Raw genomic sequence first — 57,671 nt, 5'->3', positions numbered from 1 at the left:
TAAGTCGGTACCCCATTCTTCAATGATGTATTTAAATTTTTTCTTTTTATTAGGCTTAGAATTTCTTAAGATATCAATCGCCTCTGTATAAGAAACACGTTTAAAGTTATTCTTACCTATAAATGCGAGCTTCTCTCTTAATGGCATCGGACTGCGCTCAACCATGGGCTTGCTTTTATCCTCTTCGGTTAACCTATTTTCTAGAAACTCAATATCGTCAGAACAATTATCGAGCGCATATTCTACCACATATTTGATAAAATCTTCGGCCAGGTCCATGTTGGCATCCAGATCATTAAATGCTACCTCAGGCTCTATCATCCAGAACTCGGCTAGGTGACGAGAGGTATTGGAGTTTTCTGCTCTAAAGGTTGGTCCGAAGGTATACACTTGACCCAATCCCATTGCATAAGTTTCGGCTTCCAACTGACCAGAGACCGTTAAATTAGATTCCTTTTCAAAAAAATCTTGCTTGTAATCGATGTTTCCCCCCTCATCCAACGGCGGACTCTTAGGATCTAAAGTGGATATTCTAAACATTTCTCCAGCACCTTCTGCATCACTTCCTGTGATGATAGGTGTGTGTGCTTGATAAAAGCCTTGTTCTTGAAAATACTTGTGAACTGCAAAGGATAACGCTGCTCTTACGCGCATTACTGCACCAAAAGTATTGGTACGCACTCTTAAATGCGCTTGTTCTCTTAAGGTTTCCAGTTTGTGTTTTTTAGGAGAAAGTATGGTTTTCTTCACCTCTTCAGGGTCTGCAGTAGCGAGAATTTCTATTTTAGTTACCTGTAGCTCTACACGTTGTCCAGAACCTTCACTTTCTACCAGTGTTCCAGTTACAGCAACTGCTGCTGCCACTGTAATTTTATCTAAAAGGTCGCGTTCGTGATTTTCTGGCTCTATAACGGCTTGTAAATTATGAATGGTAGAACCATCGTTGACCGCTATAAATCTATCGTTTCTAAAACTACGTACCCAGCCTTTTACGGTAATCTCTGCCATACTAGGCTCAGACTTGAGTATTGCTGCTATTCTTTTCATTGGTTTTCTGGATCAATTCAGTCTGGCAAATATAATTTTTATGAAGCGTTGGTACAATTAATTATGATTCTAAATGTGATGCTGTTTGTGGGGGTCTCGCTTTCGCGAAAGTGAGAAAAGAGAAGACCTTTCTTTCAAACTACCAATGATACTGCTTAGAGCACAACTCCATTTAATTTTACCCTAGTAAAATATAAACAACTAGATTTCTATTTATTAAAATTATTTGGAAACAAAAAAGCTTGTTTTGAAATTCAAAACAAGCTTTTTTAGTCACCATACTAGTGTTTATTTATTGAACCACTATCTGATGATTTTCTTGTTGACCGCTATGTTCCATTTTTAGTATATACGTGCCAGGCATAAGATTAGAAATGTCAAAAGAAGCACCTAAATTATGTCGTTTTATAAAAACCTGACGTAGATTTCCTAGATCGTACATCTCTACCATGATATGATACTCGCAAAACGGATCTGCATTTTGATTAAGTAAACCGTTTAAACCCTGTGTAGGAGTACAAGTCCATGTAGGATTTACGTTAAAAGATATCGTAATATCAGTAATTGCTCGGACTGGTGATATAATAAAGTTATCGCTCCTGCTATTTGAATTGCCAGAGTTGCCATTGGCAGTACTACAATCATCATCACAAACGTTCAAATCTACACTATACTCTTTCCATTCTGACCAGCCGCATATATTATGTGATCTAGCTTCAAAAATGAGTAATTCATTACTAGTAGGAAATAGTACAACTTCTGGATTGATACGTTTCTCAAATCTCCATCCCAGTAAGATTGTGATGGGGTTACTCTTCACATTTCTATTTTATCATATTCAAAAATAGATGGTGAGCCTATATTAAAACGTACAGATACCTGCTCGCAATATTCATCTTCATAAAGTGATAATGAAGGAATATCCAAATTCAAAATTTGAGTGTTATTTCCTATTACAGGAATCCCTAAGTAGACTTCTTTTGTAAATACTTGATTTGAAACACCACATTTTACAGACTGGACAGTTAATGGAATGACAGCATAGTTGTTATAATCATTCTGTCTAGTAACCACTACTTGATTATTGGTTGAATTGCTTATTATTAAGTTAGTACTATTAGAAGTCCACGAGTAGGAGCTCGCACCACTAAGTACAAAAAAACACCTGTATCACAGACGTTATCTGAACCTTGAATTCCTAAGTTTACTAAATCGCAAATAAATGTACCGTTAAATATGTCCTCATCACCTGAAACCGTATTCAGTTCTAAAGCTAGCCAATCCCCATTACGTGTATTAAAAGATATATGCCTTTCATTCAAACCTGTTGAATTATAAGAGGTACTATAATTATCAAAAGGAATAGTAAGTGAACCACTAGGCGGGCTAGAAGAATTATATTTAAATAAATAATCCCGCTCATTCAAAGAAGAAAAACCTTCACCCACATCTAGAGCACTTGTTGTAGGAATAAAATTAAAGCCATCAGCATATCTTCCAGAAATTCCTAAAGAAAAGAAAAGACCGTTTCCCGTCTAACTAGCATCATTTAAATCAAAAGAATTATTAAGACCAACAGGATATGTTTCTATAGGTAATAAAACGCTTGATGGATTATCAAGGTTTAAATCTGTAATAGTAAAGTTAAGATTGATGCTGAATCACAACTATCCGAAAGTTTAATTTTAAAAGAAGCTTGAGAATCCCGTATGTTGGTTTTGCAAACTAAAAATACAAACACTCCTCTAATACGCTAAATTTTAGATTTAGTTCCTTCTTGGATGCTTGCTCGCTGCGCCGAAACACATAAAAGCGACAAAGGGTGCAGTAAGTATAAGACCTTGGATCAATTTGTAGCTTTAACTTTCGGACAGCTTAATAAGTGCTTTACTTGGAGCGATATTTCTACTGGTATAGGCGTGTCAGAGACATTTATATCTAGTTGAGGACTCCATCAAAGTCCTGCAGGTTCTACGATGGGTGAAGGCAATAAGAATAGAGATTATAAAGTCTTTGAGACCCTTTACCACAGGCTTGTATCACATTATAGCCGTATGCTTTCTAATCGATATCAGTCCCACATAATCAAAGAAATCCAAGACCGAAACAAAAAGCTCATAGACAATACTATTATTAGCCTATGCTTGTCTATGTTTGATTGGGCAAAATTTTGGACAGCAAAAGGAGGTATCAAAATACATACTTGTTGGGACGATACTATGATGATACCAGATGTGGTAAGCAGTCTATGGCTGTGCAGTCTGGGACGTCGTCGCTATCGCAGGACGTTAAAAGTATCGAGAATAGTATGATAAGCGAAACCGCAATACTTCGACAAGCTCAGCAGGGCGTAAATGCGATTTGACAAATAAGGCGTTATGTTTTTTATGGTATAAATATTAAGATTATTTATCCAATAGATGTAAATTTTAAGTAATGGTTGCGTTACTTATTATTCTACATTCATGCTCTTACAAGATGATCTTGTAAGGATCATTTTACTAGAAGCATTTTGAGAACAGCTCATCCGGAGATGAAATTATTACTGATGAGTAACTTTGTTAACTTCTTTACCTCCCTAATTTTGTACTAAGGAACTAAGGATTATTAAAAATAGCAAGTAAATGAGAGGTATTGGTATTCTTATATCTTTCGCGAAAGCTAAACTTAAATCCTAATCCTCTTCCTCACCCTGCACTGGCTCGATAAGCGGAATCGCTGGTTTTTTAAACGTGCGCTCGTTGGCAATACTTCTTTCCAGAGAAAGCAACATACTAGGCAGTAGCAATAAGTTTGCTGCCATGGCAAAAAGCAAGGTAGCACTCACTAAGGCTCCCAAAGCAACCGTACCTCCAAAACTAGAAAATGTAAATGTTAAGAATCCAAAAAACAAAACTATGGACGTATAAAACATACTCACACCGGTTTCTTTTAAGGCTGCGTAAACAGACCTCTTGATTTTCCAGTTGTTTGCAATAAGCTCTTGACGGTATTTAGCTAAAAAATGAATCGTGTCATCTACAGAAATACCAAAAGCAATGGAAAATACTAGAATTGTGGAAGGCTTAATAGGTACTCCTAAATACCCCATCAGTCCAGCTGTGATTAATAATGGCAAAAGGTTTGGCACCAGCGATACAAATATCATGCGCAGCGACTTGAACATCCACGCCATAAAAAGAGCGATGAGCACAATGGCCAGTGATAAAGAAAGTATCAAATTATTAACGAGATAATCGGTTCCTTTTTGAAAGACCAACGCCTTTCCAGTAATAGTGACTTCATAGCGGTCTTCTGGAAAAATGGTTTTTATTTTTTCTCTTAGGTTTTCTTCTACGCGTTCCATGCGGTCTGTCCCCATGTCCTTCATAAACGTAGTCACACGTGCATATTGTCCGGTACTGTCCACAAAGCTTTTCATTAAGGAAATATCCTTAGCGCTTTTCTTTACCAGTTGAGCCATGGTAAGTGCATCATAAGTGGATGGTAAATCAAAATATTCTGGATCGCCACCATAAAAAGCCTGCTTACTAAATTTAACGGCAGACACCAGTGACATAGGTCGGGAAAGCTCTGGTGTTTCAATGATATGCTCTTCTAGTTTGTTTAGTTTTTTCAGTGTTTTAAGAGCAGTAACTTTTTCGTTTTTACTGTAAACTACTATTTCCAGTGGCATAATTCCATCAAAGCTCTCTTCAAAAAACTTGATATCCTTATAAAATTGCATTCCTTTAGGCATGTCTTCTATCAAGCTCCCAGAAACTTTGATTTGATAGATCCCTATAAAACTCAAAATTAGAACAACAACACTAGTGATATAAATGGGAATGCGCTTTTTCTTAACCATACGTTCATTCCAAGATACAAAACCATTGATCCAGGTTTTGCCAAGGTGTTGTAAATGACGTTCCTTAGGGATAGGCAAGTAACTATAGACAATTGGAATAATCATCAAACTCAGCAAGAATATAGCGATAATACATATACTGGCTAACACACCAAATTCTACCAACAACTTGCTTTCTGTAAAGATAAAAGTCGCAAATCCGCTGGCAGTTGTAAGGTTAGTCATCAAAGTGGCATTACCTACTTTAGTAATGACCCGTTGCAATGACAAGGCTTGATTACCGTGTTTTTTTATTTCTTGCTGGTATTTATTGATCAAGAAAATACAATTGGGAATCCCGATCACAATAATCAATGGCGGAATTAATGCCGTGAGAACCGTAATTTCATAACCTATCCATCCTAAAATACCGAAAGCCCACATCACTCCTATTATAACGGTTAGGATGGAGATAAAAGTCGCTCGCCAGGATCTAAAGAAAAAGAAGAAAATTCCTGAAGTAATTGCCAATGCAGCGATCAAAAACATGCCTATCTCATCAACAATATTCTGAGAATTGAGCGTCCTGATATAAGGCATTCCAGAGGTCCTGATATCCAACTCATTTTTAGTGGAATATTCTTGAACAAGCGGTTGGAATTTATCGATGACAAAGTCTGCGCGCTCCTTTGTGTTTACAATCTCCTTCTTTAAATAAATAGCGGTACGTATCACGCTATCATTTTCTGAATAGATCAGGTTTTTATAAAAAGGCAAATCATTAAAGAGCTTCTTTTTAAAAGCTATTAATTCGTCATTATCTTTAAGAACTTCTTTAAGAACAGGCTCTATAATAAATTGAGTATTATCTTCTGTCTTTGACAGATTAGGTAGGTTAGAAGTGGAAAGCACTAATTCTACTTCCTCAAAAGTGGCTATGGAATCTGCCAACTCATTCCAAGCATTAAAGCTTTTAAAGTTATCTAAATTTTTATTTTCTACCCCTAGAATAATAAGGTTTCCTTCTTCACCAAATTTATCTAAAAACTTATTGTACTCTTCATTTATGGGATGGTCGTCTGGAAGAAGATTTGCTTCCGTATGAGTAAACTGCATGTACTTCCATTGTGTGGCAAAAGCGATAGTTATGATCACAATAAGCCCGAGAATGATCTCCCTATTGCGCAGTATCAGTCTAGCAATACTGTTCCAAAATCTAAAACTAAATAACTTTTGCATGGATCATTTTAAGGCGTGCAAATGTACTTTTAAAACGTGTGATTATTTAACGATTAGTTATTTAATGTGCTGTGCACAGTATAAATTAAGAAACCTTAACAGAATCGATAATTTTACCTTTGCTTCAAACAAAGTAAAGGTGTAATTTAATAGGAATTGTCATCAGTTTTTTTCGAGTATTAAAGCTCTAAATAGAAGGTGAATTTTACGGCCACATTATCTGCAAAATCAGGAAGATGATAAGCACCATAACGGTAACTCGCGCTCAACCCAAAACCAAATAGCAATTTATTCAACTCAAAACCACTTTCAAAATAGCCTTTTTCTAAGGTATTGATCGTTACATTTTGATGACGTTGTGCGTTGTCTAAATCGCCCCAAGCAACTTTAGAAATTAAAACCATTTCTGGCTTTAAAAAAGAAAAAATATTAAAAGGAGCAAAGTGATGCTTTATCTGACCTACCGTAAGCTTATCAGAAAAGAACTCATTGAAATACATGGTTTCAAAACTACGCCTTCCTGCAACAGAGAATCGTTGTAAAATCTCATCTCTATTAGGCGCATTAGGATACGCGTGGTAAAGATGTGTTAACGGCACTTCCCCTGCACTGTAATGACCTTCTAATAAGAATTCTGTACTGGATTTATCCGGTCTTTTAAAAGCGTACTCCACCTTAGCTGATACTTTAAGATAATTGAAATTACTTTCTGTAAATCCTTTAATACCTTGTGTAATTTGACCACTTAAAATAGGGTAACCTCTAGATATCTCTTGATATCCTTTTGGCGTGCGCATATATTCACTAGCTGGACTCCATCTTGCTCCAAGAGAAACCTCAGCTAATACATAATCTGTAAAAACCTCATTATCTGGAATGAATTGGTAATTTGTTGTTTGAGAAATCCGCTTTCGCGAAAGCGAGAGCTCACTAATCACAGAGGGAAACAAACGCTGTTGTAACGACATCCCATATTCTTTATACAAGTAGAACGTAGGAATATTGATCAATCTAGGCTCAAAAAGCGAGTATACCCGGGCGTCTGTCAAAAAGCTCTCTGCGGCAAACTCTGTAATGTCATCTTGTTTGTAAATATTAAGCCAGGTATTTTTTTCCTTATTGATGCGGTAACCTATTCCTATTTTATGTTTGAAAACAGCGTCTTTAGTTCCATAGGCAAGGTAACCATTGATTCTAAAACTTTCACTCAACTTCTCATTCGTCTGACCACCTATTCCTAATCTAAAAGCTTCATAATCGTTGTATTTCACCAGATATTTCAAATCAATATCCACAAAACTCACCGGGAAATACCCTACTTTAAATTTATCCAAAGTCTCTAGTTTCCGAGTGATTTTTGACGCATCTACGATACTGTCCAAATTCATAAACTGAGCCAGCTCTGTAGTAGAAAAGGCGTCCTCTCCTCTGTATTTTTCCCAGTAGGTATCTAGTTGGTCGATAGCCGAGTCCTGAACTTCTATTTTAAGACCACGCCTTCCATAATTCAGGCTTTTATTGGTTTTAAAATTAGAATTGACCGCTTCCATAATCAAGTAAAGCTCTTCTGCTGCTTTTTGGTCATCATTAGTACTTTTCTCGATTCCCACTTCTAGTCGAGCACCAAACAGTTCCACCTCTTTCCTGGTTTTTTCTTGTCGCACATAAAGTTTTCTAGAACTGTTGAACCATAGCGAAAACATTTCATCATAAACAAATTCATGATAAGCGTTGATATAAAGAGCTCCTGTCTTTTCAAAAACTGCTTTTGCCACTCCATAAGTTTGCTGGTCGATGTAGAGAAAACCAGAAAACAAACGAAGTCCTTTTTCTACTCTAGGCGAAAAACTTAATTTAGTAACGACTCTTCCCCCAATAAGAGAGTCCTTTACAATTTGAAAATTGTACAAGGAAATAGACTTCTCATTCAGCGGGCTGATGTATTCTTGATCAAAAATGATATACTTCTCATCGTATATATTCTCTGACTGGAAGTCGATATTATAAATAGGATAAACAGGCTCATCAAAACCGGGCATATTTGCCCCAGTAATCACCTCTTTATATCCTTCTATGTGATCGTAAATATGTTGGGAGGTTTTTTCTGCAAAAAAGACACCTGTTTTCTTAAGCGTTTTACGCAGTTCCGTTTTTTTATAACCTGGTCCTGTTAATGCCTCTGGATCTCCAGACACTTTTAAATTCTCATAAGCATCGTACTTATAAGAATTAAGCTTGTGAGTGGGGTCATTTTTCTTTTTAGAAATAAGGACTTTAGTCATTAACAATTCTGCTTCTTGCACACCTTTCCTTTGCGCAGCTGCGGTGGTGCATAAAAGCAAAAACAGAATCCCAAAAAATAACCTCATAAAATTAAGACTGGCTTAGAAATATTAAAAGTAGAACAAGCTTAAGCATTAAGTTATTGTGTTTAAGTGCATATGAAGAGCATAAAAAAAGCGTTCTAAAAAGTATATTATTTAAATAGCAAAAGGAACTTGTTAATGATGGTATTATAATAGATGTACCACGAATTTTTGACCGACTCCAAATGACACTCAAGTATTTTTGTTGCTTTTTAGAAAGCCTTTTTTTATAGAAGAATAAGATATGACCTATTAAACCGTCATGATTTCTTTTTCTTTCACTACCAGATGCTCTTCTATTTTTGTAATGTACTTGTTGGTTAGATCTTGCACATCAGCTTCTGCATTTTTAAGTAAATCTTCAGAGATATCGAGTTTCTTAAGTTCGTTCATCGCCCCCTTACGGTCGTTACGCACCCCTATCTTTGCTTCTTCACCTTCTGCTTTTGCTTGTTTGGTAAGATCTTTACGTCGTTCTTCTGTAAGAGCGGGAACATTTATAATGATGCTTTCTCCATTATTCATGGGGTTCAAACCTAGGTTTGCGTACATAATACCTTTTTCTATTTCGGTAATCATTCCTTTTTCCCAAGGTTGTATGCTTAAGGTACGCGCGTCTGGAGTAGAAATGTTAGCTACTTGAGTTAGCGGTGTCTGGCTGCCGTAATAATCTACCATAACGGTACTTAACATAGCAGGCATGGCTTTACCAGCGCGTATACTCAATAATTGTTTTTCTAAATGTGTGATAGCGTTATCCATGTTTTCTTTGGTGCTATCGAGTATGAAATCGATTTCTTCTGTCATCACTACTTTATTTATAAGGTGCAAGGCAAATATATTGCCGTTTTTATAATTGTACTTTAGTTCCTATGTTTTCACCGTTCAACAGCTTGAGTAAATTTCCGTGGGTATTCATGTCAAAAACGATGATAGGTAATTCATTTTCCTGACTTAAGGTAAAAGCAGTCGTATCCATTACTTTAAGACCTTTACGCAAGACATCATCAAAGGTTATAAAGTCAAATTTAGTTGCTGTGGCGTCCTTTTCAGGATCTGCAGTATAAATTCCATCTACTCTGGTTCCTTTAAGAATGACATCTGCTTCAATTTCTATGGCTCTAAGCACTGCGGCACTATCTGTGGTAAAATAAGGGTTACCAGTTCCACCTCCGAAGATGACTACGCGTCCTTTTTCCAGATGTCGCATCGCTTTACGACGTATAAATGGCTCTGCCACTTCATCAATTCTAATGGCGCTTTGCAGCCTAGTAGGCACACCAGCATCTTCTAAAGCACTTTGTAATGCCAGGCCATTAATGACCGTTGCCAGCATTCCCATGTGATCCCCTTGTACGCGATCCATTCCATTACTTGCCCCAGCAACTCCTCTAAAGATATTTCCACCACCTATTACTACGGCAACTTCAATTCCTAGATCAGTCACTTCTTTAATCTCCTCGGCATACTCTGCCAGGCGTTTTGGATCGATACCATACTGTCTCTCGCCCATTAAGGCTTCTCCAGAAAGTTTTAATAAGACGCGGTTGTATTTCATAAGGCTGTGGTGTGTCCTGCAAATATAAATGAATTAGAAAACCTATTAAATTTTTATTAAGGGATTGTTGTGTCGTAGAAGAGTATAAATTTCAAATCGTGGTTTACAATTAGAGTTTGCGACTTATACGTAATAAAGACCATTTATTAAAAAATGATTGTCAAGTCACTACTTTTCTTCCCATAAAATTTGTCGAGATTAAGTTTTACTTGAAGCAAGTGCTTTTCCCAAATTGGTCTGGGATCTGTTTGTCTTTTCTCAGGGATTGTTAGGTTCCTTTTATTCTCACGCTCCAGCTTTGTGACCTCTCCTATCTCTCACTCTGACAGGCTACGTGTGACAACTTAGTCCTCGTTTTTGATTTCAAGTTCTAATTCAAGTTCGAGTTCAATTTCAAGTTCAATTTCAGGTTCAAGTTCAAAAGGTCAAAAGGTCAACCCATAAAATTTGGCTGCAAATTCTATAATTAAACAAAATTGCTTGTTCCAAATTTATCAGGGATCGCTGGAAACTTTCTCTGACATTGTTAACTACTATTGCATCGTATTAAAAATAACTCATTGAAAATTAGGATTTTTCTTAGTTTCTTAGTTTCTTAGTTTCTTTAGATCATATTAATCTTTTAAAATAGTTTATTAGGAGAAAATTAGTTTTTGCAGTACTGGCTGGAGTATTTATGTTGAGTAGTGGGTTTTCTACTTTTGATCAAAATGAAAAATTGGAATACACCGTTGATTGTAATTATTCAATTACTAGAACTTGGATAGGTGCTAATATGGAACCACAACAGGAAACACATTATTTTTTTGGTACGGCTGATAATGAATTACAATGTTCGGGAAGACAAAGACATCATATCGCTGGATTAAATATGGGTGTTCGTAAATGGTAAAATCAGTATCACAAAGGGTCATTTTTTTAAATTTAATCTTCATGATTTTTTCTTTCCTTGTAGCTAACGCACAAGGAAATGAGAAAAATTTAAAGGTGGAATACATTTATGCAAATGATTTTTTTTCAAATATAGAGGTGTTACTAGCCAATGATAAAAAGTCTATTTATATAAGGCCGGCTCTTAATGTTAAAAGAGATGAAAGTAAAGAGCCTACAGAAGACGACGGTAATTGGAAATTACCACTTCAAGAAATCAAAACAAGTTCTATCTCAATTTTTAAATCAAAAGAAGATAGCAATATTTACGACTATACCGTAAATTTAAATAATGAAAGATATATTGTTAAAGATTCCACTTTTTCAATAAAATGGATTATTGACAAGTCTGTTTCTAAGAAAATCAATGAGTTCTTGTGCTTTAAAGCTTCAACAATATTTAGAGGTAGGAGTTATATAGCCTATTTTACGCCAGAAATACCTATATCATTTGGACCTTTTAAATTTGATAATTTGCCTGGACTAGTACTACAAGTAGAAAATACTGATACTGATATTAAACACAGTTGGACTGCAAAGAAAATTGATTGGGTAAATAAAAATAAAGAGTTACCATCTATAGAAGATTTAGATGCTCCCGCAATAAATCTTTATCAAATTTATATTATGAATAATCGAATTAGAGAAGCTAAAAGCAAAAGATTTTCTTCAAGAGTTCCTGCTGGTGTGAAACACTCAAAAACAGAAGTAAAAAACCTAGCTATTGAAAAAACTTTTGAGTGGAATTAATTAATGAAAAGTGTGAATACTTTAATTAGAAAAAAACTTCATAAAAAGACCCCAATAGTTCTTTTTCTATTTTTTACCTGCTTTATAGGTAACGCTCAAATAACTGGTACAGCGGTAAATGTATTAAAAGAACCAGTTGCATTTCGTTATTAAAGATAGTTAATTAGCACTTGTCACCCTAGAAAATTTTGTTCTCAAATCTTTATTTTTTTTCATATGGCTAGTTCCAAATTTATCAGGGGTCGCTGGAAACTTTCTCTGACATTGTTAACTACTATTGCATCGTATTAAAAATAACCTACAAAAAACTTGCATATTTATTAGTTTATTGGTTTATTGGTTTATTATTACTCATATTAATCAATTAAAACATTTTATTATGAGAAAAATAGTTTTTGCAGCTCTTGCTGGAGTATTTATGTTGAGTAGTGGGTTTGCTAAGATTGAAATTGAAAATTTACAGGAATCTGATAAAGAAGTATTTTTCGACTGTTACTACGACATTATAGGAACTACAACTAATTCTTTTGGTCAACCAGTTACCGTAGTTCAAAGTTTTTCGGTGGAAACTATCGGTAGAGCAGATTGCGAGGGAGTTATTAATTACCATTTGACAGCACTAAGATTAGGTATTTTGAAATGGTAAAAAAAATTATTTATTTAATTTTTCTCTGTTTTAGCTGTTTTAGCTTTGGTCAGAAAAATGTTTTAATCGCAAAATATAATTATACAGATATTAGCGGGAGTAGAATTGAAACATTAACAGCTGATGAGAAAATAGCTTTTTATCAGGTAATCAGTAAACCAGATTTAAATAAAGAAAAATCAAATCCTAAAATTAGGATAGAAGGGGATAATATTTTTGTAGAAGATTTTAGCAACCATATTTTTTCTAATTTTATTTTTCTATCCAATTCTAAAGATGAAAACTTCACTTATTTAAAAAATCTCGACAATGAACTAATTGTTCATGATAGTATGCCTGAATTAAATTGGAAATTACTCAATGAAGAAAAGTTAATAGATAAATATAATTGTAAAAAGGCTGAAGTCCAATTCAGAGGTAGAAAATTTACTGCGTGGTATGCCCCAAAAATAGCTGTTCCTTTTGGACCATTTAAATTTAAAGGTTTACCAGGTCTTATTATTAATATGGAGTCTACTTATAATGGTAGCACTTTATATTGGAATCTTACATCTTTAAGATATGATAACTCTATAGTGGTTCCTAGTATAAGTAGTTTTGATGGTAAAGAAATTACTTTAAGAGAAGTCTTAACCAATGAAACAAACGAGAGAAATGATCGCAGTAAAAGGACTGTTGCAAAAATGGGAAGAGGTATTCGTCAAACTAAAGTAACCTTAGAGAGACTTGGTGCAGAAAGAATCTATGAATGGGAAACCGAAGATGAAGAAAAAAAGTAAATTCCAAAATTTATTAAACCTAAAGAAAAAGACCCTTACCGGTCTTTTTCTATTTTTTACCTGCTTTATAGGTAACGCTCAAATATCGGGTAATGCGGTAAATGAGTTAAAAGAACCAGTTGCATTTGCTACTGTAATTCTTAAAACAGTACAAGACAGCAGTATTGTGGCGTTTACTCAAACAGATAAACTAGGGTTTTATAAATTAAAACCAGAGCAAACTGGCGAGTACCTACTTACTTTTTCTTCTCTTTCCTACGCGGCGCAAACTATTCCTGTAACTATTATTAATCTAGAAACCCCTCAAATCGTTAATATCTCCATGGTAGAGCAACAACTAGAGCTTAATGAAATTATTATAAATGCAGATCTTCCTATACGCATTAAGAAAGACACGATTATTATAGATGCCAAAGCCTTTATGCAAGGCAATGAAGAAGTGGTAGAAGACTTGCTTAAAAAAATACCTGGACTTACCGTAGAAAGTGATGGAACTATTAAAATAGGAAACCAAGAAGTAGAAAAAGTGATGATAGAAGGCGATGACTTTTTTGAAAAAGGCTATAAAATCCTTACTAAAAATATGCCAGCAAAACCATTGAATAAAATTGAAATTCTACAACATTATTCTAATAATAAACTGCTCAAAGGAGTAGAAGAAAGCGATAAAGTGGCGCTTAACCTTACCCTAGATGAAGATGCCAAACGGCAATGGTTCGGTAATGTGGAGTTGGGTCACGATCTAGAAGGTGGTACTTTTTATGAAGGCCGTTTTAATCTCATGAGTTTTAGTAAAAAGAATAAATACTACTTTCTAGGCAATGCAAACTCTACCGGTCAGGACGCTACTGGCGACATAGGTAATCTTATAAGTCCCATGCGTTATGGAGAACCTGGTCGCGTGGGCGATGGCGAGCAAGTAAGTAATCTTCAAAGTCTAGAGGCTGGACTTTATAATTTTAAAGCCAGCCGTTCTAATTTTAATAATGCAGAGTTGCTTTCTCTTAACGCTATTTTTAATCCTACCCAGAAACTGAAAATTAAAACTTTAGGCTTTTTCAATTGGGATGAAAAGGACTTTTTTAGAAACAGCACGAGCAGCTTTTTTGCACAAGGCACTAATTTTACTAATACAGAAGATTACCTGCTGCGCAACAGGTATTTTACAGGTTTTGGAAAATTTCAACTCAATTATGACTTGTCTAAAACTTCTAGTTTAGAATCGGTCACTTCTTATAGTGATCGCTCTAACGACGCTGGTTCTAACCTGCAATTTAACGATATTTCTACTGTAGAATCACTTACCACAGCTACGCAACGACTCGATCACATCACGACCTACACAAACCGTTTTGATGAGCAGCGCGTTTTATTACTTACCGGTAGATTTATAGATGAGAAGTCGCCGCAAAATTATGATGTGAACCAGTACTTTTTTCAAGATTTGTTCAATACGAGTCCGCAACCAGAATCGGTTTTTCAAAATATAGAAAATAGCATGACCTATGCGGGATTTAACGCTCATTATCTGGACCGCAAAGAAAATGGTCACTTGTTAGAGTTGCAACTAGGTAATGAATACCGGGAGGATAGATTAGGAAATGAGTTACGCTTTCGCGAAAGCGGAAACATCACACCACCACCACAAGGTTATGAGAACGATACCAAATATGGAGTCAACGATCTCTATGCAAAAGCATCTTATCTTTATAAATGGGAAGACTTAAAGTTAACTGGCGCGGTAGATGCGCATCAATTGTTCAATTCTCTAGAACAGTCTGGAAGCTCTGAGTCGCAACAACCATTTTTTATGAATCCTAGTGTAAATGCCAGCTATAAAATAAATAAAAAGAATAGAATAGGAATAGGCGCATCGCACAACACCACTAATGCTGGTATTCTAGATGTATATGATCAATATGTGCTCACGAGTTTCCGTTCTTTAAATAGAGGTGCTGGAGATTTCAATCAATTAGAAGCGAGTTCTATTGACTTTAATTACCAATTAGGAAACTGGAGCGATCAATTTTTTGCCAGTTTAAATGCCAGTTATAGAACAGATCATGATTTTTTCTCGACCAATTCTTTATTGCAACCTAACTTCTCGCAAACAGATAAAATAGTCATTGAAGATCGAGAAAATTTCAGTGTGAATGCTAATATGGATTATTATTTTGGCGTTTTGAGTTCCAACTTAAAGTTGAAAGCGGGTTATTCAGAAAGTAATTTTAAGAACATCATTAATAATTCTAATCTGCGAGAAGTAGAAAGTGCCAATTACAATCTAGGTCTTGAAATGCGATCTGCATTTGATGGGGTTTTTAATTACCACATAGGAACAGAATGGCGTTGGAATGAAGTGGCCTCTTCTGGAATCGAGAATAGTTTTGTGGATAACACCTCGTTTCTAGATCTTTCTTTTGTTTTTAGTGAGCAATTTGATATGCAAATTAAGTCTGAGCGTTACTTCTTCGGTAATATCAATGACGGAGATAACACCTATTATTTTCTAGATCTGGACATACGATATAATGTAAAGGACAGTCCGTTTTCGTTTTCACTAATGGCAAGAAATTTAACCAATACAGAGCAATTTAGAACCAGTTCTATCAACGATGTTTCTTCCTCAACAGTTTCTTATAGATTGTTGCCTAGATATTTATTAATGAAAGTGAAGTATAGATTTTAAAAAGTCATCCCAGCAAATTTGACTCCAAATTTTTAACTTGAGAAGAGTGTTTATTTCAAATTTATTCGGGATTGAACGGAAGTTTTCTCGGTGATTTTTAAATCTATCATTAATTTTCAACTCTGTCGCCTCTCTCCTGTCTCTCTAAAAGAGAGATGGTTTCTTTTAAGTTTTGTTTTTGATTTGTTTTTACTTTCCTTTTATTTTCAAGTTCAAGTTCAAGTTCAAACTCAAAAGGTATCTTTGCAACTTAATACCTTTTATATGTTCCAGTTAGGAAAAACCATCATTTCTGATGATCTTCTTGAAAAAGACTTTGTGTGTAATCTTACAGCTTGCAAAGGAGTTTGCTGTGTTGCTGGAGAAGCTGGCGCACCACTGGAGCAAAAAGAACTCGATATTCTCGATCGCGAGTTTGAAAACATAAAACCTTTTTTACGCCCGGAGGGTATCGCTGCAATTGAAAAACAAGGTACCTGGGTAGAGCGCGAAAATGGTGAGCTGGAAACACCTCTAGTAAACGACGCAGAATGTGCTTACGCAACTTTTAAGGAAGATGGAACAGCACTTTGCGGTATAGAATCGGCTTATCGCGATGGTAAAACAACTTTCTACAAACCTATTTCTTGTCATTTATACCCAGCACGAATCCAAGAATACACGGACTTTAAAGCAGTGAACTACCACAAATGGCAAATTTGTGACGATGCCTGTGCATTAGGTGAGGAATTAGGAGTTCCCGTTTATAAATTTTTAAAAGAACCCTTAATTAGAAAATTTGGCCAAAGCTGGTACAGTGAACTCGAAGAAATCGCTAAGGATTTTTAATCGAGTTATTTAAAATCTGCGTTTATAAGAATCATTTTTATATGTTTCGCTTTCGCGAAAGCGTGGATAACTTCTTCCATTCTTTTTTAAATTGAATTTTAAGATACAGGTTCAAATCTGGGCTGAGCAGTGATTAAAACTAAGGTTTTAAAACTCTTGTTCTACGAATGGTTGTAAAAAGTCGTTAAAAGTTCAACACCCTGTTTAGTAGTTTATTAAGAGGCTTATTTTAGATTTTGTTAAGAAATATCTTATGTTGAAAACTTGTGAAAAAGCCAAATGTTAAATCGTCCATATCGCCTTAAACATTCTTCATCTTTGTTAACCCGAGTTTTAAAAAGTAACAGAGATAAATAAAAATACATGCAGACTACACAAGAACCTATATTACAAGACAACCCAAATAGATTTGTTATTTTCCCAATTCAACATGATGATTTATGGGAATGGTATAAGAAACAACAAGCATGTATTTGGACTGCTGAAGAAATCGATTTACAAGTTGATTTAACAGACTGGCAAAATTCTCTTAATTCTGACGAACGTTATTTTATCAAACACATTCTTGCATTTTTTGCAGCGAGTGATGGGATCGTTAATGAAAATCTTGCAGAGAATTTTGTAAATGAAGTTCAGTATTCTGAAGCTAAGTTTTTCTATGGTTTCCAGATCATGATGGAAAACATTCATTCAGAGACATATTCTCTATTGATCGATACCTATGTAAAGGATGATAAAGAGAAAGATCAGCTTTTTAAAGCCATCGAGAATTTTCCTGCCATTAAATTAAAAGCAGACTGGGCAATGAAGTGGATAGACAGCCCCTCTTTTGCGGAGCGTTTGATCGCTTTTGCAGCAGTAGAAGGAATTTTCTTTTCTGGCGCCTTCTGTTCTATTTACTGGTTAAAGAAGCGTGGTTTAATGCCAGGTCTTACTTTTTCTAATGAATTGATCTCTCGTGATGAAGGTATGCACTGTGACTTTGCCGTACACCTTCACAACCATCACTTGGTCAATAAGGTACCTAAAGAGCGTATAACAGAAATTATTGTTGATGCTTTGAATATTGAGCGTGAATTTATTACAGAGTCATTACCTGCGAGTTTGATAGGTATGAATGCAAAATTAATGACGCAATACCTGGAGTTTGTGACCGATCGTTTACTTGTTGAGCTTGAATGTGAGCCCGTATATAAGGTGACAAATCCATTTGACTTTATGGATCTTATAGGTATGGAAGGGAAAACCAACTTCTTTGAAAAAAGAGTAGGTGAATACCAGAAAGCCGGAGTCATGAACAGTACTAAAGAAGATAAGAGCACTATGGACTCTTTCTCTTTAGATGCAGACTTCTAAAAAGAAGCCCCTTTAAAAACACTACAGTCAACCGACTGTTTTATATATAGTTTAGAAAATATTTCAAGGTATTTTCACAAGTGTTAACCCAATTGTTCGAGACAGGGAGTAGCCTCCTTATCTCTCCACCCAAAAAACGAGTTCAATATGTTTGTAGTAAAAAGAGACGGCCACAAGGAGCCAGTAATGTTCGACAAGATCACAGCAAGAGTGCGTAAATTATGTTATGGATTAAGTGACCATGTAGATCCTGTAAAGGTGGCTATGCGTGTTATCGATGGATTATACGATGGTGTTACGACAAGTGAATTGGATAACCTTGCTGCAGAAACTGCTGCTACCATGACCACTGCACATCCAGATTATGCTAGACTAGCAGCACGTATCTCCGTGTCTAACTTACATAAGAATACCAAGAAAACTTTTACTGACGTAGTAACAGACTTGTATGAATATGTGAATCCGCGTACAGAGAAAAAAGCACCTATGATTTCTGATGAGGTGTATCAAGTAATTCAAGATAATGCCGACCGCTTGAACTCGGCTATTATCTATAATCGTGATTTTGGGTACGATTACTTTGGGTTTAAAACATTAGAGCGTAGTTATTTATTAAAGATAAACGGTCAGATTGCTGAGCGCCCGCAACATATGTTGATGCGGGTATCTGTAGGTATTCATATTGATGATCTGGATGCAGCCATAGAAACCTATGAGTTGATGTCTAAAAAGTTCTTTACTCATGCAACGCCTACCTTGTTTAACGCAGGTACCCCTAAACCTCAAATGTCTTCTTGTTTCTTATTAACCATGCAAGATGATAGTATCGAAGGTATTTACGATACTTTAAAACAAACCGCTAAGATTTCTCAAAGTGCTGGTGGAATAGGATTGTCTATCCACAACATACGTGCAAGGGGTTCTTATATAGGTGGTACCAATGGTACTTCTAATGGTATCGTTCCTATGTTGAAAGTATATAACGACACGGCTCGTTATGTAGATCAAGGTGGGGGAAAACGTAAAGGATCTTTTGCTATTTATATGGAACCATGGCATGCAGATATTTTTGACTTCTTAGACCTTAAGAAAAACCACGGTAAAGAAGAGATGCGTGCGCGTGACTTATTCTATGCCATGTGGATGTCAGATCTTTTCATGAAAAGAGTAGAAACTAATTCTACTTGGACTTTAATGTGTCCTCATGAATGTCCAAATTTGTATAACGTTTATGGAGATGAATTTGAAGCGTTGTATACTAAATATGAAGAAGAAGGAAAAGGTCGCAAGACCATCCAAGCTCGTGAACTTTGGGATAAAATACTAGAATCTCAAATTGAAACTGGAACGCCTTATATGTTGTATAAAGATGCCGCAAATAATAAGTCCAATCAAAAGAACTTAGGTACCATCAGGTCTTCTAATCTTTGTACTGAGATTATGGAGTACACTTCTCCAGATGAAGTTGCTGTATGTAACCTTGCCTCCATCGCGCTACCTATGTTTGTAAAAGATGGTGCTTTTGATCACAAAGCTTTATATAAAGTGACTAAAAGAGTTACCCGCAATTTGAACAAAGTAATAGACCGCAACTATTACCCTGTTAAAGAAGCAGAAAACTCTAACATGCGTCACAGACCAATAGGATTAGGAATCCAAGGTCTTGCAGATGCTTTTATTATGCTACGACTTCCATTTACCTGTGACGAAGCAAAAAAACTGAATTCAGATATTTTTGAGACTTTATATTTTGCAGCTTGTGAAGCTTCTATGGAAATGGCGCAAGAAGAAGGTCCTTATTCTACATTTGCAGGTTCTCCTATGTCTCAAGGACAATTCCAATTCAACATGTGGAATGTAAATGATGACCAATTAAGCGGTCGTTACAATTGGGCAGATTTAAGAAATAAAGTGATGGAACACGGAGTGAGAAACTCCCTTCTTGTAGCTCCTATGCCTACTGCAAGTACGTCTCAGATTCTTGGAAACAATGAAGCCTTTGAACCTTATACTTCCAACATTTATACGCGTAGAACTCTTTCTGGCGAATTTATTGTCGTGAACAAACACTTATTGAAAGACCTGGTTGATCTAGGACTTTGGGATGATAACCTGAAGAATGCGATCATGAGAAATAACGGTTCTATTCAGGCTATAGATGGTATCCCTGAAGATATAAAAGAATTGTACAAGACCGTTTGGGAATTGAGTATGAAAGATATCATTGATATGTCTCGTGAGAGAGGTTACTTTATTGATCAGTCTCAATCCTTGAATTTATTCATGGAAAATGTAACCACTTCTAAACTGACCTCTATGCACTTTTATGGATGGAAAAGCGGTCTAAAAACTGGAATGTATTATTTAAGAACTAAAGCTGCCGTTGACGCTATTAAGTTTACTGTTACTAAAGAGAAAAAAGCACTACCTGTTGTTGCGCCAGTAGAGCTTCCCGTAATGAATAGTAAAGCGCCAGAACAAGCTGCACATACCTTGAGAACACAAAAACAATCACAAGAATCAGCTCCTGAACAACCGCAAACTGTAGAACCAGCAACCCCTCCACAGACCTTGTTTTTAGATGATAGTGCTCCTGCAGCGGCAAAAGTGATGAATGAATCCAAGCCGCTTGTTCAAACTAATGTGATTACAGAGAACGAAGAAATGAGTACCGAAGAATACAAGTTAATTCTTCAACGTGCCAAGGACGCTGCCAGTAATGGCGACGACTGTGAAATGTGCGGTTCTTAGATGAACATCAATTCTATTTAATTATAAAGCCTGATCTTATGATTGGGCTTTTTTTATGAATATAATCTCGCTTTCGCGAAAGTGGAACTTCATAAAAGCGCAAGACAAAAACACAGTAGGAATATTAGAATTATCAATCCAAAAAGTGCCTAAAGAGCTATTCTTCAAGGGGATATTTATAATTAATTAGTTTCTACTAAATATTAATTTTATATTTATGAGTAGTTAACAAATATCTCTCACTTTGAATAATTCATTTTACCGATCAACTGCTCTTATATTATTTCTAGTTTTTGTCACTAACTTTTCTTTTGCTCAATCGAACATAAATTTAACATGGGATTCTAGTGTAGGATGCGTAGAGTATGATGATGACGTAGATGAATTTGGCGTATTAGTTCCTATTGAACAAATAAGTGAAGATGTTTGTATTAAGTTTTGTGAAAATACTGAGGTCACTTTTTCTTTAAGCGATCCGGATGGAAATATAGACAGTGTTATATGGGATCAAGCAGGCGGAATTACTTCTTCCGCAAATCAAAACCCAGATTTTACCGTGTTATGGAATAATTTTACCAATTCTGGAAATATTAGCGTTCAAGTCACTTTGTTAGATGGAACAATAATCAGAAAAGCTATTTGTGTAGAAGTCATCGCAGCACCAATTGCCGATTTTACATTTCTATCTGGACTTAATGATAGGTGTGAAGGAGATTTTCAAACGGTAAATAATTCATTTGACCCTTCAGGATCTATCTTGATTTCTCACGAATGGACTTTTACCAATACTAATGGAACTTTAATCTCTTCTAGCGATATAGAGCCTAATGTGTATTTGGGACAAGGAACGTGGACTATCGACCTAACCGTTACTAATGAGTATAATTGTGCGCAACTAAGCGATCCACTGGTGATCACTCAAAATGAGGACTGTGACAATTGTGAAATAGAGTTAGACATAGAGCAAATTGAATTGATAGATGAACCTTTTATATATTTTGAAATATTTGGTGTTTTAGTAAATAATTCTTCTTTTGATTTAAATGTACAGTTGAGTATTTCTGGCGGGAATGGATTTTTCACACCATCTTCTATATTTGTGCCAGCAAATGGAAGTGTAGCGCTCAATCCATTACGATTTACGCCACAAACTCCATTTGTAGGAGGAAGTACTGTTATAAATATGCAGGCATCTCACTTTGAGGGTGATTGTTTTACTATAGCAACTATAGAGTTTCCTGAAGTAAGAGTAGAAAATGGAGAAACTGAGAAATCAAGTATGGCAATTAGTCCTAATCCAGTAGATCAAAAAGCTACTATTACTTACAATTTGTTTTCTACTGATATGGAAAATGTACAATTAGAAATTTACGACTTAAACGGTTTAAAAATGTATGACACTAGATTGACAACAGCTAGTGGAACTAAACAAGCTGATGTATCCTTTTTAAAGCCTACTCAATACATTGTACTCATAAGAAACAATGGAGAAATTTTAGTACAGTCCTACACTACTTAATTAAAAGATAGTATTATGAAAAAAATGATGATTCTATTGGTATTGATTTCTATTCCCATCGCAAATTGCCTCGCCCAAGAATATACTTGGGCAGCTCGTGGTGGTGGAGATATAAATTTTGGTAGCAATCCAAATACTATTAATGAATATGAACATATCAGAGATATTGTGGTGGATAGCCAAAACAACTATTACTATCTAGCAACGGTTTCTAGTAACAATACTAATTTAAACGGTATTCCTTTTACGAATTACAACCGGCCCAATTTTGGAAATGACATTTTTTTGTTTTCTACAGATTGTAATGGAAGTGTGAGATGGCAAAAAACAATAGGTGGACACAATGATGATTTAACGCAACATTTATCTATTGACTCAAATGATAATATTTATGTGTCAGGTTATGTTTTGGGGCGAGGATCTTCAAATGATAACTTTATTCACTTTGATACAGATGTAATTATCAATTCAAACTTAACATTAACTACTCCTGGACCTCATAATAAAAATTTATTTTTAATAAAATATGACAGTGCTGGAGTATTTCAATGGCTGCAAAGACCACAGAAAGATGCCACTAGTATTCAAGATATTCAAAAATCTTACACTTTTGGACATTATACAGATGCTAATAATGTCACGCATTGGTTGATGACGATGGGTGCAGGAACTCATATCAATGGAGTTTATACGACTAATACAGATAATTATGCCATATTTAGATTTGATGATCAAGGAACTTATTTAGGACAGACTCCAGTTGATTTACAATTTACTAATGGTAGGGCAACATACGCTTCAGTAGTAACTATGGATGAAATATTAAATAGGTATTATATAAGTGTTCATAAAACTACCGTGGGTAGTCAGACTATAAGTTTTCTAGGTTCAAATGTTATCGGTTATACAGCTCTTGCAGCGGTAGATGCTAGTAATGGTAATCAAATCTGGCGTATAGAGAATACAGGTGGTGAACAAGGAACAAGTATTGTTGATATCGCTGTGGATGGTCAGTCTAATATTTATATTACAGGAGAAGGGAATACAGCTGTTGATAGTGGTTTTCCAGCTCCTGATACATTAGCAGGACACACTTTTACACAAACTAACGCAAGTGGAACAGCTGGTGGTTATGCTCCGTTTTTAATAAAAATAAATAGTCAAGGAAGCTTGTTATGGGGTAGCAATCCAGTCATAGGAACTGAAGCTTCGAGTCATTCCGTTACCATTAATGGAAATGAAGTAGCAATAGCCACAGGTATGCAAGTTCCCAGTAATTGGGGTTCTCAAACCTTTAACCGTCCATCAAGCTGGTTGGCAGATCCTGTAGTTGTAAGATTTGATACTACAACAGGCAATGTATTAGGAATTGAAGATGTATTAGGTCCAGCTGGTCAACAAGATGAAGCTACAGCTATTGCAACAGATAATTTTGGTAACTATGTTGTAGGAGGTTATATGAGAAGTACGCTATTTCAAAACAATACAGGGATCACTCCTTTACAAATCAATGGTAGTGGAGAAACTGATTTCTGGTATGCACGTCTAGCAACTACCGATTGTGCTGGAGTGCCACTTAGTATTGAAGAAGAAAGCGTTAATCAAGTTTCTATTTTTCCTAACCCAGCAACAGACTTTGTAGAGATAACTGGTGATTTATCATTTACTTCCTATTCTATTTATAATATTTCTGGTCAGCAAGTATTATCAGGTAGTATTGATGGTGATAACAGAATAGATGTACTGTTTTTGACTTCTGGAGTGTATTTTATAGAGCTGCAAGGAGACTCTGGTGTTTCTCAGGCTTTGAAATTGATTAAGTTATAGATTTTGTGTACGCTTTTGCGAAAGCGGTTAAGTAGTAGTAGTATACATAGACTGTTAATTCATTTAACAAAAAACATCATTTGTACGTAAATTCTTTAATTCTATACTAAACTTGGACTAAACCTTTCACAAATAGTCGTTTACAACTCCTTCTTATTCTTATATTAAATCAACAAGTAATTTAGAAACCATACAAACTAATATCATGAAGTATACAAAAGAAGTATCAGAAAGATTAAACGATTTACTAACTAAAAACTTTGATGCAGAGGCTGGATATAAATTAGCCAAAGACAAAGTAGATAGCAGTAGGATAAAAGATTTCTTTACGATGCAAGCCCAAGAACGATATAACTTCGGACACGAATTGAAAGAAGAAATTAGAAACTTTGGCGAGAGTCCTGATAAAGGAACAAGCTTAAAAGGAGATGCCCACCGCACATGGATGAATATTAAATCTACCTTCACTTCTAACAACGAGGAATCGATTTTAGAAGAAGCGATACGTGGAGAAAAAACAGCCTTAGAAGAGTACAATTCTATTATATCAGAAACAACATTACCACCATCAACAAAAAACATGTTGACCACTCACCGAAATAATATTTTAAACGCGCTGAGTAGAATAAGTGCCATGGAAGAAATAGCATAATAAAGGATTTATAATAATTCTTTTGAGCCCGATCAATTTTTGGTCGGGCTTTTTTATTTTAAAGTAACCAACCATTATTAGGGTCGATTGTTCATAACTAGATTTTAAGAAAACAGCTTAATATGCTATATTTAAAATCCTGAATTGAAATTTTCATTCTACATCAAATGTCTATTAAACAGACTTTTAAAAGAATTATAATTTTTGTTTTAGGCCTTCATCATTTTGCTATTAACACTTCATAAATTACGTACATGTATCTCATCTTTGACACTGAAACCACTGGATTGCCTAAACGCTGGGATGCACCTTATACTGATATAGACAACTGGCCTCGAGTGATTCAAATAGCCTGGCAACTACATGACGAGATGGGAACCCTAATCGAGGCACAAGATTACTTGATACAACCTAATGGATTTGATATTCCCTATGACGCAGAGCGCATTCACGGTATTTCTACAGCACTAGCTCAAAAAGATGGAATTCCTCTCATAGAGATGCTAGAGAAGTTCAACATAGCCTTGAGTAAAACAAAGTTTGTCGTAGGTCAGAATTTAAAATTTGACTTGAATGTTACCGGATCAGAGTTCGTACGTGCTCAAATAGGTAACGACTTACAAGAACTTCCAGTTCTTGATACTTGTACCGAACAAACAGCAAATTTGTGTCAAATTCCTGGTGGCCGGTATGGTAAATTTAAATTGCCTACACTTACCGAATTGCACCAATTTCTTTTTAATCAGCCATTTGGAGAAGCACATAACGCCACAGCAGATGTGGAAGCAACGACTCGCTGTTTCTTAGAACTCCTTAGAAAAGGGCATTACTCGCTAGAGAAATTAGGTTTTGAGGATGGATATATGGCACGCTTTCGCGAAAGCAACCCTACGACCATCACTGCAGTAGGAATAAAACATCTCAACCTTAAAAAAGCATCTGAAAAACTTAATACTGATGAAAGTCCTGAAATTTCTAAAGAAGAAATTAAAGAAAATTTAAATGAATTAAGTGATGCAAAATTTGCACATCTTCATAGTCACAGTCAGTTTTCTATATTACAATCTACCGCAAGTGTAGGAGATCTCGTAAAAGCCGCTGCAGCAAATAATATGCTGGCAGTTACTATGACTGACCATGCTAACATGATGGGAGCATTCCACTTTGTAAAAGCAGTAAAGGCTCATAATGCCAGTCTTGTAGATGCTGAAGATGGAGAACAAAAAAAACCTATAAAACCCATTATAGGTTGTGAGTTTCAAGTATGTGAAGACATGCTGGACCGCACACATAAGGACAACGGTTATCAAATAGTAATTCTTGCCAAAAACAAAAATGGTTATCACAATCTAGCAAAAATGGCAAGTAGAGCTTATACAGAAGGCTTTTATTATTTGCCTAGAGTAGATAAAAAACTGATTGAAGAATACAAGGAAGACCTTATTGTTCTTACCGGAAACATGTATGGTGAAGTTCCTTCTAAGATATTGAATCTAGGAGAAAATCAAGCTGAAGAAGCTTTATTGTGGTGGAAAAAACACTTCGGCGATGATCTTTATATAGAAGTAATGCGCCACGGTCAAGAAGATGAAAATCGTGCTAACGAAGTGCTGATCAACTTTGCCCACAAGCACCATGTGAAAATTGTCGCTACTAACAATACCTACTACGTCCATAAAGAAGATGCCAATGCTCACGATATTTTACTTTGTGTAAAAGATAATGAAAAACAAGCAACACCTATAGGTCGTGGACGCGGGTATCGTTATGGATTACCTAACCAAGAATATTACTACAAGTCTGCACAAGAGATGAAGGAACTCTTCAAAGACTTGCCAGAAGCCATTTTGAATGTGCAAGAAGTCGTTGATAAAGTAGAAGCTTATGAACTCGCTAGGGATGTATTACTTCCAGCTTTTGATATCCCTGAAGAATTTATAGATCTTAATGACGCCAGCGGGAAAACTAAAAACGGAGAAAATGCTTACTTGAAACACCTTACTTATGAAGGTGCAAAAATGCGCTACGGAGAAGATTTTGGAGATGATATCAAAGAACGTCTCGATTTTGAACTGAGCGTTATTCAAAATACAGGTTATCCAGGTTATTTCTTGATCGTTTGGGATTTCATCAAGGCAGCAAGAGAAATGGATGTTGCCGTAGGCCCGGGACGTGGATCTGCTGCTGGTAGTGCCGTGGCTTATTGTTTAAGAATTACAAATGTAGACCCCATTCACTACGACTTACTTTTTGAACGTTTCCTAAATCCTGATCGAGTGTCCATGCCCGATATTGATATTGATTTTGATGATGAAAATCGATATAAGGTTATGGATTACGTTATTGAAAAATACGGTTCTTCCCAAGTAGCGCAAATTATAACTTATGGGACCATGGCGGCAAAGTCATCCATAAGAGACACCGCAAGAGCACTCGATCTACCACTACAAGATGCAGATCGTGTAGCAAAGTTAATTCCTGATTTTGCTAAGCTTAAAAAGATTTTTGCCTTAGAGGATAATGAAATTAGTGGTAAATTTCGTGGAGATGATGCTGATATGGTGCGAGAACTAAGAAGCCTCGCCGCTGGTAATGATCTGATTGCCGAGACCTTAAAACAAGCTAGAATTCTTGAAGGTTCTGTCAGAAATACGGGTGTTCATGCCTGTGGAGTGATCATCACACCAGATGATCTGACCAACTTCGTTCCTGTCGCTACAGCAAAGAATTCTGATCTTTATGTCACTCAGTTTGATAACGAAGTCGTAGAAAGCGCAGGATTGTTAAAAATGGACTTCTTAGGATTAAAAACCTTAAGTCAGATCAAGGATACGGTCGCCATTATAAAAGAACGTCATGGAATAGAACTGGATATAGAGTCCATCCCTCTAGATGACGAGAAAACATATGAGCTGTTCCAGCGTGGAGAAACAACTGCTATTTTCCAGTATGAAAGTGTGGGAATGCAAAAATACATGCGAGAACTCAAGCCTACACAGTTTGCCGATCTTATTGCTATGAACGCTTTGTATAGACCTGGGCCCTTAGAATATATTCCAGAATTTATTGATCGCAAGCACGGTCGTAAAGACATTGTTTATGATCTAGATGCCATGGAAGAATACCTGAAGGAAACTTACGGTATTACAGTGTATCAAGAGCAAGTTATGTTACTCTCTCAAAAACTAGCCAATTTCTCCAAGGGTGATGCTGATGTATTAAGAAAGGCTATGGGTAAAAAACAGATAGCCACACTTCAAAAAATGAAGCCACAATTCCTAGATGCTGGAGAAGCAAACGGACATGACCGTAGCATTTTAGAAAAGGTATGGAAAGACTGGGAAGCATTTGCATCTTATGCGTTTAACAAATCACACTCCACTTGTTATGCCTGGATTGCTTATCAGACCGCTTACTTAAAAGCAAATTATGGCGCCGAATTTATGGCTGCTACTTTGTCTAACAACATGAATCAGATCAAGGATGTGACTAAGTTCATGGATGAATGCCGTCGTATGGGACTGGATGTGCTGGGTCCAGATGTGAATGAATCCAATTATAAATTTACCGTTAACCCTAAAGGTGCAATTCGTTTTGGGATGGGGGCTGTAAAAGGGTTAGGTCATGCAGCTGTAATGACCATTATAGATAACAGAAAAAAGGGACATTACAAAAGTATCTTTGATATGGCAAAGCGTATCGACTTGCGAGCGGCAAATAAAAAGTCTTTTGAAGCACTAGCCTTAAGTGGTGGTTTTGACGGTTTAGGTGGTGAAAATAGAGCACAGTTTTTCTATGAATTTGATAACGGTCAGATATTTTTAGAACAAGTAGTGAAATATGCTCAGAAGTTTCAAGAAAATGAAAATAGTTCCCAAGTGAGTCTTTTTGGAGAAGCAAGTGATGTACAAATTCCAGAACCACAATTGCCTATTTGCGACGATTGGGGTGCGATGGAAAAACTAAAAAGAGAAAAAGAGGTCGTAGGAATCTATATTTCTGGTCACCCATTAGACGATTACAAAAAGGAAATCAAATTCTTTTGTAATGCAAACCTGGCAGCCATGAAAGAACTAGAACCCTTAGTCAACAGAGAGCTTACTTTTTGCGGTGTTATTACAGAAGCCAGACACATGATGAGTAAGGCAAACAAACCTTGGGGAATGTTCACGCTAGAAGATTATGACGAGACTCACGAATTCAGAATCTTCGGTGAGGACTATTTAAAATTCAGACACTTTTTAATCCCAAATTCCTTCTTGCACGCTAAGGTAAAGATTCAACAAGGCTGGTTAGATAAAAACACGGGTAGGCCAAGAGATCCTCGTATCCTGTTTACACAAATGGGGCAACTACAAGACGTTATGGCAAGCGCTGCCAAAAAGTTAACCATTGAGTTTCACGTGAGTGAAGTTTTAGAAGAGCGTATCGAACTTTTGAAGGAAGCACTAGATAAACACAAAGGAGATCAACGTTTGTATTTTAATCTTAAAGATCATGAAGAGAAAATATCGATAGATATGTCTGCTAGATTACAAAAGGTAAATGTAAGTGCCGAGTTGCTTTCCCTGTTAGATGAGCATGAGATCACTTATGGAGTAGGTTAATTGGAATAATAAATACTTTGTTCTAGAATATGCTGGTATTATTAGAGGGACCGGAAAGTGCTTCTGGAGTTAGTTAAGATATACATTCACTTAAGCAGAGACTTAACTTTATGTTTTAACAACTAGCTCCTTCCTGGATCCACCTACCAAGTATTGGCTTTGATATGTTTAGTAAAAACGATATTCCTTCAACACCCTCCATATAAGTTATTAAAATACCTCATAAGACCGCGATCACCAAACATTTTGCTTTAAAAAACTCTATTTCTCTTATCCAAAAATTTATATTTGCCTCTTAAGCCTTAATCATGCAGTTTAACATCACAAAAGACTTTATAGAAGAGATACAATCACTGATTGAAGTCAATGATAGTAAACAGCTGGAACACATCTTAGAAGAACTCCACTTTGCTGATATTGCAGAAATTATTGACGAACTCAATCTGGAACAAGCTGTATATATCGTAAAGCTCCTCGATTCAGAAAAAACTTCTGAAGCTTTAATGGAGCTGGATGAAGACCAGCGAGATCGCGTCCTTAATGCACTTTCTCCCAAAGAAATCGCTGAAGAGCTGGAAGAGATGGATACCGATGATGCGGCAGATATCTTAAACGAACTTCCTGATGATATCGCCCAAGAAGTAATCAATGAAATAATTGATGAACAACATGCAGAGGATATTGTTGATCTGTTGCGTTTTGATGAAAACAGTGCTGGTGGACTGATGGCTAAAGAATTGGTGCGTGTTAATGAAAATTGGACCGTTACTGGATGTGTGAGTGAAATGCGCGCGCAAGCAAAAAACGTGACTCGTGTGCACTCCATATATGTAGTAGATAACAACAACAAACTCAAAGGAAGGCTTTCCTTAAAAGACCTATTAACCAGCAAGGAATCTACACCTATAAAGGACGTTTATATTCCTAAAGTTGATTTTGTAACCGTCAACACTCCTGGAGAAGAAGTCTCTCGTATCATGCGTAAGTACGATCTAGAGGCCATTCCTGTAGTTGATGAATTAGAACGTCTCGTAGGTCGTATCACCATTGACGATATTGTAGATTTTATTACAGAAGAAGCAGAAAAAGATTACCAACTCGCAAGTGGTATCTCGCAAGACGTAGAAGCAAATGACAGTATTTTAGAATTGACCAAAGCGCGACTGCCTTGGCTCGTTTTAGGTCTTTTAGGTGGTATAGGCGCTGCCGCGATTATGGGTGGTTTTGAAGAGATCTTTGAAAAGCACGCCGTATTATTTTTCTTCACTCCATTAATAGCCGCTATGGCAGGAAACGTAGGAGTGCAGTCCAGTGCGATCATCGTACAAGGTATCGCAAATGACGATCTAAAAGGAAGTATAGGAAATAGATTGATTAAAGAAGTATTGCTCGCTATGTTAAATGGAGTTATACTAGCGATTCTTTTATTTGCCTATACCTATATTGCAAATGGTGAGTTTGTAACCTCTATAGCTATTTCGATATCCTTATTTGCAGTAATTATTATGGCTGGACTAGTGGGCACTTTTGTTCCACTAGCGCTGCACAAAAGAGGTATAGACCCCGCACTTGCTACTGGGCCATTTATTACTACCAGCAATGATATTTTTGGAATTTTAATCTATTTTATGATTGCAAAGGCTATTATTGGTATTTAAAGAATGTGATGTGTGTGCTGCTTTTGATTTTATTATTCAAATAAAAGTTTATCCTAAGAAAGCTCAGGGCGAAAGAGGAATTATCACAAATACATAGACACTTTTCTAACTTTTGATTTACTAAAAACTCTCGTCCAATGCGTATCTTCACTTTATGAAAACGGCTACGGTAAAAGAACTAAAGGAAGAACTCAAATTCAGGTCAGATGATGACTTGATCAAGATCATTCTGCGGCTATCTCGATTTAAAAAAGAAAACAAAGAACTCCTTACCTATTTACTTTTTGAATCTACTCACGAAGATGACTATGTGGCAAATGTAAAAACGCTTCTAGATAATATGTTTCTAGCACTAAATACGGCAAATAATTACCGTCTTCAAAAAGGTGTGCGCAAAGTCCTTCGGGAGTCTAAAAAATATGTGCGTTATTCAGGAAGTAAGGAGACAGAGGTCTCTATTTTGATCCACTTCTGCCGATTAATGAGAGAGACGCATCCGCAAGTATTGCGCAGCAAAACCATGCGCGACCTTATGGAAAGACAACTTATTATTATCAAAACTCGTATTTCTACACTTCATGAAGACTTGCAATACGACTATGAGCAAGAACTCAATATGGTAGAGGTCTAAAAGCTATGTGGGATGAGGGATGCGGAAAGTCAAGTTCCAAATAAAATCAAAATCAAAATCTCCAATAACAAAAGCTAATTACTGATTTTAAAATATAAAGCCTCACAGAGGTTTCTTTCCTTTAGAAAGACGGAAGATAGGTTAGCCTATTATAAAAATTCCAATCTCCAGAAATCAAAATTATTGCAAAAATCAAATCTTTTATAATTAGCCATTAAAAATTTATACCAGCAAATTAATAATCCGTAATTTATGGAACTTAAAGTTTTAAAATAGAAGTTAAAATATGAAAATACTTCACCTAGACAGCAATCATGATGTTCTTGCGCAAAAACTAGCAACAGCTGGTTTTGAAAATCATTATGATTATACGTCGCCTAAAGAAGACATCATGAAAGTGATAGGCAATTACGACGGCATGATCGTACGCAGTCGTTTTCCTATTGATGCTCCCTTTTTAAAAGCAGCTACGTCTTTAAAATTCATAGGTCGCGTAGGCGCTGGACTGGAAAATATAGACCTGGACATTGCAAAAGAATTAGGAATATCTTGTTACAACGCGCCAGAAGGAAATAGAAATGCAGTAGGAGAACACGCCTTGGGAATGTTGCTCTCATTATTCAATCATTTAAATAGAGCAGATAGAGAAGTACGATCTGGACTGTGGCGTAGAGAAGAAAATCGCGGCTTAGAACTGGACGGAAAGACCATAGGACTTATAGGCTATGGAAATATGGGAAAAGCTTTTGCTGAAAAACTTTCTGGTTTTGACTGTAAAGTGATTTGTTATGATATTAAAGAAAATGTAGGAAATAAGAATTGTACTCAAGTAAGCCTGCAAGAATTACAACAACAAGCCGATGTGTTGAGTCTTCATACTCCACAAACAGAATTGACTATAGAAATGATCGATGCAGCATTTATAGCGGCATTTAAAAAACCATTCTACTTGATCAATACGGCCAGAGGAAAATCTGTAGTCACTGCCGACTTAGTTGCAGCTCTTAAAAGCAACAAAATTTTAGGTGCTGGACTGGATGTACTGGAATATGAAAAAGGTTCTTTTGAATCTCTCTTTCGCAATAGCGAAATTCCAACAGCATTTGCAGCACTATTAGAAATGGATAACGTATTGTTGAGTCCGCATGTGGCTGGATGGACCCTAGAATCTAAATATAAACTGGCTGAAGTAATTGCAGATAAAATCATTGAAAACTATAAGTTGTCATGAAAAAAGTAACCGGCATAGGTGGTGATTTCTTTAAATGCAAAGATACAGAGTTAACAAAAGCATAGTAATCAAAGCATTTAGGATTACCACTAGGTGACTATGGATGTAACTTCTGGCAAGCTGAAAGTGTACAACTCGATAAAAAAGCAAGCCAACAGTGGAGCCCTTTTAAATCTGATTCTACGTATTTTGAACCGGGTAAACAAGACTTCATGATCAATTACCGATTAGCCGATTTAAAAAGTTTGCTGGAAGAACTGAAACAAAATGGTGTTGAAGTAGTCGGTAAGATAGAAGAATAAGATTACGATAAATTTGGATGGGTTATAGATTGTGATGGCGGTAAAGTAGAACTTTGGGAGCCTAGAAATGAACACCTATTTGAAAAATAAACTACATTTAACACTACCAACTTAAAAAAACAAACATGAGTACAGAAGGATACGATAGTTCAAAAAGTGGCTTTGACAATGCAAAGGATTCTGCAAAAGAAGGATTTGACAACGCAAAGGAAACATTTAACGACGCTGCAAACAACGCAAAAGAAAGTGCCAAAGATTTTCAACAAAACTTTAATCAAACTTTAAATAATCAAGAAAACAAAAAGGTTCTAGCTGGTATAATGGGTATTTTACTAGGAACATTTGGTATACACAAGTTTATATTGGGATACAACCAAGAGGGTATTATCCAGTTGATTTTAGGTATTGTAAGCTGTGGAGCTTTAGGTATTATAGGCTTGATAGAAGGGATTATTTATCTGACGAAGTCTGATGAAGAGTTTTATTACACCTATCAAGTAAACAAAAAAGGCTGGTTTTAAAAAACCGCTGATTATCAACCGTATAAGGTCTTAAATGTTAAGTTTAAGACCTTTTTTTGTACACAAGAATTAATGGTCTTAACTTTGCGTTAACACAAACATGATTATTGATGTTTGTCGTTGAAAATAATGGCTTTAAAAATTCTAGTTCTCAGTACTACAAATTCCACCTTAGGTCCTATGACACAAGGATTTCTGGACTATTATAGTTCGAAAAAGACACGGGTGCTCAGTGCTGGGATAGAACCCCTACCTATTCATCAAATGGCCTTAAAAGTAATGGACTCTTTAGGCATACCTGTAGAGAAGTCTAGAAGGAATTTTGAAGATGTGGAAGAAATTGACTTTGATTATATCATTACCTTTTCAGATAAAGCACATCTGCTCGCTAAGTCAAAAACCAAAAAAGCAACTGTTTTTCATCTCAAAATGGACAGTCTTGATACCACACAAGGAACTGATAAGGAAATCAAAACTGCTTTTAAAACCAGTCGCAAAGAATTACAAGCTTACTGCACAGAATTTGCAGAACAATACCTACAGAAAAAAACAAAAAAAGCTTAGCCTCTACTCCATCTTATAATCTAAAGGTAACATACCGGACACCTTTAAATTAGAAACAAAGCCGCCTGTTTTTAAAACTTTATAATTGAGAACATTACCAGCATCTGAAATGACTAATTTAGGGGTGTCAAGATATATAGCAGATTGAAAATTCTGAGGGTCCATAATTTCGTATTGTTTCTCTCTAAAATCAACGATATATAAAGCTCCCTTTTTCCTGCTTCTGATGTGGTCTTTTACCACTACTTTTTTTCTGTCAAAAACGAGATGGTACCCTTCTTCGTCAAATCTGTTTTCGGCAATTAGTTTAAATAATCGCAATTCAGAAACTTTATAAGCGCGTTTGCGATGACGTCTCACCCATCCTCTTTTAGCATCTTTTTCATTTAATTCTTTAAAAAAGGCACTGCCTACAAAGTAAGAAGAAATCATATAATGAGTAGGAAATTCCATGGAGCCGCTCATTTCCACATTTTCTAAGCTTAGCTCTTCAAAAGTGATTTCAAAATCTGTCAAGTTATAGGTTACTAGGTAATTTAAATCTCTATTTTCTATTAGTAGAGGCTCTTCAGCATAAGCAGTCATCTTTTTAGTAGATGGATTAAAACGCATTCTCACTTTATCGAGATTGAGAATACTACATTCCTTTGCAATTAAAGTAGTGCCTAAAAATTGTTTGATAAAGTACTTCTCCTTTTTCTCACGGCTCCATGGATCTGGATAGAGATAAACCGCTGGAAGCTCCCCTACTTTAGGTTGTAATTCAAGATTAGAAAAGTCGGTATTCAAAGGATCGCTAAAAATTTGTGTTTCATAGCCTAATAGGCTTACGGTAAAAATACTCTGACTATTTTCATAATAAGAAATTTTAAAATCCCCATTAAAGTCAGTAATGGTCCCTTTTGAGGTGCCTGAAAAGTAAATGTTTACAGAGGGCAAAGGTTCCTTTGAAGTGGCGTCTGTAATAGTTCCTTTTATGAACTGCGCGTTAATTGATAAAGGGATGAGAATAAGAAGGAATATAAATCGTTTTTTTTTCATTATTCTTTTAATCATTAGGACTGTAATCTGAAGGTAATAAACCGCTCTTACCTAGTTGAGCAAAATAACCTTGAAATAATAAGGAGCCTTTGTTGGTAGCTATTCCATCTTCACCTACAGATTTTCCCTTATTATTAATGAATATAGTCTGAGATAAAGGAGCTATTCTAGACTTATTTTTATTAGAATCAATAATAGTATACACCTTATTTCTAAAACTTATTTTATAAAACTCTCCTTTCTTTCTAACTCTAATGTGCTCCCTTGTTTCCACTTTCCTGTTATCGTAAAAAATTTGAAACCCAGCGCTATCTAAACTATCTGCACATAAGGATCTATAAAAATAAAGGCTTGATAACGGATAGAATTTTCTTCTTTTTCTGATAGAGCGGTTTAATTTGCGTTCTTTTGAATACAGCTCATTAAATTTTGAAGTAGTTGCCCCTTCTGTTAGAAAAGGGGATAAAGAAAACAAGAAAGGCCTGCTTTTATCCAGGATTTTTATGCGTAAGCTATCTAGTTTATTAAAATGCATATCAAACAACTCCACATCTACTTCAATCAAGTACCCTAATTCTTTATTCTCGACTTTTATAGGGACTCTAGAACGAGCAGATAATATGGCAGTCGATGGATTAAATCTTAGTTTAACACTATCAAGGTTAACTATTGTACAGCTTTTTGCTAGTTCAGTACCACCTAAAAAATACCGTTTAAAATAGTTTTCTTTTCTAGTCCTGGTCCATGGATCTGGATCTATGATTACGGCATCTAATTCATTTACCTTTTGAATTAATTGTAGATTACTTAAATCTACCTCTAGCGGATTTTTAAATTCTAATAATTCATAACCCATCATTCTTATGACTAGCTTAGCATCTGTATTTGTAGGATAACTTAGATTAAAATCACCGTTAAAATCGGTAATTACACCTATAGTTGTGCCGTCTATATATACAGAAGCTCCACTTATGAATTCATGTGTTTTACTATCTATTACTTTACCGATTAATCTTTGTCCTTGAGAAAAAGCGGTCCAAAAAAACAAACAAGAAAGTAGTAAGAATCTCATCTTTTAGAATTATCCCTCTTCTTTCGTATCATCTTGCCCATCGAAATACTTAGACTCCATCTCTGCCTGGAACTCTTCTAAGACTGGCTTTACGGTACTTTCTGGAAGGTCTGCGATACGTATATACATTAAACCATCTACAGCATTATTAAATAAGGGGTCTACGTTAAAGGCTACTACCTTGGCGTTTTGTTTTACATATTTCTTAATCAACACGGGTAACCTCAATTCATTAGGCTCTAGCTCGTCTATAATCTTATCAAACTTGTTAAGATCTGCCTCACTTTCATCAAATATAAAGTCTTTGTCAGCATCTTCTAATTTTACTTTAAAGTCCTTCTTAGGAGTGATGTACTGCGCCACATAAGGATCATAATAATTACTCTTCATAAATTCAATCATAAGAGACTTAGAAAAATTAGAGAATTTATTACTAATACTCACACCTCCTATAAGATATTTATGCTCAGGAAATCTCAACGTACAATGCACGATACCCTTCCACAATAGGAAAAGGGGCATGGGTTTTAATTGGTATTCTTTAATGATAAATGCGCGTCCCATTTCTATAGACTCACTCATCATTTTATGCAACTCTGGTTCAAATTTAAAAAGCTCATTAAGGTAAAAGCCTTCCATACCATAAACCTTACTGATCTCACTTCCCATTCCCATGCGATACGCACCTGCAATGCGATTAGCATCTCTGTCCCACAAAAACATTTGATGGTAATAGTCGTCATAATGATCGAGGTCTGTCGCATTATTAGTTCCTTCTCCTATCGCCCTAAAAGTAATCTCTCTCAATCTTCCCAATTCTGTTAAAATATTAGGAATATGCACTTTTTTAGATAAAAATACTTCGTAGTTTTTTGATTCCAGAAGACGTTTATCTCCCATTTCTCTCAAAGCATCTACTTCTTTAATCATGGATTTTTGATCTGTAGTAGCGGCTATTTTTTTGGGAGCTTTTGGTATCTTGATAGCGTTAGGAATATCACTTAACCTCTTTGATTCTTTGTCATAAGGCTTAGAAAGCATGTAAGTTTTCCTGCGTAAGAAGTCTGTAAAATCATTTAGAGATTCATGTTCCTTTTGTGCCTTAACAGAAATAGGATTTCCTATTCTCACCTTAACTACTCGGTTTTTTTGAGACAGTACTTCAGATGGAAGTTTTGCGGTTCTAAAAACATCACTAAGCTTTGCGAGCATGTAAAACATGCGGCTGTTCTTTGCGTGGAAATAAATAGGGATTACGGGAACCTCAGCTCTTTGAATCAATTTCATAGCGCTCTCTTCCCACTTTTTATCTACCACTAGCTTTCCATCTCTGTAGGTAGAAACTTCTCCTGCTGGAAAAATACCCAAAGGCAAATCATTGTTAAGATGCCTTATAGCCTGCATAAAACCAGCAGTGCTGGACTTTGCGTCTTTACGATCTTCAAAAGGGTTTACCGGCATAATATAAGGCTTCAAAGGCTCAATACGGTGCAGCAAGAAATTTGCTATGATCTTGTAGTCAGGACGGCGTTCTAAAAGTAACTTTAATAATAAAACTCCGTCTACTCCTCCTAATGGATGATTTGAAATAGTGATAAAAGCCCCCATTTTAGGAATACGTCTTAAATCTTCCTCTGGAATTTCAAACTCAATTTGAAGGTCCTCTAAAAGACCGTTTAAAAAGTCAGCGGTGTCTTTATTTTTATGCCTGTTATATAATTTATTAAGAGTAGAAATGCGTAAAAGCTTCATCAACGCCCACCCACCTAGAGTTCCTAAGAAACCGTATTTATCTATGTGGATAGCTTTTGCTACCTCTTTTGCGTTGACTAGTCCCATAAAAATTGGTTGGTATAAGTATACAAATATAATATAAATGTAGGGCCTCTATTCTTTAACGACTAATTGTAGCGTTTCTTGTGCACGTTGCTTTAACAAAACAGTCTTTCCAGACTCTATAAATTCAATAGCATCTCCATCATAATGCCTCACTGTGTATAGGGAAACTCCTTCTACATGACTTACTCGATAACGAGATTCTAGATCTTTAAGAAGTTCATTTATTTTAGCGTATTTATCTTCTACACAAAGAGAAAAGCTTATCGCACTATTCTGTAGCAAGCCTACTTGCATTTTATGACTGCTCAACTCTTGGAAAATATCCGAAATATTATTTTCTCCTATAAAACTGAAGTCCCTAGAAGAAATCTTAAGAAAAACCATATTCTTTCTCACAATATAGCAAGGCGTCAACGGCTCAATAGTTTCTACAGCAGTAATCACTGTACCTTCTTCCTGAGGGTTTATGAATGACTTTACATAAAGAGGAATTTCTTTTCCTTGAAGTGGCTGCAAGGTTTTAGGGTGGATGACAGATGCTCCATAAAACGCCAGCTCAATTGCCTCGTTGTATGGAATCTTATTTAATAATACGGTTTGCTCAAAAACCCGTGGATCTGCATTGAGAACACCAGGTACATCTTTCCAAATAGTTACTCCAGAGCCATTAAGACAATACGCTAGAATAGCCGCTGTATAATCACTTCCTTCTCTACCTAAGGTAGTGGTAAAACCATTGTTATCAGACCCTATAAAACCTTGTGTTATAAACGGCTGACCTTTACAGGATTGAAGAACTAATTGTTCCGTTTCTTTCCAGTTCACACCAGCATCTCGGTATTTTTGATCGGTTTTAATAAGTTGTCGTGCATCTTTCCATACCAATGGAATATCGCAAGCATTGAGAAAAGCTGCTACTATTTTAGTAGAGAGCAGTTCACCATGACTGACCACTTGATCGTAAAAAAAACTGTAATTTTTACTTTGGTTGCGCAACATTTCGCCTTTGAGAGATTCTATAATTGCTTTTATTACTTTTTTAATTCCGCTTTCGCGAAAGCGGAACAACCATTCCTCTTTTATACCATCAAAGGGCATCTCCAAGCCTTCAATGATCGCCAAATGTTTGAGGTGTAGCTCATCAATAAGCTCCAGATAATGAACATCATTATTTTGATAACTGGAAATTACATCTTCTAGGGCATTAGTTGTTTTTCCCATAGCAGAAATCACGATACCTAAATCTTCAGTACCCGTGACCTGCAATACCTTCAACACATTACGCACTCCGTCAGCGTCTTTAACTGATGCACCACCAAATTTATATATCTTCATCTATCCTTTAATATAATTTTCTAACGACTGTTGATCCATTTGTGCAAGATACCAGTCCTTAATCATTGTAGCTCCTGTACGTTCATAAAACGCTACTGCATCTGTATTCCAGTCCAGCACCACCCATTCTACCCGTTTCACACGATGATCATAAGCATATTGCAGGACTTTATTGTACAGAGCTTTTCCTAAACCTTTACCTCTCATTTTTTCTGTTACAATAAGGTCTTCTAAATGAATCGTCTTGCCTTTCCAAGTAGAAAAACGCGGGTAACACAAACTTATCCCTTCTATATTCCCGTCGTATATTCCTACAAAACATTTAAAAAGGGCCTGCTCTCCCAATCCGTTTTGCTCTAATTCTTCCACAGTTACCTCCACAGCATCTGGTTCTTTTTCAAAAATAGCCAGCTCCATAATAAGTTCTAATACTCTAGGAAAGTCTTCTTTTGTAGCTTCTCTTATCTCTATCATGATTCTAGTTTTAGCAAATATAAATGAGCCTGCCCAAAGAAATGTGAAAAGTATCTAATACAACGTTGTAGTACGAACTATTTTATTAAGATATTTGCACAACTGATCTAATTATGGCTACAATAAACCAATCCCTAGGAGAATTTATCATTGAAAACCAAGCTGACTTCCAGTACAGCAGTGGCGAACTCTCTAGACTCATCAACTCCATAAGGCTGGCCGCAAAAATGGTCAATCACGAAGTAAACAAAGCCGGTCTGGTAGATATTACCGGTAGTGCTGGCGAGATCAACACTCAAGGAGAAGATCAACAAAAGCTAGACGTTTTTGCAAATAACACCTTTATAAGAACACTTACTAATAGACAAATAGTCTGTGGTATTGCGAGTGAAGAAAATGATGACTTTATTACGATTGAAGGAGAGCGAAAGGATCACGGTAATAAATACGTAGTTGCCTTGGATCCACTAGATGGCAGTTCCAACATAGACGTAAATGTTTCAGTAGGAACTATTTTTTCTATTTATAGAAGAGTTACACCAGTGGGGACACCTGTACAATTAGAAGACTTTTTACAACCCGGCAATATGCAAGTAGCCGCTGGTTATATTATTTATGGCACCTCTACCATGCTCGTTTATACCACAGGTAATGGAGTAAATGGCTTTACACTCAATCCCTCATTAGGTACTTATTATCTTTCTCACCCTAACATGACTTTTCCTGAAGATGGTAACATCTATAGTGTCAATGAAGGGAATTATGTTCATTTCCCACAAGGTGTAAAAGATTATATCAAATACTGCCAAGAAGAAGAAGGTGACCGACCTTACACCAGTCGTTACATAGGTAGTCTGGTAAGCGATATACATCGCAACATGATAAAAGGTGGTGTTTATATGTATCCTAAAAGTACGAAGGCAAAAGAAGGTAAACTAAGGTTGCTCTATGAATGCAACCCTATGGCATTTATTGCAGAACAAGCAGGAGGAAAAGCCAGTGACGGACATCAAAGGATTATGGATCTCAAACCTACCGAATTACATCAACGAGTACCCTTCTATTGCGGGAGTAAAAATATGGTTACAAAAGCAGAAGAATTCATGAGTAAATATCCTCGATAACTTCAGTTTTAGAGAAGAGGCTGCAATAGCATTTAGAATTTGATTTCTTAAAGAAAGACCTCATAACAGCGCCTTTTATAGATAACGAAGTATGCAACGCTATCTAAAAAAGGCTTCCGCTTAGAAAATTTGTTTTAAAACTATCTGTTCTTATTCAATAAGTATCTGTAATCCTCTAGATTGAGGTGACCGTTAAATATCTCTATAGATCGTGCTACTAGATACTTTGCATCTTCATCATTATATCCTAATGCAGTAGCATATTTTCTTAATAATTTATGCTCTACCTCATCCATAAGCTGGTCTGCAAAAACAAGTTTAAAAAGATCGTGCAGCCACTGTATGCGCTCTTCACTAGAATTAGGCGGTGTTACAGGATATAACTTTGGATTTTTCATAATTGCTTCAAAGTCAGCATCTGATATGTCTAGAACAGACTTAAATCGTTTAAGAACAACTTTTTCTTCTTCTTTAACACCAGAAGCTTGTGCAAGAGTAACTAATGTTGCAAAATGGCTTTTATTTCTGGCACTTTCGCCAGACACAAATAAACTTGAAAATGACATAATCTTAATTTGGTTATTGCAAATATAAGAATAGCAAATGCAGTTTGCCTTATTTATTTAAGATGAGATAACATTTCAGCCACCATTTGATCAAGGCCGTATTCATGTTTCCAGTTCCAGTCGTTTCTGGCTGGAGCATCATCGATAGAACTCGGCCAGCTATCTGCAATTTGCTGTCTAAAATCTGGCTCATAACTAATAGAAAAGTCTGGTAGGTGCTTCTTTATTTCAGTAGCAATATCTTGTGGTGTAAAACTCATGCCAGAAAGGTTGTAGGAGGAGCGCTCTATAACTTCTTCCGTTGGGGCACGCATAATTTCTACCGCAGCTCTTACCGCGTCTTCCATATACATCATAGGTAGCTCTGTATCTTTACTTAAAAAACAATTGTAATTTTCACCTGCTACCGCTTTGTGAAAAATATCTATGGCATAATCTGTCGTACCACCGCCAGGTAATGTCTTCCATGAAATCAACCCTGGATACCTCATCGATCTAACATCTACACCATATTTTTGATGGTAATACTCACACCATCGCTCTCCAGTTTGTTTACTAATACCATAAACAGTAGTAGGCTCCATAATCGTGTGTTGCGGCGTGTCATGCTTAGGTGTCGTAGGTCCAAAAACGGCTATACTCGACGGCCAAAATATTTTATCGATCTTCCCTTCCTTTGCAAGATCTAACACATGCATCAAAGAATCCATGTTTAAACTCCATGCTTTTTTAGGAAACTTCTCCCCTGTAGCACTCAACATGGCTGCCATAAGATATACTTCATTAACTTCATAATGCAGACACACGTCTTCTATCTGACTTTTATTCATCGCATCTAACGCTTCAAAAGGTCCAGAAGCCATAATCTCTTCATTACCTTCCCGTATATCGCTAGCAATTACCTGCTCCCCACCATAAATCTCTCTCAATCTCATGGTAAGCTCTGTTCCTATCTGTCCACAAGCTCCTATTACTAATACTTTGGTTGCCATTTCTGTTTATTTGTCACAAAGATAAGAAGACCTTATTTGGGGAGTTGCTAGTTTTATTAGAGTTTTAATACTTATAGCATTTACCTCTTGTTGCATTAGTATGATCTCCATTCTATTTTTGTAAAATAAAGGTTTGTCCTGGTATAACTCAGAGTCCAAGTGCAAACACCACTAGCTTATAACCCCCTATTAAAATTCCTGCCTGTAACACTGAATCGAAAGTGCCTGACATATAATGCCTCTTTTTTATTCTTTTAATTATAAGCATATTTGCAATTCACCGTTATAAGATTATGCGACTCTCTATTTTTCTACTTTTTATATTACTAATGGCCTGCAAAACCACTTCTAATGAAGACGCGCCTAACCTAGAACAAATAGACTACACATCCATGAATTTGAGCACGTCAAAAATGACTCTCCTAAAAGATGCTCAGAAAAAAGCGCTAGAATGGGAATCCTTCCAAGACTTACTTACAGGTCTAGAGAATTATGATCATACTGCCAGAACGACCAATAAATTGATAGATCACGTAAATAACATGCTTTTAAATCCTGACGATGCCTTCCAAGATCAAGCCATCTTTTCACGTATTAAAGTTTTAAAAACAAGATTGCACATCTATAAGTCTTACTTAAGTTACCGTATAAAAACCTCTTCTAAGTTAGAAGAAAAATACAACAACATCATCCTTGCCTTAGATGAACTACTAATTCAAATGAACTGGGAAGTCAATGAATTTAGTCAAAGTAATGACAAGCTTCTAGAAGATCTCAAAGCAGATATGGATCCAGAAGAAAAGTAATCCTATTAAAAGCTTAAAGATGTTATAGGCTCTTGAAAAGACAAATTCTTCCTCCTATAACTTTAAAGTGAGTTGAGCTACATTAAGTCTATCGAATTATCAACCTGTCGAAGTAAACCGTCTTTTCTCTTTTACCAATGTTCTGTTTGTAATTTGAATTACAAGCGACAATGTATATGAAGAGTAGAAAGTATGATAAACTTCTCTTAATCCAGATAGAAAACCACTCCTGTCATTTAATTTTAGATCATGAGTCAACCATTACTTCAATTCACTAAAAAAGGAATTTATTGCAAGCCCGCTGGCGTTTATCTCGATCCATGGAAACCAGTAGCTAAAGCACTCATCACACATGGCCATGCAGACCATTCCCGATGGGGACACAAAAAGTACCTTACCCATAAGGATAACGTACCTATAATTAGTCACCGTCTGGGCGAGATCAACGTGTCGGGAGTCAATTATAATGAGGTTTTTTCCATCAACAATGTGAAATTCTCTTTTCACCCCGCCGGGCATATTCCAGGCTCTTCACAAATACGCGTCGAGCACCGAGGAGAAGTATGGGTTTTTACGGGTGATTATAAAACAGAAGCCGACGGTATTTCTACCGTCTACGAACCTGTAAAATGTGATACATTTATTACAGAATGCACCTTTGGATTACCCGCCTTTAAATGGCGACCTCAACAACTGGTCATGGATGACATCAACTTATGGTGTGCTCAAAACCATACAGAAAAGAAGACCTCAGTACTGTTTGCTTATTCTTTGGGAAAAGCACAACGTATCATCAAACATTTGGATACCAGCCAAATGAAGATTTACTGTCATGGAGCTGTCTATAAAATGACGGAAGTCTTGCGACAACAAATCAACTTTCCTCCTACTCATTTGATTACCAGAGAAACTACCAAAGAAGAACTAGCAGGTCATATGGTTATCGCACCACCTAGTGCTCATGGAAGTGCCTGGATGAAAAAAATGGTTCCATATGTCACAGCAAGTGCTAGTGGCTGGATGACTTTTAGAGGTGCCCGACGCAGAAGAGCCATCGATAAAGGATTTGTCCTTTCTGACCATTGCGACTGGGACGGATTGTTAGAAAGCATAGCAGCCACTGGCTGTGAAAATGTGATTACCACACACGGCTATCAAGAGATTTTTGCTCGATTCTTAAGAGAAGAAAAAGGACTCAACGCTATGAGTGAACGTACACAATACGAAGGAGAAAATTCTGAGTTGGGAGCTGATGAGAAAAATCAAGAGGAAAATACGGAGCAAAGCCAGGAAACTTCAAAATCGAGTTCCACATCAAACCTAGCGCCATGAAACAGTTTGCAGAACTCATACGCACCATAGACGGAACTAATAAAACCAACCTCAAAGTAGCTGCGCTTACCGAGTATTTCAAGACCGCAAATGAGGAAGATAAATTGTGGACCATTGCCATACTTTCTCACAGACGTCCCAAAAGACCGGTTAACACTACTTTGATGAGAGAATGGGCGACGCAAATAAGTGGTGTTCCCATGTGGCTGTTTGAAGAAAGTTACCATATTGTCGGCGATCTAGCTGAAACCATTGCACTCATTCTTCCTACCGCAAATGAATCTAGTGACAAAAGCCTTTCGCAAATCATTCAAGAGATTATAGAACTAAGATCCAAAGGAGATCTTGAGAAAAAAGAATACCTTCAAAAAAACTGGCTTCAACTCAATTATTACGAACGATTTGTTTTTAATAAAATACTCACTGGTGGTTTTAGGATAGGTGTTTCTCAAAAATTAATGACGCGAGCATTGGCTAATGCAACTGGAATAGATAAAGATGTGCTCGCTCATAAACTTATGGGAAGCTGGACGGGAGAAAACACCAGTTTTCAGGAGTTGGTTTATGAAGATAATGAAGTGGCCATGCGAGGCAAGCCTTATCCATTTTATCTCGCCTACGCGATTGAAGGAGAAATTAGCGATCTAAAGGATATCAATCAATGGAGCGCAGAGCACAAATGGGACGGCATCAGATCACAAACAATTATAAGAAGTAACGAGATTTTTGTGTGGTCCCGAGGGGAAGAATTAGTTACCGATAAGTATCCAGAATTTCAAAAGTTTCTAGATGTGATTCCTAATGGAACCGTGATCGATGGAGAGATCCTGCCTTTCAAAGATGGTGAAATTATGAACTTCAACGACCTACAAACCAGAATAGGCCGTAAAACAGTTGGTAAGAAGCTATTAAAGGATGTTCCCGTAGTTATTGTCGCTTACGACTTACTGGAATGGCAAGGAAAAGATTTGAGAGAGCAAACCTTTGAAAAACGCAGAGCAATACTGGATGAGTTGGTTTTAGACCTTCACAAAAAAGAAGAGGCCGTACCACAGGAGGAAAAAATACCATTGCTGCTTTCAGAAACCATGACCTTTAATTCCTGGGAAGAAATGGCGGCAGAGCGCAATCTAGCAAGAGAAAAACGATCAGAAGGATTGATGATCAAACGCAAAGACAGTCCCTATCTCGTAGGACGTAAAAAGGGCGACTGGTGGAAATGGAAAACAGATCCATTTTCAGTTGATGCAGTCCTGACTTATGCTATGCGTGGGCACGGAAGAAGGGCCAATTTATTTACCGACTATACTTTTGGACTTTGGCAAGATGGAGAGCTGGTCACGTTTGCAAAAGCCTATTCTGGACTTACTGATGCCGAATTCCGCAAGGTAGATGCATGGATCAAGAAAAACACCCTAGAACGATTCGGTCCAGTGAGATCAGTGACTCCACATCATGTATTTGAAATTGCTTTTGAAGGAATCGCACCTAGCAAAAGACACAAGTCTGGAGTAGCCACTAGATTTCCTAGGATCGTCCGGTGGCGGCCTGATAAACCTATGGAAGAAGCAAATACGCTAGATGATTTAAAGGCATTGATACCTTAATATCAGGGATTTCATTGAACTAATCGATAAATTCTGATACCCTAACCCCATTGTCCAGTAGGCATTTTACCAATCTCGATATTGCTTGGGAGAAAATCACTTGACCGATTTTACGCTTGTGCAAATACCAATCACTTATCGGTATTTTACATTCAAGAAATACTCCTAGCAAGGTTTTCTCTTGAGGCGGTACGTTGAGCCCGTCCAGGTAAAAAATAAGAATGAGCTGTTTTTGTAGTCAGGAGAAAAGACCGCTATAGCTGAAAGAAAATAGACTTCCCTGCAATTCACCTAACACAAAGAGCGTAATTAATCCCCCACTTATGATAGTGAGTAGGTAAGCCTCTAACTCACACGTCCCATCAAATCAATAGAGAAATCTTTCAATTCCTTTTTGTATGATTCACTAATGGAGAGTTGATCAATGATGCTTATGGCTTTATTTGTATAAGATTTAATCGCTTCGAGCGTAGCTGCTGCCCCGCCACTTTCTTCAAAAAATACTTTTACTATTTCTTTCTTTTCCTCGATCTGATCTTCATTCATTTTTTCATGATCAAGAGCAAACCACTCCTTTAATTCGGTAGCGCAATGCTCATTTTCTATACTTCGCAAGTATAAATAAGTCTTCTTATTTCCTCTGATATCACCACCTACTTCTTTACCAAAAGTCTCTGGATCACCGAAGGCATCGAGGTAATCATCCATCAATTGAAAAGCAAGTCCTAAATGAATCCCGTAGTTGTAGATCAATTCTTGTTCTTTTTCATCTACACCAGCGATAATAGCTCCCATTTGAAGTGCAGCACCTACAAGAACCGATGTTTTTAATTTGATCATCAGCAAATATTCAGGAATAGTAACGTCATCACGAGTTTCAAAATCCACATCGTATTGCTGCCCTTCACATACTTCTAGCGCTGTTTTAGAAAAGACTTTAGTCAATTGGTGAAATTGATCTTTGTCATAGCTTTCCAAAAGACGGTAGGCCATAATCAACATGGCATCTCCAGAAAGTATCCCTGTGTTCACATCCCATTTTTTATGAACCGTTTCTTTCCCCCGACGCAGGTCTGCTGCGTCCATAATATCATCATGAAGCAAAGTGAAATTATGAAATACCTCAATAGCTACTCCAGCATCCAGAGCATCTTTGACTGATGCACCGTACATTTGAGCACTCATCAATGTCAGTAAAGGCCTTAATCGTTTCCCCCCTAATTCTAAGATATAATGAACTGGATCGTACAATCCTGCAGGTTCCTTTTCTGTAATCCTGTTCTTAAGGTGATCTAAAAAAATAATTCTAAGTTGGTCTATCGCGTTCATTTGGTAAAAATACTTCATGAAAAGCTCATTGCTGTAGGAAAAATAAAATGTCTTGTTAAATTATTGTAAAACTTAGGAAACTTTTAAAGTTTCTAAAGTTTCCATGTGGTATATTTGCGCTCTTTTGTAATATAAATGACTGATATCAGAGAACATATTTTAACGACCTCGCTCGATCTATTCCTAACCTTAGGCTTTAAAAGTGTGACTATGGATGAGATTGCAGCAAAATTGGGCATGAGTAAAAAAACCTTATACACGCACTTTAAGAATAAAGGAGAGCTGGTAAAGGAATCTTCTGTTCACTTGTGCGACCATATTTGTAACGGAGTAGATCAGATTATTGATGGAGAGACAGAAAATGCCATTGAAGAACTTTATACCGTAAAGAGATTTGTGATGGAGCACCTTAAAGGTGATGACACTTCTCCTATTTATCAACTTCAAAAATATTACCCAGAAGTACATCGGGAAGTCACTCAGATTCAATTTGACTTTATGGACAACTGCATTAAGAAAAATGTTTCTAAAGGAATGGAAAAAGGACTTTATAGAGATAACATAGATGCACATTTTATCGCGCGCATCTATTTTATTGGTATTCAGGGAATCAAAAACATTCACGTGTTTCCTCCACAAGATTTTCCCGTAAATAACCTTTACGATCAGTATTTAGAATACCACATCAGAGGTATTGTCACTCCGCAAGGGCGTAAAATTTTAAATAAAATAACCAACACAAACCACAATTAAATGAACTATAAATTTTTATGCGTTTGGGTTTTTAGTGTTCTCGCTTTCGCGAAAGCGTACCCACAACAAACCGCTAACCAAGACTCTTACAGCTTTACATTAGAAGAAGCAGTAAACTATGGATTAGAGCATAACTACCAAGCTATTAATGCAAAAAGAGACATTGCAAAAGCGCTCAAGCAAAAATGGGAAACTACTGCGACTGGACTGCCACAAATAGATGGTAACGTAGATTATCAATACCAGATCAAGCAACCAATAACTCCTTTACCAGGAGAAATAATAGGTGGGACACCTGGAACATTTGTACCCGTAACTTTTGCACCTAGACAAAGTGCAGTTGTAACGGCAACTCTTAGACAATTGATCTTTGATGGTTCCTATATTGTGGCTTTGGAGGCTTCAAAAACTTTTTTAGACTTTTCTAAAAACGCAAATAATAAGACAAAACTTGAGGTAAGGAAAGGAATTATCAGTGCCTACGGCGGGGTGCTTCTCACTCAAGAAAATATAGAAATCATAGACCGCAACCTCACTGCCTTAACCAAGAATTTAGAAGAAACTACAAAAATCTACGAAAACGGACTTGCCGAGGAAGAAGATGTAGAACAATTGAAAATCACTAAATCACAGCTAGTAAATCAATGGAACGGTGCTAAGCGTCAAGAAGACATTGCCATGGATATGCTGAAACTAGCCTTGGGAATAAATTTACAAACGCCATTAAATCTTACCGATGACCTTGCTGTTCTTGCTCTTAAAAACATGGATCCAAGCATAACTTTCAACTCTTTAAATTTAGAAAAAAATGCTGATTTCCAGATCGCGACTAATTTTACAGAGCAACGTAGACTGGAATACAAACTAGAAAAAGCCAAAGCACTGCCTAAACTTTCTGGATTTGTGAATTATGGAGTCAACTCTTTTAATGACGACTTCACTTTCTTAGATAGCGATAATAAGTGGTATGGTCAGTCCATTGCTGGTGTGAGTTTATCCGTTCCTATTTTTAGCTCCTTAGGAAGACAAGCAAGAACCGATCGTGCAAAAATAGCCTGGGATCAAGCTCTTACCGATCTGGATCGAGCTAGAGAAGAAATACGATTGACTTACCAGACGTCTCTTAACAATTATCAGACTGCTATAGACAATTACAGGACCAGTAAGGAAAACTTGAGACTAGCAGAGCGTATTGAAAACAAAAACCAAATCAAGTTTAGAGAAGGTATTTCTTCCAGCTTTGATTTGAGACAAGCACAAACCCAATTGTACAGCACACAGGCAACTTATTTACAGAGTATGTTTGAAGTGATAACTGAAAAAGCAAATCTAGAAACCATTTTGAACACCCCTGAATTCACCAATCAAAAATAAAACTACCACAGAATTATATATCATGAAAAAATTAAGCATACTATTTATAGGTCTTTTTATTCTCACATCATGTGGTGATAAAGGACCAACAGTTGATGAACTTATCGCCACAGGTGACACAGAAATGATCGCTCAAAAGAAAACCGAGCTGCTCAATGCAAAAAAGGAACTCGAAAACGAAATCAGTTCCATTGAACAGTTCCTTGATAAAAACAGTGTTAAAAAAGACGGTGCGTTAGTTAGTATAAAAACGATTAACGACACTCTTTACAATCATTTTATAGAGCTTCAAGGAAGTGTAGATACCAAGCAAAACATCACTTTAATGCCAGAAATGGCAGGTGTACTTACTCATGTTTACGTGACAGAAGGACAACGAGTTTCTAAAGGACAGCGTCTTGCAAGAATAGATGATGGCGGTATCTCGCAAAATATTGAGCAAATGAAAGTACAGTCTCAACTAGCAAAAACGACTTATGAACGTCAAGAAAGACTTTGGAATCAAAAGATAGGTTCAGAAATCCAGTACCTACAGGCTAAAGCTAATTATGAGGCACAAGTAAATGCTATCAAGTCTATGCAGCAGCAACTGGCTAAAACAATAGTTACAGCACCTTTCTCTGGAGTTATAGATAACGTGATAACAGAACAAGGAAATACCGTAAGTCCAGGGATGACTGAAATATTGAGAATTGTCAACCTCGATAATATGTATATTGATGTGGAGGTTCCAGAAACCTACATCACTTCGGTAAATGAAGGTACAGATGTAGAGGTAGAGTTTCCCGTACTAGGAGAAACTTTGAAAAGTAAGGTAAGACAGACCAGCTCTTATATCAACCCGTCCAACCGTTCTTTTAATATCGAAATTCCGGTACCTAATAAAAATGGTCAGGTAAAACCTAATCTTACCGCTAGATTGAAAATCAACGATTATACGAGTAAAGGTGCCATTTTAATTCCTCTTGCTGTGATCAGTGAAAATCAAAATGGAGATCAATATGTCATGATTGCGACAGATCTACAAGTTGGAGATCAGTACGATACCGCTGTCGCGAAAAGGAAACTGGTAACGACTGGGAAAACCACAAAAAACATGATCGAGATTACAAGCGGTCTTGCAAAAGGAGATCATATTATTGTAGAAGGAGCTCGTAGCGTAAGAGAAGAACAACAAGTAAGAATCAAAAAAGCTTAATTACAATGGGACAGAAAAGTGAAAAAGAGTTTGGATTTTCCTCTTGGGCAATCAACAACTCTACCGTAATCTGGGTTCTAATAGGCTTAGTGCTTATTCTAGGAATTCAAGGATATTTTGCTATGCCTCGAGAAGATTTTCCGGAGGTAAAGGAAACTAAAATATACATCTCTAGCGTTTACCCAGGTAACACCGCCGAAGATATAGAGCGTCTTATTACAGACCCTTTAGAAGATAAATTAAAGAATATCTCGGGTGTTGCAGAGATCCTATCGACTTCACAAGAAGATTATTCCATCATTACCGTAGAATTTGAAGAAGGCTCTTTACTAGGCTCCAGCCTAACAGTAGAAGAAGCAAAGCAGAAGGTAAAGGATGAAATAGATGTAGAAACTTCTGGTGAAGACTGGCCTACATTCAATGGCGCTAAGATTGAACCAAATGTTTTTGACCTCAAAATGAGTGAAGAAGTGCCTATTATGAACATCAATCTACGTGGTGATTATACGGTACGAGAACTTAAAGTTTTTGCTGAATACCTGCAAGATGAGATTGAAAGCTTACAAGAAGTGAAAGAAGCAAGTATTAGAGGTGCTCAAGAACTTGAAGTGGAAATAGCAGTAGATATTTACAAAATGACCGCTGCCAAAGTTAGTTTTGACAATGTCATCAATGCAGTTCGTGGCGGAAACTCCACCATGAGTGCTGGTAATATCAAGACAGCAAGTCAACGACGTACGATTAGAATTCTAGGTGAAATTACAGATCCCGATCAACTAGAGCGTTTTGTGGTTAAGAATGAAAAAGGACCTATCTACCTTAAAGACATTGCAGATATAAACTTTAAAGAAGAAGACAAAACCACTTTTGCGAGAGAATCTGGTGAGCCAGTAGTGATGATAGACGTAAAAAAGCAGTCTGGTAAAAACATGATTACAGCTGCAGAAGGCGTTAGAAAAATTGTAGCAGAATCCCAAGAAAATGGAAATATCCCCCAAAACGTAGATATTTCAATTACTAATGACGGTTCCAGCCGTACGTTAAATCAAGTAGATGATCTGGTCAACAACATCATCTTTGGAGTAATTCTAGTAGTTACCGTATTGATGTTCTTTTTAGGATTTAGGAATGCACTTTTTGTAGGATTTGCGATTCCTATGTCTATGTTAATGAGTTTTATTATCCTCAATTTCTTAGGCTATACTTTGAATACCATGATTCTTTTTGCCATGATTATGGGATTAGGAATGCTGGTAGATAATGGTATTGTAGTGGTCGAAAACGTCTATAGATTGATGGACGAAGAAGGAATGTCGCGTATCAAAGCGGCAAAGATAGGAATTGGCGAGATTGCAGTTCCTATTATCATTTCTACCTTAACTACGGTAGCAGCATTTGTACCTATAGGTTTATGGCCAGGCGTAATGGGAGAATTTATGAAGTACTTCCCTATTACCTTGTCTGTCGTATTAGGAAGTTCGCTTGTAGTAGCGATTTTCTTCAATTCCATGTTGGTTTCTAAATACATGAGTATTGATGAAAAGAACATTCCGCTTAAAAAACTAGGACTTATTACCTTAGTAATGGGTGGGATTGGTGTCTTGATTTTACTTTTTGGCGGTGCGGTAAGAGGCATAGGCTCTGTGATGGTTGTGACCGTGATTTTATTATGGTTGTATAAATATGTTGTAAAAGGAGCAACTCTCTATTTCCAACGCAGGATGTTGAAATGGTTAGATAATGCTTATGAACGTTTCCTAAGATTTGCATTAAGAGGTAAGAAACCTTATTTCTTTACGGCTGGAATGACAGTCATGTTCTTTGGTGTTCTAGCTTTATATTTTGGATGGTCCGTAGGTACTGGTCGTACCAAAGTAGAGTTCTTCCCAGAAAATAAGCCTAACCAGATCATGGTATACATAGAGTATCCTCAAGGTACTTCTATTTCCAAGACAAATAAAACCACTAAAGAAATTGAAACCGTCGTTTACGATGTGATCAATCAAGAGATGTACCTAGAAGATGGCAGGAACTTTTTAGTAGAAAGTACCGTATCACAGGTAGGTGAAGGAGCTGGAAATCCCCAAACCGATGGAGGTAGCGCCGCTGAGATGCCTAACAAAGGGAAGATTACCGCCTCTATGCGAGAATACAAATACCGCAATGGAGCTGACAGTGAGGTATTGCGCAAAAAGATTCAAGAAGCAGTGCAAGGCAAGTTCCCAGGTATTGCGATAAGTGTTGAAAAAGATGCCGCTGGTCCACCAGCAGGATACCCAATCAATGTAGAGCTTCAAGGAGATAACTACGAAGAGTTGATCGTTACTGCAGAGCGTATGGTAAAATTCCTAAACGAAAAAAATATTGCTCCAGTAGATGAATTAAAGATAGACGTGAATAAAAGTAAACCCGCACTGCAAGTTAAAGTAGATCGTGAAAAAGCTGGAGAATTAGGAATTAGTGCCAGCCAAGTAGGAATGCAATTGCGTCGTTCTATATTTGGTGAAAAAGCTGGTATTTATAAAAAAGACGGTGAAGATTACGATATCTATGTGCGTTTTAATGAAGAGAACCGCTACGACCGCAGCTCGTTGTTTAATCAACGTATTACCTTCAGAGATATGGCATCTGGTCAGGTATTAGAAGTTCCTGTTAGTTCGGTGACGACACAAGAAAATGTTTCCGGATTTAGCGCGATTAAACATAAAGACAATCAGCGTGTCGTAACTGTATATAGTGCCTTAAAACCTGGTTTTACTGATGCTGGAGCAGCGGTTGCTCAAATACAGAACGAGATGCTGGACTTTGAAGATCTTTCTGACAACATCAACATAGATTACACAGGACAACTAGAAGAACAGAATAAGCAACAAGAATTCCTTCTATCTGCTTTAGGTTTTGGTCTGCTATCCATATTTTTCATTTTAATTTTCCAATTTGGTGGTATCTCTAAACCAACGATCATCATGATCTCGATATTCTTAAGTTTTATAGGGGTATTCTTAGGACTGATGATCACGGGATGGCCATTTGTAATCATGATGACCATGATGGGTATCATATCTCTTGCTGGTATTGTAGTTAACAATAGTGTGGTACTGATCGACTACGTAGATATTTTAAAACTGCGTAGAAAAGAAGAATTAGGAATAGATGATGACAAGCACCTTATCAGTAAAGAAGATGCTTTTACAGCAATAGTACAGGCAGGAAAAGCGCGTTTGCGCCCGGTAATCTTAACTGCTATCACTACAGTATTAGGTTTGATACCACTTGCTATAGGTTTCAACATCGACTTCTTTAGTTTGTTTAGTACAGGCAATCCTAATATATATATGGGTGGAGATAACGTTATTTTCTGGGGACCTCTAGCCTGGACCGTAATCTTCGGTTTGTTATTTGCTACGTTCCTGACTTTAATAATCATACCTGTTCTATTGTATTTGGTACATAGAGCAAAATTAAGGTTCCAGCGATTTAAAAATCCAGTAAAAGTAAAAGCACAAAATGATCCTTCAGATATTAAGGAAGAAGAACAAGTAGCTTAAGCTATTTCAGTGGAGTTAAAAAGGCATTTATCTAAAGGTAAATGCCTTTTTTTATGCTCGTCAAGAAGCCGTTTAAAAGTGTGATAAAGTGAACTCTACTTCTACTTATTTGTGGATCACAAGCAACCAACTTAAGCCTGAGCTGTTATAGGTGTTGGTAGTTTTTATATACTAATTATTTGAATACCGCTTTCGCGAAAGCGGAACACTTCTACACTTTATTCTTCACATGCATTGAATATAGAGCTCAGCCACTTGTGTGAAGCTTAAGGGAATTGTTATTGGGCTTTCTTTTAAGCCAAAACTGTTTTACCGCAAGGCAATTAGAAAAGAAAATCTTTGATTTCTATAAATTAAAATAGTGTTCCCCTAACTTACAGACGTAAAAAAACCAACTCGTTAAAGTCGGTTTTTAATTTTATTGAAAAGCGTTCTAAGGTATAGGTTCCGATTTAGAAGCATCAAACTCTCGGTAATATTGCTCCACAATCTGAATAGTTTCCTTCATCAAATCTCGTGTTTCTAATAAAAGACTGAAATACAAGGTGGTATTTTTAGGTGATTCGTCATCATCCTTAGTACGTTTTACTTGTTTGTCAATTTTTTCATTAACCAAAGTAATGAGCTCGCGTTTTTCAAGAATAATAGCCTCTAAACTATTAAAGTCTTTGGTGTTAAAGATTTCTTGTGCATCGTCAAATATCTCGTGAATGCGCAGTATGATCTCTTTAAGATCTTTGATCTGAGTGAATTTTAAGCTTTTGTGATTATTGCTGATGTGCGTGTTACTCGCTTTAGAGATGTAGTCTAGTGACTGAGAAATATCTTGAAGATTACCTAGTACATCTATATAGAATTTACTCGCGCCCAAATTCTGATCATCTAAATTTTTAATAAAGAAAAAGATATTGTTACGTAATTCGTCTATCTCTCCGGCAAGTTTTTTACTTTCCTTTTTAGAGGCTTTTAAAATAGACAGATCTTGTGCAATTAAACCGTCTAAGGTGTTCTTATAAATACGTTTAGAACGTTTAAAAACAGTCGCCACGTTGTCAGAGCTTTCATTGATAATACCTTGAATGGTCTTGCTTTCTGCTTTTTGAAGTTGGTCCGTTACCTTTTGCTCTTTTTGCGATTTTTTATGACCAATAAAACTGCGTATAATTAGCAAAACTGCCAGAGTAACTAAAGCTACAACGGCGTACATTCCGCCTAGATAAATAAGGTAAGCAAAAACAGCTGCTGCTGTAAATGCACTAAAGGCGGTAAAAAACCATCCTCCTATAACGTTCAATACTCCTGCGATTCTATACACAGCACTTTCAGTACCCCAAGCTCTGTCTGCAAGTGAAGTTCCCATGGCTACCATAAAGGTCACATAGGTAGTAGAAAGAGGTAATTTATAAGAAGTAGCTATGGAAATAAGCACGCTGGCAACCATAAGGTTTACTGATGCACGTACATAATCAAATGCAGGTTTATCAGCATGTTTTGGAATTACAGCAGGAACTGGAAGCTTTTCAAATCGAGAAGAAATATAGTTTGCTGTTCTTTCTGGGATAACTTGTTTAACGCCTTCAGCAACATACAAAGAATAGCGCACTAAAAATCTGGAAATAAAGTTAGACTGGAAACGCTCTGTGCCTGAGTCTTGACGCGCCAGATCTACTGAGGTTTTTACAACAGCTTGCGCCTTTGATGAGAACCAAAGAGTTGCTACCATAATCAATCCTGCGGCTACCAATAACCATTTATTAGAGGGGAGTTCCCCGCTTAAGAAGCTCATTCCTATTTCATTTGCTGGAAGGCCGGTTCCCTCAGCAAATTCCCAAGCTTGATAAGCACCTATAGGCACCCCTATAAAGTTGACCAAATCGTTTCCTGCAAACGCCATGGCAAGACCAAAGGTTCCCGAAATAATGATGAGTTTATAAATATCCCATTTGATAACATAGACATAAATAAAACTGAAAATAGTCCAAACCAAAAAGGCTGTAACTATAAAAGTATACACATTAGTTGCCGCAAAGAAATCAGTAACGACGCCTAAATCTGCTCCTTTAAGACCTTTAAATATGATAAAATAAAATAGGCTGGTTAAAGAGACCCCTCCAAAAACAGCAGCTAAATATGGTGGTCTTCCGTTGTAATTGAAAGTCAATAAAAGCCTGGAGAAAAACTGAACCAACCCACCTATTACAAACGCGATAAGCACAGATAACAGTATTCCTTGTACAATTTCTATTGCGGTCTCAGAGGCGATATATTTTCCAAGGTCTAATAAGGTTTCAGAATCATTTTCATTGATCTTGATAATAGACATACATACCGCTGCTCCTAATAATTCAAAAACTATAGAAACTGTTGTTGATGTAGGTAATCCTATACTATTAAAAAAGTCCAACAGTAAAATATCAGTAATCATAACCGCCATAAAAATGATCATGACTTCATCAAAATAGAATTCGCCAGGAACAAAAATCCCTTTACGAGCCACTTCCATCATACCACTAGAAGAAAGCGCACCAAAGGCTATTCCCACACTTGCAATAATCATAATAGTTTTAAAACTGATGGCTTTAGAACCTATGGCACTGTTTAAAAAGTTAACGGCATCATTACTCACTCCTACTACAAGATCTGTAACAGCAAGTCCCGCAAGAATGATAAGCATGTAAATATAAATATCTGACATTTCTTTTGTTTAATCAATTTGCAAAAGTCGGCTATCTGCTACTATTAAATGTTATGCTACTGTTATTAATAAAGCTGTTTGTTGGTGATATCGCTTTCTATTTTCTTATTTAAAAATAGAAGTTTATCCTGAGGCAGCTCTAGGCGAAAGCGGAACAACACAAAGCTCTATAAACGCAAAAAAGGCCACTCGATAGAGCAGCCTTTTGAAATGATGTTTAGAATAGTACTAGAATATATAACCTGTCCATGCAAATAGAGTTGCGTCAGTTCCTGTATTAGTACCTGTTACAGTTACCGTAGCAGCTGG

The 57,671-nt window shown here is 36.5% G+C and carries 43 protein-coding genes and 1 pseudogene (2 of these 44 running past the window's edge); 26 read left to right on the top strand and 18 right to left on the bottom strand.

Annotated features, from left to right (window positions below; translation table 11 throughout):
• From asnS to F0365_RS06875, 4 genes are all read right to left on the bottom strand, one after another.
• Positions 1-1,047: the 5' portion of an asparagine--tRNA ligase gene (gene asnS / locus F0365_RS06890; protein ID WP_169933030.1), read on the bottom strand. The gene continues 402 nt to the left of window position 1, outside the view; only the first 1,047 of its 1,449 coding nucleotides appear in the window; the start codon lies at positions 1,045-1,047; its stop codon lies off the left edge, out of view.
• Between the two features lie 292 nt (positions 1,048-1,339).
• Entirely contained in the window at positions 1,340-1,867 is a 528-nt protein-coding gene (locus F0365_RS06885; protein WP_169933029.1) for a T9SS type A sorting domain-containing protein, read from the bottom strand.
• Positions 1,864-2,121 carry a hypothetical protein gene (locus F0365_RS06880; protein ID WP_169933028.1) on the bottom strand — a complete coding sequence of 86 codons (258 nt, stop codon included), beginning with the start codon at positions 2,119-2,121 and terminating at the stop codon, positions 1,864-1,866. The genes F0365_RS06885 and F0365_RS06880 overlap by 4 nt, the downstream gene beginning before the upstream one ends.
• 29 nt (positions 2,122-2,150) lie before the next feature.
• A complete protein-coding gene (locus F0365_RS06875) occupies positions 2,151-2,495 on the bottom strand; it encodes a hypothetical protein (protein ID WP_169933027.1) in 345 nt (114 codons plus the stop codon).
• Between the two features lie 309 nt (positions 2,496-2,804).
• Here F0365_RS06875 and F0365_RS16530 point away from each other — a divergent pair.
• Positions 2,805-3,290, top strand: a pseudogene (locus F0365_RS16530) (DUF4372 domain-containing protein); the annotation flags it as partial.
• A gap of 431 nt (positions 3,291-3,721) precedes the next feature.
• Here F0365_RS16530 and F0365_RS06865 read toward each other — a convergent pair.
• The 4 genes from F0365_RS06865 to pyrH form a co-directional block, all read right to left on the bottom strand.
• On the bottom strand, positions 3,722-6,112 hold the full coding sequence (locus F0365_RS06865; protein WP_169933025.1) for an efflux RND transporter permease subunit: 2,391 nt from the start codon (positions 6,110-6,112) through the stop codon (positions 3,722-3,724).
• 179 nt (positions 6,113-6,291) lie between these two features.
• Positions 6,292-8,481 carry a DUF5686 family protein gene (locus tag F0365_RS06860; RefSeq protein ID WP_169933024.1) on the bottom strand — a complete coding sequence of 730 codons (2,190 nt, stop codon included), beginning with the start codon at positions 8,479-8,481 and terminating at the stop codon, positions 6,292-6,294.
• 249 nt (positions 8,482-8,730) lie between these two features.
• On the bottom strand, positions 8,731-9,285 hold the full coding sequence (frr, locus tag F0365_RS06855) for a ribosome recycling factor (RefSeq protein WP_169933023.1): 555 nt from the start codon (positions 9,283-9,285) through the stop codon (positions 8,731-8,733).
• A gap of 43 nt (positions 9,286-9,328) precedes the next feature.
• Positions 9,329-10,036, bottom strand: coding sequence for a UMP kinase (gene pyrH / locus F0365_RS06850; RefSeq protein WP_169933022.1), 708 nt, complete (start codon positions 10,034-10,036; stop codon positions 9,329-9,331).
• A gap of 718 nt (positions 10,037-10,754) precedes the next feature.
• Between pyrH and F0365_RS06845 the strand changes: the two genes are divergently transcribed.
• The 17 genes from F0365_RS06845 to F0365_RS06760 all read left to right on the top strand — a co-directional run bounded on the left by F0365_RS06845 (position 10,755) and on the right by F0365_RS06760 (position 34,277).
• On the top strand, positions 10,755-10,928 hold the full coding sequence (locus F0365_RS06845) for a hypothetical protein (RefSeq protein WP_169933021.1): 174 nt from the start codon (positions 10,755-10,757) through the stop codon (positions 10,926-10,928).
• Positions 10,922-11,716, top strand: a complete 795-nt coding sequence (locus tag F0365_RS06840) for a GLPGLI family protein (protein WP_262889029.1) — start codon at positions 10,922-10,924, stop codon at positions 11,714-11,716. The genes F0365_RS06845 and F0365_RS06840 overlap by 7 nt, the downstream gene beginning before the upstream one ends.
• Before the next feature lie 379 nt (positions 11,717-12,095).
• Complete coding sequence (locus F0365_RS06835; protein ID WP_169933019.1) at positions 12,096-12,362, top strand: hypothetical protein; 267 nt, start codon at positions 12,096-12,098, stop codon at positions 12,360-12,362.
• Positions 12,356-13,141, top strand: a complete 786-nt coding sequence (locus F0365_RS06830) for a GLPGLI family protein (RefSeq protein ID WP_169933018.1) — start codon at positions 12,356-12,358, stop codon at positions 13,139-13,141. The genes F0365_RS06835 and F0365_RS06830 overlap by 7 nt, the downstream gene beginning before the upstream one ends.
• Positions 13,125-15,830 (top strand): carboxypeptidase-like regulatory domain-containing protein, encoded by a 2,706-nt coding sequence (locus F0365_RS06825; RefSeq protein WP_169933017.1) that lies wholly within the window; start codon positions 13,125-13,127, stop codon positions 15,828-15,830. Before F0365_RS06830 ends, F0365_RS06825 begins: the two co-directional genes overlap by 17 nt.
• 264 nt (positions 15,831-16,094) lie before the next feature.
• Complete coding sequence (locus tag F0365_RS06820; protein WP_169933016.1) at positions 16,095-16,658, top strand: DUF3109 family protein; 564 nt, start codon at positions 16,095-16,097, stop codon at positions 16,656-16,658.
• Positions 16,659-17,021: 363 nt separating this feature from the next.
• Entirely contained in the window at positions 17,022-18,014 is a 993-nt protein-coding gene (locus F0365_RS06815; RefSeq protein ID WP_169933015.1) for a ribonucleotide-diphosphate reductase subunit beta, read from the top strand.
• Between the two features lie 147 nt (positions 18,015-18,161).
• Entirely contained in the window at positions 18,162-20,765 is a 2,604-nt protein-coding gene (locus tag F0365_RS06810; RefSeq protein ID WP_169933014.1) for a ribonucleoside-diphosphate reductase subunit alpha, read from the top strand.
• A 244-nt stretch (positions 20,766-21,009) separates the two neighbouring features.
• Complete coding sequence (locus F0365_RS06805; RefSeq protein WP_169933013.1) at positions 21,010-22,284, top strand: T9SS type A sorting domain-containing protein; 1,275 nt, start codon at positions 21,010-21,012, stop codon at positions 22,282-22,284.
• A gap of 15 nt (positions 22,285-22,299) precedes the next feature.
• Positions 22,300-24,111, top strand: a complete 1,812-nt coding sequence (locus F0365_RS06800) for a T9SS type A sorting domain-containing protein (protein ID WP_169933012.1) — start codon at positions 22,300-22,302, stop codon at positions 24,109-24,111.
• Positions 24,112-24,316: 205 nt separating this feature from the next.
• The gene (locus F0365_RS06795; RefSeq protein WP_169933011.1) at positions 24,317-24,763 is read left to right on the top strand and encodes a ferritin-like domain-containing protein; all 447 of its coding nucleotides are present in this window, start codon (positions 24,317-24,319) and stop codon (positions 24,761-24,763) included.
• 254 nt (positions 24,764-25,017) lie between these two features.
• Positions 25,018-29,370 carry a DNA polymerase III subunit alpha gene (dnaE, locus tag F0365_RS06790; RefSeq protein ID WP_169933010.1) on the top strand — a complete coding sequence of 1,451 codons (4,353 nt, stop codon included), beginning with the start codon at positions 25,018-25,020 and terminating at the stop codon, positions 29,368-29,370.
• Between the two features lie 308 nt (positions 29,371-29,678).
• Complete coding sequence (gene mgtE, locus F0365_RS06785) at positions 29,679-31,028, top strand: magnesium transporter (RefSeq protein WP_169933009.1); 1,350 nt, start codon at positions 29,679-29,681, stop codon at positions 31,026-31,028.
• 154 nt (positions 31,029-31,182) lie between these two features.
• Positions 31,183-31,659 (top strand): hypothetical protein, encoded by a 477-nt coding sequence (locus F0365_RS06780; RefSeq protein ID WP_169933008.1) that lies wholly within the window; start codon positions 31,183-31,185, stop codon positions 31,657-31,659.
• Positions 31,660-31,945: 286 nt separating this feature from the next.
• A complete protein-coding gene (locus F0365_RS06775; protein WP_169933007.1) occupies positions 31,946-32,890 on the top strand; it encodes a 2-hydroxyacid dehydrogenase in 945 nt (314 codons plus the stop codon).
• 427 nt (positions 32,891-33,317) lie between these two features.
• The gene (locus F0365_RS06765; RefSeq protein ID WP_169933006.1) at positions 33,318-33,713 is read left to right on the top strand and encodes a TM2 domain-containing protein; all 396 of its coding nucleotides are present in this window, start codon (positions 33,318-33,320) and stop codon (positions 33,711-33,713) included.
• Between the two features lie 129 nt (positions 33,714-33,842).
• A complete protein-coding gene (locus F0365_RS06760) occupies positions 33,843-34,277 on the top strand; it encodes a low molecular weight phosphatase family protein (RefSeq protein WP_169933005.1) in 435 nt (144 codons plus the stop codon).
• 3 nt (positions 34,278-34,280) lie between these two features.
• Here F0365_RS06760 and F0365_RS06755 read toward each other — a convergent pair whose 3' ends face one another.
• Genes F0365_RS06755 through F0365_RS06735 form a run of 5 tightly spaced genes read right to left on the bottom strand, consistent with a single transcriptional unit; the run spans position 34,281 to position 40,038 of the window.
• On the bottom strand, positions 34,281-35,318 hold the full coding sequence (locus F0365_RS06755) for a carboxypeptidase-like regulatory domain-containing protein (RefSeq protein ID WP_169933004.1): 1,038 nt from the start codon (positions 35,316-35,318) through the stop codon (positions 34,281-34,283).
• Between the two features lie 7 nt (positions 35,319-35,325).
• Positions 35,326-36,390, bottom strand: a complete 1,065-nt coding sequence (locus F0365_RS06750) for a carboxypeptidase-like regulatory domain-containing protein (RefSeq protein ID WP_169933003.1) — start codon at positions 36,388-36,390, stop codon at positions 35,326-35,328.
• Between the two features lie 9 nt (positions 36,391-36,399).
• Positions 36,400-38,229 (bottom strand): GNAT family N-acyltransferase, encoded by a 1,830-nt coding sequence (locus tag F0365_RS06745; RefSeq protein ID WP_169933002.1) that lies wholly within the window; start codon positions 38,227-38,229, stop codon positions 36,400-36,402.
• A 48-nt stretch (positions 38,230-38,277) separates the two neighbouring features.
• Positions 38,278-39,564: an aspartate kinase gene (locus F0365_RS06740; RefSeq protein WP_169933001.1), complete on the bottom strand. Its 1,287-nt coding sequence runs from the start codon at positions 39,562-39,564 to the stop codon at positions 38,278-38,280.
• The gene (locus F0365_RS06735) at positions 39,565-40,038 is read right to left on the bottom strand and encodes a GNAT family N-acetyltransferase (RefSeq protein ID WP_169933000.1); all 474 of its coding nucleotides are present in this window, start codon (positions 40,036-40,038) and stop codon (positions 39,565-39,567) included. It lies immediately after the preceding gene.
• Between the two features lie 113 nt (positions 40,039-40,151).
• Between F0365_RS06735 and fbp the strand changes: the two genes are divergently transcribed.
• Complete coding sequence (fbp, locus tag F0365_RS06730) at positions 40,152-41,162, top strand: class 1 fructose-bisphosphatase (RefSeq protein ID WP_169932999.1); 1,011 nt, start codon at positions 40,152-40,154, stop codon at positions 41,160-41,162.
• Between the two features lie 140 nt (positions 41,163-41,302).
• Here fbp and F0365_RS06725 read toward each other — a convergent pair whose 3' ends face one another.
• Complete coding sequence (locus F0365_RS06725) at positions 41,303-41,728, bottom strand: TerB family tellurite resistance protein (RefSeq protein WP_169932998.1); 426 nt, start codon at positions 41,726-41,728, stop codon at positions 41,303-41,305.
• A gap of 53 nt (positions 41,729-41,781) precedes the next feature.
• Positions 41,782-42,720: an NAD-dependent epimerase/dehydratase family protein gene (locus tag F0365_RS06720; RefSeq protein ID WP_169932997.1), complete on the bottom strand. Its 939-nt coding sequence runs from the start codon at positions 42,718-42,720 to the stop codon at positions 41,782-41,784.
• 329 nt (positions 42,721-43,049) lie between these two features.
• On the opposite strand from F0365_RS06720, the gene F0365_RS06715 reads away from it, so the two are divergent.
• The 3 genes from F0365_RS06715 to F0365_RS06705 all read left to right on the top strand — a co-directional run bounded on the left by F0365_RS06715 (position 43,050) and on the right by F0365_RS06705 (position 46,465).
• Positions 43,050-43,526, top strand: coding sequence for a hypothetical protein (locus F0365_RS06715; protein WP_169932996.1), 477 nt, complete (start codon positions 43,050-43,052; stop codon positions 43,524-43,526).
• Positions 43,527-43,775: 249 nt separating this feature from the next.
• Positions 43,776-44,858, top strand: a complete 1,083-nt coding sequence (locus F0365_RS06710; protein WP_169932995.1) for a ligase-associated DNA damage response exonuclease — start codon at positions 43,776-43,778, stop codon at positions 44,856-44,858.
• Positions 44,855-46,465, top strand: coding sequence for an ATP-dependent DNA ligase (locus tag F0365_RS06705; protein WP_169932994.1), 1,611 nt, complete (start codon positions 44,855-44,857; stop codon positions 46,463-46,465). The genes F0365_RS06710 and F0365_RS06705 overlap by 4 nt, the downstream gene beginning before the upstream one ends.
• Positions 46,466-46,810: 345 nt before the next feature.
• Here the strand turns inward: F0365_RS06705 and F0365_RS06700 are convergent, their stop codons facing one another.
• A complete protein-coding gene (locus tag F0365_RS06700) occupies positions 46,811-47,794 on the bottom strand; it encodes a polyprenyl synthetase family protein (RefSeq protein WP_169934783.1) in 984 nt (327 codons plus the stop codon).
• Between the two features lie 135 nt (positions 47,795-47,929).
• Here F0365_RS06700 and F0365_RS06695 point away from each other — a divergent pair, with 135 nt between their 5' ends.
• From F0365_RS06695 to F0365_RS06680, 4 genes are read left to right on the top strand one after another with little or no spacing between them, the layout of a single operon-like run.
• Positions 47,930-48,547 carry a TetR/AcrR family transcriptional regulator gene (locus F0365_RS06695; protein ID WP_169932993.1) on the top strand — a complete coding sequence of 206 codons (618 nt, stop codon included), beginning with the start codon at positions 47,930-47,932 and terminating at the stop codon, positions 48,545-48,547.
• Positions 48,548-49,921, top strand: a complete 1,374-nt coding sequence (locus F0365_RS06690) for a TolC family protein (protein ID WP_169932992.1) — start codon at positions 48,548-48,550, stop codon at positions 49,919-49,921.
• A 22-nt stretch (positions 49,922-49,943) separates the two neighbouring features.
• On the top strand, positions 49,944-51,119 hold the full coding sequence (locus tag F0365_RS06685; protein ID WP_169932991.1) for an efflux RND transporter periplasmic adaptor subunit: 1,176 nt from the start codon (positions 49,944-49,946) through the stop codon (positions 51,117-51,119).
• 5 nt (positions 51,120-51,124) lie between these two features.
• Entirely contained in the window at positions 51,125-54,667 is a 3,543-nt protein-coding gene (locus tag F0365_RS06680; protein WP_169932990.1) for an efflux RND transporter permease subunit, read from the top strand.
• A 433-nt stretch (positions 54,668-55,100) separates the two neighbouring features.
• Here F0365_RS06680 and F0365_RS06675 read toward each other — a convergent pair whose 3' ends face one another.
• The gene (locus F0365_RS06675) at positions 55,101-57,362 is read right to left on the bottom strand and encodes an inorganic phosphate transporter (RefSeq protein ID WP_169932989.1); all 2,262 of its coding nucleotides are present in this window, start codon (positions 57,360-57,362) and stop codon (positions 55,101-55,103) included.
• A gap of 228 nt (positions 57,363-57,590) precedes the next feature.
• Positions 57,591-57,671, bottom strand: partial view of a hypothetical protein gene (locus F0365_RS06670; RefSeq protein WP_169932988.1) — the 3' end only. It continues 1,065 nt past the right edge of the window; the window shows 81 of its 1,146 coding nt (coding positions 1,066-1,146); its start codon lies off the right edge, out of view; the stop codon is at positions 57,591-57,593.

The sequence above is a fragment of the Nonlabens sp. Ci31 genome, assembly GCF_012974865.1.
GTDB lineage: Bacteria > Bacteroidota > Bacteroidia > Flavobacteriales > Flavobacteriaceae > Nonlabens.
Note: the sequence above shows the minus strand (reverse complement) of the source record. Positions and strands in the feature narration are given on the sequence as shown.

Excerpts from the sequence above, each read along its gene's own strand:
- F0365_RS06865 (WP_169933025.1), bottom strand. The coding sequence starts at position 6,112 with ATGCAAAAGTTATTTAGTTTTAGATTTTGGAACAGTATTGCTAGACTG.
- F0365_RS06860 (WP_169933024.1), bottom strand. The coding sequence starts at position 8,481 with ATGAGGTTATTTTTTGGGATTCTGTTTTTGCTTTTATGCACCACCGCA.
- frr (WP_169933023.1), bottom strand. The coding sequence starts at position 9,285 with ATGACAGAAGAAATCGATTTCATACTCGATAGCACCAAAGAAAACATG.
- pyrH (WP_169933022.1), bottom strand. The coding sequence starts at position 10,036 with ATGAAATACAACCGCGTCTTATTAAAACTTTCTGGAGAAGCCTTAATG.
- F0365_RS06840 (WP_262889029.1), top strand. The coding sequence starts at position 10,922 with ATGGTAAAATCAGTATCACAAAGGGTCATTTTTTTAAATTTAATCTTC.
- F0365_RS06835 (WP_169933019.1), top strand. The coding sequence starts at position 12,096 with ATGAGAAAAATAGTTTTTGCAGCTCTTGCTGGAGTATTTATGTTGAGT.
- F0365_RS06830 (WP_169933018.1), top strand. The coding sequence starts at position 12,356 with ATGGTAAAAAAAATTATTTATTTAATTTTTCTCTGTTTTAGCTGTTTT.
- F0365_RS06825 (WP_169933017.1), top strand. The coding sequence starts at position 13,125 with ATGAAGAAAAAAAGTAAATTCCAAAATTTATTAAACCTAAAGAAAAAG.
- F0365_RS06820 (WP_169933016.1), top strand. The coding sequence starts at position 16,095 with ATGTTCCAGTTAGGAAAAACCATCATTTCTGATGATCTTCTTGAAAAA.
- F0365_RS06815 (WP_169933015.1), top strand. The coding sequence starts at position 17,022 with ATGCAGACTACACAAGAACCTATATTACAAGACAACCCAAATAGATTT.
- F0365_RS06810 (WP_169933014.1), top strand. The coding sequence starts at position 18,162 with ATGTTTGTAGTAAAAAGAGACGGCCACAAGGAGCCAGTAATGTTCGAC.
- F0365_RS06800 (WP_169933012.1), top strand. The coding sequence starts at position 22,300 with ATGAAAAAAATGATGATTCTATTGGTATTGATTTCTATTCCCATCGCA.
- F0365_RS06795 (WP_169933011.1), top strand. The coding sequence starts at position 24,317 with ATGAAGTATACAAAAGAAGTATCAGAAAGATTAAACGATTTACTAACT.
- dnaE (WP_169933010.1), top strand. The coding sequence starts at position 25,018 with ATGTATCTCATCTTTGACACTGAAACCACTGGATTGCCTAAACGCTGG.
- mgtE (WP_169933009.1), top strand. The coding sequence starts at position 29,679 with ATGCAGTTTAACATCACAAAAGACTTTATAGAAGAGATACAATCACTG.
- F0365_RS06780 (WP_169933008.1), top strand. The coding sequence starts at position 31,183 with ATGAAAACGGCTACGGTAAAAGAACTAAAGGAAGAACTCAAATTCAGG.
- F0365_RS06775 (WP_169933007.1), top strand. The coding sequence starts at position 31,946 with ATGAAAATACTTCACCTAGACAGCAATCATGATGTTCTTGCGCAAAAA.
- F0365_RS06765 (WP_169933006.1), top strand. The coding sequence starts at position 33,318 with ATGAGTACAGAAGGATACGATAGTTCAAAAAGTGGCTTTGACAATGCA.
- F0365_RS06760 (WP_169933005.1), top strand. The coding sequence starts at position 33,843 with ATGGCTTTAAAAATTCTAGTTCTCAGTACTACAAATTCCACCTTAGGT.
- F0365_RS06755 (WP_169933004.1), bottom strand. The coding sequence starts at position 35,318 with ATGAAAAAAAAACGATTTATATTCCTTCTTATTCTCATCCCTTTATCA.
- F0365_RS06750 (WP_169933003.1), bottom strand. The coding sequence starts at position 36,390 with ATGAGATTCTTACTACTTTCTTGTTTGTTTTTTTGGACCGCTTTTTCT.
- F0365_RS06745 (WP_169933002.1), bottom strand. The coding sequence starts at position 38,229 with ATGGGACTAGTCAACGCAAAAGAGGTAGCAAAAGCTATCCACATAGAT.
- F0365_RS06740 (WP_169933001.1), bottom strand. The coding sequence starts at position 39,564 with ATGAAGATATATAAATTTGGTGGTGCATCAGTTAAAGACGCTGACGGA.
- F0365_RS06735 (WP_169933000.1), bottom strand. The coding sequence starts at position 40,038 with ATGATAGAGATAAGAGAAGCTACAAAAGAAGACTTTCCTAGAGTATTA.
- fbp (WP_169932999.1), top strand. The coding sequence starts at position 40,152 with ATGGCTACAATAAACCAATCCCTAGGAGAATTTATCATTGAAAACCAA.
- F0365_RS06725 (WP_169932998.1), bottom strand. The coding sequence starts at position 41,728 with ATGTCATTTTCAAGTTTATTTGTGTCTGGCGAAAGTGCCAGAAATAAA.
- F0365_RS06720 (WP_169932997.1), bottom strand. The coding sequence starts at position 42,720 with ATGGCAACCAAAGTATTAGTAATAGGAGCTTGTGGACAGATAGGAACA.
- F0365_RS06715 (WP_169932996.1), top strand. The coding sequence starts at position 43,050 with ATGGCCTGCAAAACCACTTCTAATGAAGACGCGCCTAACCTAGAACAA.
- F0365_RS06710 (WP_169932995.1), top strand. The coding sequence starts at position 43,776 with ATGAGTCAACCATTACTTCAATTCACTAAAAAAGGAATTTATTGCAAG.
- F0365_RS06705 (WP_169932994.1), top strand. The coding sequence starts at position 44,855 with ATGAAACAGTTTGCAGAACTCATACGCACCATAGACGGAACTAATAAA.
- F0365_RS06700 (WP_169934783.1), bottom strand. The coding sequence starts at position 47,794 with ATGAACGCGATAGACCAACTTAGAATTATTTTTTTAGATCACCTTAAG.
- F0365_RS06695 (WP_169932993.1), top strand. The coding sequence starts at position 47,930 with ATGACTGATATCAGAGAACATATTTTAACGACCTCGCTCGATCTATTC.
- F0365_RS06690 (WP_169932992.1), top strand. The coding sequence starts at position 48,548 with ATGAACTATAAATTTTTATGCGTTTGGGTTTTTAGTGTTCTCGCTTTC.
- F0365_RS06685 (WP_169932991.1), top strand. The coding sequence starts at position 49,944 with ATGAAAAAATTAAGCATACTATTTATAGGTCTTTTTATTCTCACATCA.
- F0365_RS06680 (WP_169932990.1), top strand. The coding sequence starts at position 51,125 with ATGGGACAGAAAAGTGAAAAAGAGTTTGGATTTTCCTCTTGGGCAATC.
- F0365_RS06675 (WP_169932989.1), bottom strand. The coding sequence starts at position 57,362 with ATGTCAGATATTTATATTTACATGCTTATCATTCTTGCGGGACTTGCT.